This is a genomic window from Pseudomonadota bacterium, assembly GCA_026388275.1.
In the GTDB taxonomy this organism is placed as follows: domain Bacteria; phylum Desulfobacterota; class Syntrophorhabdia; order Syntrophorhabdales; family Syntrophorhabdaceae; genus JAPLKB01.
In genome coordinates, this window is sequence record JAPLKB010000028.1 from 57,672 (window position 1) to 105,177 (window position 47,506).

37 protein-coding genes, 1 pseudogene and 2 riboswitches (1 of these 40 running past the window's edge) are annotated in these 47,506 nt (G+C 41.4%); of the genes and pseudogenes, 27 read left to right on the forward strand and 11 right to left on the reverse strand.

Annotated elements, in window-relative coordinates:
* The 6 genes from NT010_07740 to gspN form a co-directional block, all read left to right on the forward strand.
* Positions 1–121: the 3' end of a hypothetical protein gene (locus tag NT010_07740; protein MCX5805944.1), read on the forward strand. The gene continues 521 nt to the left of window position 1, outside the view; only the last 121 of its 642 coding nucleotides appear in the window; the start codon falls outside the window, past its left edge; it ends in the stop codon at positions 119–121.
* A gap of 111 nt (positions 122–232) precedes the next feature.
* A complete protein-coding gene (locus NT010_07745) occupies positions 233–847 on the forward strand; it encodes a prepilin-type N-terminal cleavage/methylation domain-containing protein (protein MCX5805945.1) in 615 nt (204 codons plus the stop codon).
* A 40-nt stretch (positions 848–887) separates the two neighbouring features.
* On the forward strand, positions 888–1,880 hold the full coding sequence (gene gspK / locus NT010_07750; GenBank protein MCX5805946.1) for a type II secretion system minor pseudopilin GspK: 993 nt from the start codon (positions 888–890) through the stop codon (positions 1,878–1,880).
* Positions 1,877–3,187: a hypothetical protein gene (locus tag NT010_07755; GenBank protein MCX5805947.1), complete on the forward strand. Its 1,311-nt coding sequence runs from the start codon at positions 1,877–1,879 to the stop codon at positions 3,185–3,187. Before gspK ends, NT010_07755 begins: the two co-directional genes overlap by 4 nt.
* Positions 3,184–3,696, forward strand: coding sequence for a hypothetical protein (locus NT010_07760; GenBank protein ID MCX5805948.1), 513 nt, complete (start codon positions 3,184–3,186; stop codon positions 3,694–3,696). The genes NT010_07755 and NT010_07760 overlap by 4 nt, the downstream gene beginning before the upstream one ends.
* A 7-nt stretch (positions 3,697–3,703) precedes the next feature.
* Positions 3,704–4,639, forward strand: coding sequence for a type II secretion system protein GspN (gspN, locus tag NT010_07765; GenBank protein ID MCX5805949.1), 936 nt, complete (start codon positions 3,704–3,706; stop codon positions 4,637–4,639).
* A gap of 96 nt (positions 4,640–4,735) precedes the next feature.
* Here gspN and NT010_07770 read toward each other — a convergent pair.
* Both NT010_07770 and NT010_07775 read right to left on the reverse strand, forming a co-directional pair.
* Positions 4,736–5,017 (reverse strand): annotated as a pseudogene (locus tag NT010_07770) (type II toxin-antitoxin system YafQ family toxin).
* Positions 5,004–5,267 (reverse strand): type II toxin-antitoxin system RelB/DinJ family antitoxin, encoded by a 264-nt coding sequence (locus NT010_07775; protein MCX5805950.1) that lies wholly within the window; start codon positions 5,265–5,267, stop codon positions 5,004–5,006. The pseudogene NT010_07770 and the gene NT010_07775 overlap by 14 nt, the downstream one beginning before the upstream one ends.
* A 667-nt stretch (positions 5,268–5,934) precedes the next feature.
* Between NT010_07775 and NT010_07780 the strand changes: the two genes are divergently transcribed.
* On the forward strand, positions 5,935–6,816 hold the full coding sequence (locus NT010_07780; protein ID MCX5805951.1) for a ParB/RepB/Spo0J family partition protein: 882 nt from the start codon (positions 5,935–5,937) through the stop codon (positions 6,814–6,816).
* A gap of 114 nt (positions 6,817–6,930) precedes the next feature.
* Here NT010_07780 and NT010_07785 read toward each other — a convergent pair whose 3' ends face one another.
* From NT010_07785 to NT010_07810, 6 genes are all read right to left on the reverse strand, one after another.
* Positions 6,931–7,185 carry a hypothetical protein gene (locus NT010_07785; GenBank protein ID MCX5805952.1) on the reverse strand — a complete coding sequence of 85 codons (255 nt, stop codon included), beginning with the start codon at positions 7,183–7,185 and terminating at the stop codon, positions 6,931–6,933.
* 390 nt (positions 7,186–7,575) lie between these two features.
* Entirely contained in the window at positions 7,576–10,518 is a 2,943-nt protein-coding gene (locus NT010_07790) for a DEAD/DEAH box helicase family protein (GenBank protein MCX5805953.1), read from the reverse strand.
* A gap of 1 nt (position 10,519) precedes the next feature.
* Positions 10,520–12,919, reverse strand: a complete 2,400-nt coding sequence (locus NT010_07795) for a site-specific DNA-methyltransferase (protein ID MCX5805954.1) — start codon at positions 12,917–12,919, stop codon at positions 10,520–10,522.
* A 200-nt stretch (positions 12,920–13,119) separates the two neighbouring features.
* Positions 13,120–13,698 (reverse strand): thermonuclease family protein, encoded by a 579-nt coding sequence (locus NT010_07800; protein ID MCX5805955.1) that lies wholly within the window; start codon positions 13,696–13,698, stop codon positions 13,120–13,122.
* A 7-nt stretch (positions 13,699–13,705) separates the two neighbouring features.
* Entirely contained in the window at positions 13,706–13,867 is a 162-nt protein-coding gene (locus NT010_07805) for a hypothetical protein (GenBank protein MCX5805956.1), read from the reverse strand.
* Positions 13,868–13,914: 47 nt separating this feature from the next.
* Positions 13,915–14,346 (reverse strand): hypothetical protein, encoded by a 432-nt coding sequence (locus NT010_07810; GenBank protein MCX5805957.1) that lies wholly within the window; start codon positions 14,344–14,346, stop codon positions 13,915–13,917.
* A 454-nt stretch (positions 14,347–14,800) separates the two neighbouring features.
* Between NT010_07810 and NT010_07815 the strand changes: the two genes are divergently transcribed.
* The 6 genes from NT010_07815 to NT010_07840 all read left to right on the forward strand — a co-directional run bounded on the left by NT010_07815 (position 14,801) and on the right by NT010_07840 (position 22,256).
* On the forward strand, positions 14,801–16,150 hold the full coding sequence (locus tag NT010_07815) for a TolC family protein (protein ID MCX5805958.1): 1,350 nt from the start codon (positions 14,801–14,803) through the stop codon (positions 16,148–16,150).
* Positions 16,150–18,276 carry a type I secretion system permease/ATPase gene (locus NT010_07820; protein MCX5805959.1) on the forward strand — a complete coding sequence of 709 codons (2,127 nt, stop codon included), beginning with the start codon at positions 16,150–16,152 and terminating at the stop codon, positions 18,274–18,276. The genes NT010_07815 and NT010_07820 overlap by 1 nt, the downstream gene beginning before the upstream one ends.
* A gap of 86 nt (positions 18,277–18,362) precedes the next feature.
* The gene (locus NT010_07825; GenBank protein MCX5805960.1) at positions 18,363–19,682 is read left to right on the forward strand and encodes an HlyD family type I secretion periplasmic adaptor subunit; all 1,320 of its coding nucleotides are present in this window, start codon (positions 18,363–18,365) and stop codon (positions 19,680–19,682) included.
* Positions 19,683–19,931: 249 nt separating this feature from the next.
* Positions 19,932–20,504, forward strand: coding sequence for a hypothetical protein (locus tag NT010_07830; protein ID MCX5805961.1), 573 nt, complete (start codon positions 19,932–19,934; stop codon positions 20,502–20,504).
* Between the two features lie 51 nt (positions 20,505–20,555).
* Positions 20,556–21,260, forward strand: coding sequence for a VPLPA-CTERM sorting domain-containing protein (locus tag NT010_07835; GenBank protein MCX5805962.1), 705 nt, complete (start codon positions 20,556–20,558; stop codon positions 21,258–21,260).
* Positions 21,261–21,574: 314 nt separating this feature from the next.
* A riboswitch (cyclic di-GMP riboswitch) is annotated at positions 21,575–21,656 on the forward strand.
* A gap of 189 nt (positions 21,657–21,845) precedes the next feature.
* Positions 21,846–22,256, forward strand: a complete 411-nt coding sequence (locus NT010_07840) for a VPLPA-CTERM sorting domain-containing protein (GenBank protein MCX5805963.1) — start codon at positions 21,846–21,848, stop codon at positions 22,254–22,256.
* Between the two features lie 539 nt (positions 22,257–22,795).
* On the opposite strand, the gene NT010_07845 is transcribed toward NT010_07840, so the two are convergent.
* Positions 22,796–23,509: a hypothetical protein gene (locus NT010_07845; protein ID MCX5805964.1), complete on the reverse strand. Its 714-nt coding sequence runs from the start codon at positions 23,507–23,509 to the stop codon at positions 22,796–22,798.
* A gap of 624 nt (positions 23,510–24,133) precedes the next feature.
* Positions 24,134–24,215, forward strand: a riboswitch (cyclic di-GMP riboswitch).
* A gap of 33 nt (positions 24,216–24,248) precedes the next feature.
* Between NT010_07845 and NT010_07850 the strand changes: the two genes are divergently transcribed.
* From NT010_07850 to ligA, 9 genes are all read left to right on the forward strand, one after another.
* The gene (locus NT010_07850) at positions 24,249–24,866 is read left to right on the forward strand and encodes a hypothetical protein (GenBank protein ID MCX5805965.1); all 618 of its coding nucleotides are present in this window, start codon (positions 24,249–24,251) and stop codon (positions 24,864–24,866) included.
* A gap of 527 nt (positions 24,867–25,393) precedes the next feature.
* Positions 25,394–26,119 (forward strand): VPLPA-CTERM sorting domain-containing protein, encoded by a 726-nt coding sequence (locus NT010_07855; protein MCX5805966.1) that lies wholly within the window; start codon positions 25,394–25,396, stop codon positions 26,117–26,119.
* Between the two features lie 707 nt (positions 26,120–26,826).
* Positions 26,827–27,396, forward strand: coding sequence for a VPLPA-CTERM sorting domain-containing protein (locus NT010_07860; protein ID MCX5805967.1), 570 nt, complete (start codon positions 26,827–26,829; stop codon positions 27,394–27,396).
* Between the two features lie 183 nt (positions 27,397–27,579).
* Positions 27,580–28,974 (forward strand): ABC transporter substrate-binding protein, encoded by a 1,395-nt coding sequence (locus NT010_07865; protein MCX5805968.1) that lies wholly within the window; start codon positions 27,580–27,582, stop codon positions 28,972–28,974.
* Between the two features lie 147 nt (positions 28,975–29,121).
* Positions 29,122–31,029 carry a PBP1A family penicillin-binding protein gene (locus tag NT010_07870; GenBank protein ID MCX5805969.1) on the forward strand — a complete coding sequence of 636 codons (1,908 nt, stop codon included), beginning with the start codon at positions 29,122–29,124 and terminating at the stop codon, positions 31,027–31,029.
* Between the two features lie 94 nt (positions 31,030–31,123).
* Entirely contained in the window at positions 31,124–33,043 is a 1,920-nt protein-coding gene (locus NT010_07875) for a YgiQ family radical SAM protein (protein MCX5805970.1), read from the forward strand.
* A 497-nt stretch (positions 33,044–33,540) separates the two neighbouring features.
* Entirely contained in the window at positions 33,541–35,769 is a 2,229-nt protein-coding gene (locus NT010_07880; GenBank protein MCX5805971.1) for a PAS domain S-box protein, read from the forward strand.
* Positions 35,770–36,193: 424 nt separating this feature from the next.
* Positions 36,194–37,585, forward strand: coding sequence for a 23S rRNA (uracil(1939)-C(5))-methyltransferase RlmD (gene rlmD, locus NT010_07885; protein ID MCX5805972.1), 1,392 nt, complete (start codon positions 36,194–36,196; stop codon positions 37,583–37,585).
* A 527-nt stretch (positions 37,586–38,112) separates the two neighbouring features.
* Positions 38,113–40,125: an NAD-dependent DNA ligase LigA gene (gene ligA / locus NT010_07890; protein ID MCX5805973.1), complete on the forward strand. Its 2,013-nt coding sequence runs from the start codon at positions 38,113–38,115 to the stop codon at positions 40,123–40,125.
* Between the two features lie 164 nt (positions 40,126–40,289).
* Here the strand turns inward: ligA and NT010_07895 are convergent, their stop codons facing one another.
* Entirely contained in the window at positions 40,290–40,883 is a 594-nt protein-coding gene (locus NT010_07895; protein ID MCX5805974.1) for a hypothetical protein, read from the reverse strand.
* 329 nt (positions 40,884–41,212) lie between these two features.
* Positions 41,213–41,977: an IclR family transcriptional regulator gene (locus NT010_07900; protein ID MCX5805975.1), complete on the reverse strand. Its 765-nt coding sequence runs from the start codon at positions 41,975–41,977 to the stop codon at positions 41,213–41,215.
* 197 nt (positions 41,978–42,174) lie between these two features.
* Between NT010_07900 and NT010_07905 the strand changes: the two genes are divergently transcribed.
* The 5 genes from NT010_07905 (at position 42,175) to NT010_07925 (ending at position 47,276) form a co-directional block, all read left to right on the forward strand.
* Positions 42,175–44,139 carry an ASKHA domain-containing protein gene (locus tag NT010_07905; GenBank protein ID MCX5805976.1) on the forward strand — a complete coding sequence of 655 codons (1,965 nt, stop codon included), beginning with the start codon at positions 42,175–42,177 and terminating at the stop codon, positions 44,137–44,139.
* 114 nt (positions 44,140–44,253) lie between these two features.
* The gene (locus NT010_07910) at positions 44,254–45,024 is read left to right on the forward strand and encodes an AAA family ATPase (GenBank protein MCX5805977.1); all 771 of its coding nucleotides are present in this window, start codon (positions 44,254–44,256) and stop codon (positions 45,022–45,024) included.
* Between the two features lie 27 nt (positions 45,025–45,051).
* Positions 45,052–45,936, forward strand: a complete 885-nt coding sequence (gene folD, locus NT010_07915) for a bifunctional methylenetetrahydrofolate dehydrogenase/methenyltetrahydrofolate cyclohydrolase FolD (protein MCX5805978.1) — start codon at positions 45,052–45,054, stop codon at positions 45,934–45,936.
* Between the two features lie 28 nt (positions 45,937–45,964).
* A complete protein-coding gene (locus tag NT010_07920) occupies positions 45,965–46,180 on the forward strand; it encodes a hypothetical protein (GenBank protein ID MCX5805979.1) in 216 nt (71 codons plus the stop codon).
* A gap of 154 nt (positions 46,181–46,334) precedes the next feature.
* On the forward strand, positions 46,335–47,276 hold the full coding sequence (locus tag NT010_07925) for an acetyl-CoA decarbonylase/synthase complex subunit delta (protein MCX5805980.1): 942 nt from the start codon (positions 46,335–46,337) through the stop codon (positions 47,274–47,276).
* The last annotated feature ends 230 nt before the right edge of the window (positions 47,277–47,506 follow it).

Sequence of the window (47,506 nt, forward strand, 5' to 3'; positions counted from 1 at the left end):
ACATAAACCAAATTCGACAGGCAATCCGCAGACAGCAAACACACCCGCAGAAATTCCGTCTGCGGATACTGCATCTCAGACCCAAAACAAAGGCAACGTTAAAACCGGGGTAGAACGCTGATTGCATCGCGGGTTCATAGTAAAACTCTTTGACATTTTCTGCAATATCGGGGCGACTTCTATCATTGACTTTCTTTGTAAAAGACTCGTAAAATAAGATGCTTTGACACCAATGACACTAAAAAAAAATATTGGTTTTACCCTTCTTGAAGTAATTCTTTCAATAACGCTTTCTTCGCTTCTACTATTAACGGTGTATTTTACCTATTTTGGTATCAATCGGTCTGTTGATGCGGCGTCTGAAGGACGGGAAGTGCTTGAGGCAGGCCCTGTTCTTCTGGAGTTAATTAAACAGGATCTACGCGGGGTTGCACCTCCCCCGAAATCCCAATTTATAAGTAAAATTCAAGACAGGGAAGAGGAAAAACCCTCACACAGGATAGACTTTATTACAACATCGGCAATGGGAGACACTGCCTTTGGGCTAAGCGTTGTGGGATATTTCACGTACAACATACCTGATAAAAAGGAAAAAATATTTGTAAGGAGAGAATCGAAGGATATAAAAAATGAATTGGTAGAGGGAGGTATAAATTATGAGCTTTCAAATATAATAACCTCCTTTAAATTGGCTTTCTATGACGGTGAAAACTGGGTTGACGAGTGGGATAGCCGTACTCTGGGAAAAATGCCGAAACAGGTGAGAATCATGATCACGCTAAAAGATGAAAAAGGTTTCTCAAAAGAGTTTATTTCAGATGAGACAATTCCAAGTGCATTATATTAAACCCATATTTTCCATTAAGATTAGTATACAGGTTAAAAACATGTTGAAGAACAGCAAAGCTCCGATGGAATTCAACCCATTCCTGCCACTGTTTCGCGGAAAGGGGAGGGGAGGGAATTCAGATGAAAGAGGTTTTGTTCTCATTGTGGTTATGCTTGTTATTGCGCTGCTTTTCCCCATTGTTCTCACATTTAATGCAAGAACTCAGGCTAGGCTTCTTCAGGCTGCCAATTTCAGGGACAATACCCAGGCTTTGTGGCTCGCACGTTCAGGAGTTGAAGCGGCAATGGGGATTCTCAAAGCGGATAACCCTGCTTACGATGCAAAAACGGATAATTGGTCCATGGCTTTTCCTGCTATTGAAGTTGGCGATGGAAAACTCGAAGTCGATATTATTGATGAAGACAGAAAAATTAATATCAACCAGCTTGTTGATTCAAAAGGCGTAAACGTGAATTCCTATGTGGAAAACAGCTTGAGAAAACTTATTGCGCGCCTTGGAGGAAAACAGGAGATCGTTGATGCGCTGATAGATTTTATAGATGCAGATAGCGAGCCCTTCGGCACATGGGGCGCTGAATATGAGTATTATAAACCCATGGGTTACTCTCCCAAAAACGGTCCCCTTGATTCGCTTGATGAACTTTATCTTATAAGGGGATTTGATAAAGATTTGCTTGTGGATAAAAAACTGAAGGATTATATTACCATTGCCCCGACAGATGGAAAATTAAATGTTAATACCGCCAAAAAAGAAGTATTATATGACATTCATGATCAACTGAGAGAAGGACTTGTCGAAGAGATTGTTCGATACAGGGATGGAAAGGAATTTAAAAACATTGTGGATCTGAAAAACGTAATCGGCGTAACCGATAATCTCTACGCAAATATTTTGCCTTACACAAAGGTCAATTCATCGGTATTTACAGTTCACAGCAAATACACCATTTATAAAGTAACAAAAAATGTTGATGCCCTTTTAAAAAGAGAGGGAAAAACAGTGATTATTATTTCCTGGAGAGAAAATTGAAAAGGAATGTGTCTTCCATTATCCGGCACGAAGGTATCTGTCATGGGGTAAGGTTTTCGATCAACAAACATGAGATTTCGGATCTGGAGATCCATCAGAAAGGTACATTCGATGAGATACGAGATGTTTTGAAGGGTTCTGACTTTGGCGTATCTATGGATACCTCAACAGGCTATATGGTTCATCTTAACTTCCCTTTTACCGGAAAGAAAAAAATAGGTCTTGTTATCAACAATGAACTGGAAGATGTATTACCCTTCGGTGTTGAAGGTGTCGAAGTTGATTTTCAGGAAATCGGCAGGGGAGATGTATTGTCAGTTGCAGTGCCAAAAGATGCCCTGGATGGATTCAAGGGGAATCAAGATATAAATATCATTACCCTCAATGCGCTCGCTGTTTTATATGCCCTCAAATGGTTTAACATATTGTCCATGCCGGACTACGTTTTTTTCAATATCGATGGCAATACGGCGTCTGTCATGGTATTTCAGAAAAATAAGCTTAAATATCTGAGACAATTTTTTTATTCCCCGGAATCAGATTCGTTGAATCAGGCCATTGAGGAACTTTTAAGCCATAAAGAATTTGATGTGGCGACGTATTGTTTGATCGGCAGTGATAAAGATGTGCAGATACAAAAGGAGCGCATTGAAAAGAAATTCAATATCCGGCTTGATACACCGTCTTTAAAAACATACCTAAAACATGATGATTGTCCGGAATGGCTCTGGGCCGGCATCGGGGCAGCACTCCTGTCAGCAAATCCAAAACATGAAATAAACCTCTTAAGAAGCCGCCGCAGGGTGTTCTCGTCGCTGAACAAAAAAAGCATCTTTTTGGTTGGGGGCGGTATTGCGGCTTTAAGTATGGTAATCATGTCCATTTTTTATCTAAATTATTACATGAAAGAACGGGTTTATAAATATCTGACTTCCGAACAGGTAAGGTTATACAGGTCAGTATTCCCCAATGCGGCGCCTGTCAACGACGTAGGAAAGTTCTTTGAAGACAGAGTTAAATCCATCGATCAGCAACTGCATGGTGCAGGGATAAATGTTGCCATGGCTCCCCTTCAGGTGCTTGCCGGGATCAGCAGCAGCCTTGACAATCAAATCGATGTAAAACTGAACGAATTTGTGTGCGATGAGAAGGAATTTGCCATATCCGGAACAACAATATCCTTTGCAGTTGTTGAAAAGATTCAATCAAACCTTGAAAATGTTAAAGATATTAAATCAGTAGAAATACAAAGCGTTGATATTGATGACGGAAAGCAGGTAAGATTTAAAATCAGGGGAAAATTGTGAAAAATATTCTAAGTGTTTTCAGATTATTATCCGAAAGGATCTATATTGCCATTTTTGTCGGTATCATCGTGGTAACGTCAGTATATGCCTATCTATTGAAAGAAGATGCCCGTATTCTCGAAGGGAAAATAGCAACAAAACAAGTGGAACTTGGCAAAGTCATAAAATTGAAAGATCAATATCAGGAAAAAAAGAGAATATTAGAAAAGCCCTCCCCAAAGGGAAGTCAGCAAAGGATCATTTCCCTTGGTATGATTGAAGGTGCTGTTACAAAATCGTTTACTGGCGGGAAGCTCAACATGTTGAAACCATCAATGACAAAAGAAGATAAGTGGGGAAGCGCTCAGAGAATTTTTGAAATAAAAGTGGGCGGCGCTGCCCTCGGTGAAATTATTACTTTTGTAAAAGCTTTGGAAACTTCGGGGCTCTATGTAAAAAAGCTGCAATTGACCATGTCCGCTGCAAACCAGACAGTTATTGATATGTATGCGGTAGTGATAGGCGGTTAGCATCCTTATGGCATTTGACATTGGACGTATAAAATTAAAAATTAAAGATATTTACAGGAATAAAATATCAGGCCTGAGCATCAAGAAAAATCTTTTTTATGCCGGGGCCGGGGTCTGGTTTTTTGTTTTGCTCATAGTACTTTTGAATTTATTTTTCCCATACCAGAAACTTTTCGGAATTGCCTTTCAGAATTTGTTTGTCGGAAGCAAAATGCTGGTTTCTATTGAGGATGCTAAAATGAAACCAGGCGGTGGAATAGTGTCAAAAGTAGTTTTTGGTCATGAGGCGATGCAGGGAAAACCGCTTTTTGAAGTTGAGAAATTAAGAATCAACTGGAATTTGTTTTTACTTCTAAAAGGTATCCTCAACATAACTTCTGATGCATCGGTATATTCAGGGACAATGAAAGCAAACATTGAAAATATTCCGATTATGGCAAATTCTCTGCCTCTTTTAAAAATGAGCCTTGCCAATGTAAACCTTGCCGCATATCCGGAAAACAGATTGCCCTGGTTCAGGAGTATCAGCGGCACATTAAACGGGTGGATCAAAGAAGAATTGTCTTTCTATGCACCGGAAAAGAAGAAAGGCAATTTTTCTATTAATGTGAAAAACGGGGAGATCAAGGAAATATCGGTAAGAGATTTTCCCCGGCTCACTATTCCGTATGATGAGATCGTCATTGAGGGTGAAATTAATGGGGAGAGAATCAATCTGAACAAGATTGCCATAAATAGTCCGGGCAACAGCATAAAAGGCATCGGTACAATTAATATGAACGACTATGAAAAGAAGGTTGATTTAAAATTGTATTATGAGGCACTGAACAAAAATGCCCCCCTTGCAGGTAAAGGTACGATTACCATTACAGGCAAACAGTGGCCTCCCGAGGTAATCATTACCCCTGAAGTTCCGGTAAAAACATCAGAAAGGGCGCCTTAAAAGCAAACATCAGGAACATCTCCTGTACAGATGGAGTAATTTCAATTTTCATTCAGATTTTATTTTGCATCAAGAAAAGAGTATTTGATGAGAAAATTACAAACCGAGTTGGCTATGCGACCCAAGGCGAACCAAATCAAGATGCTCATCGTCGGGCTTGCGGTAAATCATGATGAGATCGGGCTTGATATGGCAGTCGCGATGATCGGCCTATTCACCAAGAAGCGGGTGATCAACATTGGTAGGAAGCAGGGGCAAGTCAGCGGCAAGTAGATTAACAACTTTCATCAGGGCGGCATCAATGATTTTGCTATGCCTCCCTGATTTTTCCCGCTTATAGTCTCGCTTAAAGCGGACCGTGAACCTAATCTCCCGTATTGAGCTTCTCAAGTAAGTTATTAGGACTTCCCACTGTAACAAGCTCACTGCGTCGGGCGGCTTTCATGGCTTCAATGGTTTCATCATTAGGAACATGGGGTTCGAAAGGTAATGCCTTTTCTTTTGCAATGCGAACGATCATCATGCGGAACGCATCGGAAATAGTGAGTCCGATGGAAGCGAGCACCGCCTCGGCTTCGGCCTTTATGCGCTCGTCAATGCGGGCACGGACAACTGAATTTGTAGCCATATGTTGTTACCTCCTATTGAGCTACATTGTAGCGCAATTAGGGCATAAAGTCAAGCGCGTTTGTCAAACATGTAATTCCAATTCTAAATCAAGGATGTAATGAACTACCCCGCAGTATTTTGCGGGGCAATCAAGGCAGCAAGGGAACACCCCCAAGCGGGTACCCGGACGAAGCCAACGATGATAGCGCCTTGATTTAGGATTGGAATTAGACGAACAATCTCAGCTTTAAATTCCCTGTCGAACTTTCTTCTTCCCTCTGCCATACAAACCTCCTGTTTTATTATAATACCCAGCCCTTGAGGAAAAACTACAAATGCATTTGTCTCTCACAGAGATCACAGAGTTCGCAGGGAAAGGCCGGATAAAAGTTTGTGAATTTTTTTTATTTTTTTGTAAAAATATTCTTGAAAATAATATTTGAAATAGTGTATCTATTAGAATACATGTTTATAAATTAAAGCACATCTTTGTAAACACATCTTTTGTCAAGACATCTTAAGTTAAATCATAAATATCTATTTTAATGGCAATCCTATATTCGGAGGGCATTAAGATCAGTGAATAGTGAATAGCGGATAGTGAACAGTGAATAGCGGTTAAGGCAGTAGATAGGTTATGACTGTTCACTGACGACTATTCACTGAATTTCAAAAAAGGGGGTAACGTGGAAGAACAAATCAGATCAAAGATTGACACAGAACGTGAGTCCTTTAAAGCACTCATGTCTTCTATCAAAGACAAAGGTGTATTAGAACCTATACTTGTAACTCCAAAGGGTGATAATAAGTACCTCCTCATCTTTGGAGAAAGACGCTATCTTGCAGCTCAAAAGCTGGGGTTTGAAACTATCCCGGCAAGAAATGTCAATACAGTCACACAGGATGAAATCCTTGTATTGCAATTAACGGAAAACCTCCAACGTGAAGACGTAAACCCCATAGATCAGGCTAATGGTATATTAGCCTTAATTCAGGCACGACATCCTGATAAGAATTATAATTTGGATAGTGTAATGAAGGAGTTGGTGAATTATGATCTCAAGCCTAACTCTGTATCGAAGGAAATGACAGACACTGTGTCTGTCATTTCTGAAATCTCCGTAAAGTCAACAAGGACGCTGTCTCGCACAATTTCCCTTCTAAAACTGGTTCCCAAAATTCAGGACGTAATTGCCGGTGGAAAACTCCCTGTTTCACAGGGGTATCTCTTTGCCGCTAACCTTGGAAGTCCTGACTTTTTTACCATATTTGATGAAATAATGGAGACCCCTGTAACGAATGTTAAATTAGAGAAAATGCTTACTGCATACAAAAAAGCCAAACCGAAATCAACATCTAAGCCTATGCCTATTAAAAAGAAAGTTGCTGTCTTAAAAAATGCAAAATCATACTTTGAAAAAAAGACCGGGATGTATACGAAATCAGATATTCAGACATTTCTTGATGAACTGAGGGTTTTAGTCTCTTTCATGGAAAAGCATGTTGAAACAGCCCCGGAGATTGTATCGGTGAAACAAACAGATAAAAAGCCTGTTCCGCAAGTGTGAGGATTAATGCGGGCACGTTGATTTGCAGGGTTTTATTTTATTGATGAAACTCCGCGCGAAATGGCCGTGCTTCCAGCCGTTCCGGTTTCATCCCATGCCGGCAGCCTTGTTGAGCTATTTCGTAGCATTGCGCCGCTGCTCAAGCGCCGCCTCACTCATTGTGTAACGTCGTCTCACCCGGAGATTTTCGGGAATACCAACTTCATCGCTTGCAGTGTTATTTTCATCTGTAACCATCGGCTCCGCTCCGCCGTTAAGGCATTTTTCAAGCTTTGCCGTGTATGCATCATATTTTGATTGCAGTTGGGCGTTTAAAACCTTTCTGTTGAGAAGAAGGTCGAGCAGGGAAAGGTTACTGGAGCCTTTCATCTTGTTCCAGAGCTTTATTGATTATTTCAGAGGTATATTTCGACTCTGCCATGACATACCGTTATCACAAATATGTGAAATGGTCTGGCAGATGATTGCATTATTTTTATAAATACATAAGTGTAGTTATGACTACTAAACAAATGTATAGTAGTCATGCCGGAATCTGACAGATACAGAGCGCAAAATCGGCACAAAAAAGGCAACCCCCGATAAAAGGGATCGCCTGAAATAACCAGAATGAATTACATCTACCTGCACGTAGTAACTGCACATATAACAAACAATTTATTTAAAATAAACTTTATGGATTACTGGTAGAAACATAATATTACATTCGCTTATATAAGATAAGAGAAATAGTGGAGGGGGCTATATTTACCATTATCCTTATATATTAATTTTACTATCGATATCTATGAAATTATCAAACCAATATTTTTTGTAATTATCTAATACTCCAGCTATACCTTTTTTTGGCTTCAGCAGTAATTTTGTTTTGATATTAAATCCGTTGAAAAGATAACATTTACTCTCTTTTCCTTCTTTTGTTTCAAATACTTTTGAGTAGCCATCAATTTTTCTGTATCCGTCAGTGTGTTCCGTTCCTTTTGGGTCGGCAAACAAAATCATATAATCATTTCCTTTTTGCATCCAAAAAATAAAATCAGGTTTAAACTTCGCGATAACATTTTCCTTCGGGTTGTAATATGGAATATAGACTTCGTCTAATGTTTGATCGAGTTTTGAAAACATCCACCAATCAAATTGCTTGAATATATTATCTTCTTTTTGTATATAATCTTCAAGTTGCTCAATAAACTTAACCTCACTATCAACATCGATAATATGGTTTAAATAATGGAATTTCTCATCGTCGGATACAATCAAAGGAATATAGTAATGATTTTGAATATACTTAATTTTTAATTTATTTAATTTAACTTCTGAAACAAAATTACGTTCAAGACATATGAGCGCTTGTTTATATTTTTCTCGATTACCTGTTTTTTCAAATTCAGCATCTATTTTATTTTCTTCATTTTCCTTTTGTTCATAATTTCTCACTCGTTTTATGTTGTCAAGGATTTCGTTGTATTTTTCCCCATTGCTTAATTTAATTCTTTTGAAATGTATAATTTCCTTGTCAAGCTTCTTAAATTTATCTAATTCTTTATCTCTTACACTAAAATGATCTAATATGCTATCTACCAATAAATCTGGCTCAGAAATTGATCTTTGTTCTGCAAAGTCAAAATATTTTTCAAAAGCCGAGAAGCCTTCGCTAGTTTTTTTGAGAACCTTTACATCACACTCATATTTTACTAAAGCAACTTTTTCACCAAGATAATTAAACATTGCCCTAGCCAAATAAAAATCTTCTTTATTAATTGCATATTTTTGTGGTTCTTTTTCCTCCGCAAATATCTTTTCTGATTCTTTATAAACAGGGACAAGAAGCAGTCTCTTCTTCGCTTCCTTATTAACGATAAATTCTTGACCCAAGTCTTTTTCTTGTTTCTCTTCTTTCAACGCTTTGATAATTTCTCTTAAATTTTCAGAATTTGTCCCAAAAATAAACAAACTCTCAAGCGGTAAAACATGTTGCTTTATTTTGTTAAATAGTTCTACCTTTATTTCTTTTGCGTTAAATAAATTCAAAATTCTTTTTCGCTTGTTTTTTTGAGGTTCTATTCTTACACCTCGGCCAACAGACTGCAGAATGAACTTTATCGCATCACTTCCTACACCAATATTTACAAACAAAATTATGTTCGGGCGGTTAGAATCCCAGCCTTCATAAAACGAGCGGGAGCCCATCAAAATAGTTATTTCTGAATCATCATGACTGATCTTCTTAAAAATGCTTTCATTATCAAAGCTTTCATTAATTTCATATCCTTCAAGCCTTTCTTTAAGCCAACCGGAAATATCGCCAATCTTTATTAAACCGAAGGGTTTCTCAGAAGTCTGGAGTTTAAAAACTATTTCGTTTTTATTACCAGGAATTTTTAGGACCTCAATATTACCAGATGATTCAGCATTAAATATTTGATTTAGAATATCTTTATATTCTATTTTATCGAACAATTCTTTATCAAATACTACGTTTGTATTTTCAAATTCATATTGCGGATTGTTTTCAATCTCAACAATAAGTTCTGTTTTTGCCTTCTGAAACAAATTATTCCGAATCTCATTTTTTCCGATCTTTTCCAATTCAGAAAAAAATAATTTCAAATCTGCCTGTTCTGCATCTACTGAATTGACAAGAGTCAAAAGAAGAGGGCGATGATATAGATCTTTGTTTATTTGTCTGACCATTTCAAAATGCTTATTTATATAAGTGAGAAGCAGAAGTGTTTTTAAAATAATTTTTTGCTTTTCAATTTTGGAAAAATCATTTTTTTCACGAAATGCTGTTACTTCAGAGCTGGACACATAAATATGCTTCCCATACCCTTCTTCAATAAACTTCGAAAGATTAAAGTTAAAAACACATGTAGCATAATCGCGAGGATCGGTAAAAGTAGCAGAAAAGTTAAAAAGAAAACCGTTTCTTGAGAGAATTGAGTAAAGAACCTGCCGTTTGCTGTCTTCTTTATCGCCCTTATGCGCTTCATCCAATAGGATATACCATTTACCGCTATCGTCATAATTTTTGAAATTGACAATTTTTTCTTTATGTTCATCGGAAATTAAATCGGAACGGTAGAAAAATACCGTTATTTCGTTTTTGACAAATGGCAAAACATTTTCACGCTTGTAACTTTCGTAATCTTTCAAGCTTTTAAGATTTATTTTAGTTTCAAAATTAAAACTATTAAATTCCTCTACATGATTCTGAAATTGCTCCAAAAGATCATCTCTGTGCGCTAAAAACAAAATATCGTTTTTGGGAATTTCTTTTCTATGTATCAACTGGCCAAGTAGGTAAATAAGTTTTATTATAATAAGTGTTTTTCCTGACCCGGTTGCCATCCAAAAGCTCATTCGGTTTATAAAATGCTTGAAGGCTATTTTTCCTGCCACAACAGGGTAATCTTTATCAAATTCCAAAAGATGTCTGGTCGATTTTCTTTCCCGCGTTAGATCATAATCAAAATTTCCGCTGAAACCATTTGATTGATACTGATTAAAAAACAGCTTTTTCTCTCCATTGTTCTCTTTATAAAAAAACCAAAGAGCTTTTATGGCATTTTGTACCCCTTGCTTTTGAAAATCAAATAAAGTCTTGTAAGATGAAAACCTTCCGAAGTCAAGATTCTGCCATTCTATGGGCAGATTATCTAATGGGAAATCATCTACTATTGATTGTAAATAGGTCTTCATATTACCACCAGATTAAAGACTTAATGAGTTTGTAGTCCAATATGTTTATATTTATATTGCTTCCATCAGTAAATTCAACCTTATCGTTTTTTATTGCTTTAATCCATTTTCCAGTTAAATTTGATAGAGTTTCGGCAATATCAATATCTGTATACAATTTGCTCAAATCTATGTTTACGTTATTTTTCTCGTAATCAATATCCAGGGCTGAAAGCATTTTCTCGTCTTTCATAAATACATAATCCTGATATGCGTTCTCACTTGCTTTGCTGAATAAATCCCCATCTCTATATTTGCAATTCGCTAAAGCTTCTTCATATTGTTCTAGTGAGTAGTATTTGAAGATGCCACTTCCGATATATTTATTATCTCTTGAAACGCTCGTTTCAAAACCAGATAATGTTTTTTTCAATCTAGGCAGTATCTTTTCGTCGAATTGTTTACCCATTTCAATACATATCCATTTCTTCCCTAATATTTGTGAGACGTTAGCCGACGTGCCACTTCCACCATAATAATCCAATACAATATCTCGACTCTCGGTGTGGGTAGATGCTTTAATTATACGTTCAAGTAGCTTCTCGGGTTTCTGAGTGTCAAAATCTAGGCGCTCACTTGAAGTTGGTTGTTGTTGAAAAGACATAATATCAGACCAAACACTTGAAAATGACTTATTAAGATCAACAACAGATGTCAGTTCATTCCACACTTCCATAAAAGGCCTTTCCACGTTAACAACATCTTTTAATAATGACCAAACATCACCATAAGGCTTTCCTTTGGCCTCAACCACATTTTTGTATATTCTTCTTCCGTGTGCAACCTGGTATTTCAATCCTTTTTCATCTATCTTATTAAAACTTTCTAAGTATTTTAAAGATTGTGGTTGAATAAGCTTTTCAAAATAGTATTTTTCAGTTTTTGTATAAAAGTAAATAGATTGATGACCAAGAATCCAGTTCTTATCTGCTCCTTTCACTTTGTAACCCGATAACACTTGAATATCCCATATAATTTCTCTTTTGAAATTGTCATCACCAAATACATAGTCCATTAAGGTTCTTCCAATATAATTTGCATTTTCATCAAGATGTAAATAAATTGAACCATTTTGATGCAAAATATTATGTGCCAATACGAGGCGGTTTTCCATTAATGTTAACCAAGTACTATCCTGAAAATTATCAATATAATCGAAGTCATCACCCGTATTAAACGGTGGGTCAATATAGATTGTCTGCACCCTTTCTTTAAATTTAGGAAGGATTGTATGCAGGGCTTGATAATTTTCGCTTTTTATCAACCAACCATCTAATTGATTATCTAAATCTTCAAATAAAGCTATTATTTCAAGCTCTAAGTCTTTGAAATATTTTGTGTCTATTGGCAAATATTTGTATTTTTTGTTTTCAGAAATGCTTTTGATATTGAATTCACTATCTACTATTCCAATTTCCTTCCATTCATTGATTTGATCAGCAATACCCTTATGCTCCAGAATTTTGTCAACCAATGATTTGTCCCCTATTCTGTCCAGTGTTATCACATAATTGCTTTTTCTCACGAATTTTGGTTTGTTCCAAATTTTCACCAATTCGTCTTCAAATTGGGAGACAAAATCAATAATCTTAAAGGCAATGTTTTTCAAAATTTGCAACTGATTAACTCTGTCACCGTACCATTCTTTTGCTCCATCCCAGAAATATTGATAGCTCCAAAGTTTAAATTGTTCCTGTAAAAATGCTTTTACATTTTTGTTGATAAAAAAATCCACTTCACTTTGCTTTTCAAAAACACGGAATGCTTTTTCCAATAATTCTTCGTTAATCGTAATATTCTTCTTTTTTAAGCTTTTTAACATCTCATCTGTTTTTGTTTTTGAGCCTCTTTCAGAGTATTTGACAATAAGCACCATAGTTTCATCTTCACGCACTTGTTTTATTTGATAAATAAGTGATCGCTTTTCGTTGGCTCTTTTATTTTCAATTTGGCTAGCGTCAAAATAGAATTTCAAACCATCAAATTCAATAGGCATACTTTTAAATATGCGGTCGGTTTTGACATAATAAAGCATTTGTGTTTTCCAAAAAAGGATCACATCTTTCTTATCGGTGTAGACCTTTTCATAAGTATTGCTATGAAACGGTGTTGAATTGAAGTAAATTGAACCACTTTCGGTAAAATATCGGCTAAAAAAAGAGTACAACTTGTCAAAAAGTTCTTCCCTGAAGCTCGGATATTTTTCCACAGCTTTATCTATATCTTCTTTAAGAAGTTTTTCTATTTGTGAATAATAACCAGCTTTAATCTGCATCATGTTGATAAATCCGCCCTCACCCTCGATCTTGGCACCAATAAAAACATCTTGAACTGCCTTATAAAATTTCTCTTCTTTAGTCATATTAACCACCGTTTATAAATTAAATAGTTTTTTGTATTATAAAGCTTTTTCTTTTTATTTCCATATTAAAAGCCCTTTTCAATAAAAAATGCTTAATCGTAGTCGATCTAATTTAGATTCTACAAGTTGACTATTATCGCTTGTATATATTTGATTGCAGATAAAAACACGTACTGTTTAATTCAACTTCTCTCCTCTGTCTACTTCCACAGACCCCTGGAATTTTCGCGGGCGGATCTGTAGGCGGCAATGAATAGGTCCTGATATTTAACGTTCGGGGGGATGGTCATGACATTCGCATAACCGGCTTTTACAATTTCTTCATTTAACATCCTGCCGTCTGAAAGGTAAAAATAACAGAGGAGGCGACCGTATTTATCCCGCTTCTGTACATCAAATTCTATGGTGCCGGTATCACCGGGGTGTACGAGAGAGCGGGTAAAATTAGCGGCTTCTTTGCCTGTGGCAATGATTGTTTTTATGTCCTGTCCGGTGCGTTCGGCATCTCTGCGGGTTTTCTTGTTGTTCCTGCTTTCGGGTGTATCAATGCCTATGAGTCGTATTGACTCTTTGTCTCCACGGTAGGTTACGACAATGGTATCGCCGTCGACAATTCGTGTAACGGTGACAGATTCAAGGTTTTCAGGGGGTTTTCTGATTTTCCCGTGTACGGGTTCTGTATCCTGCGGGGATGAAAAGCAAGAAGCGACAAAGAACATGGCAATGAAGACAATACAAATTGAACGGAGGCTGGCAGGGATTGTATTTTTGATTTTCATAGATGAATTAATTATTTTCTCCGTCTAACCTTATAGCTTCCGTTATATCCTGTCTCGACATTTCCCGTTTAGCAACAAGTTCATCATCTGCATTATAAAATAATACATATGTCTTGCCATCCTCTTCAATAAATTCCATGGAATAGTATGGGCTGTCATCAACTTTCATTGTTAGAAATCTCAATTTTTTTCAATTTCAAAAACAAGATATAAAATTTAGTAGGGTTTTCCCGGGGGTCCAGATTTAGGATAATCCCAGCCAAAACCCCACCGGAATGATGTAGGCAGCCACCATACCCCTCCCACCCTGACGCCATAGTACATCAGAGCACCAGTCTTCGGATAGCCTTTATCTGCAACGCATTTTCTCAACGCTCTATCGGCATCCTTCCTTTCCTCACTTGTACCACCCATCCAGTACGCCAGATCATGCATCACACAACACTCAACCCAATCGCTGTCCGGGAAGCAGGAACAACCATCAGATTTGAAATCATGAGGAGGTTTCGGGTCCTGTATCTTGCCTTTGGCATAGATTTCAACGGAAAGCCTGTTTATTTCATTAGGTTTGGTTGTACAGCCGATAAGCAAAACCAACATACAAATAATAAAAAGAAAGAATTTATTTATATTATAAATATTATTCATATTTCTCTTAGCTCCGAATCATTCACTTTAGTAGTTTCGCAATTCACAAAAAAGAATGGCCCCATAAATCTTACGTTCAAATTAGATCGTACACTTAATTTTCATGCTATTTTAATGAGCTGTCAAGATGTTTCGTTCTATTTGTGGACATTTTTTCTATTAGGACAACCATGGGTGCTTAGTATGTGTTTTGCTTCTTTCCAAGGCCGAAGTGATTTTTGATGGATAACGCGAAGATGAGGGGATGCCGCCCGGAGGTGTACCCCTGCGGTACATTGAGGACCGAACAGCCCCGAAATCGACAAAGTTAGGCGCAAAAAGCACCCGGCGTCACAACGTTAAGCTGCAACTAAATCCAGCAAATAACAGCCTTCACCACCAACAACAGCATACCATTAACTTCAGTGGATGATGTGAGAAGGAACCAAGATCTGATGAATATTGTGGTGAATGCATGGCACAGTTAACGGACCGTGGGATGTTCCACGGTTTTTATCGTGCCCTGTGGTTGCTTAATTTATTGACAGCAATTACTCTGTCGCCTTTTCACATATTCGCCGCACAAACACTGGACCTTGAGGGGGTGACAGAGCGCGCGCTTAAAAATGCACATGAAGTAAAACTCTCAGGCATTGACATTGATATCAGTCAGGCTATGAAAAAAAGGGCGTACTCCCTCTACTACCCCACTTTGAGCGCACGCTGGAACTCCGAATATGCAAAAGACCTTTCAGGCGGCACACCTCAGGTTACTGTAGTGGGCGACACCATTATCGGCGATAATACAAAGTACCAGAGCTCGCTGTCCCTTGCCGCTTCCTATACTCTGTTCGATTTCGGCTCCACAGGCAGGAAGGTGCTCATTGCGAAAAAAGATGTGGATGCAAAGAGGACGGTCTTCATTCAGCAGGTGAGAGACATAAAGATCAGGGTATTGAACCTCTACACGGATTTGCTTATCGTCTCCAAAGAACTTGAGGCAAAAATGGAACTCCTGTCCCTTTACAAAGAACTTTCTCTGACAAAAGAGAGGCTTTACTCAGCCGGCACAATCTCGAAGATTGAGGTTGTTGATGAGGCATTGAAGGCAGTGAAAACCCTTGACGCCATCGACAATCTGAAACTCAGGTTAAAGGCGCTTCTGCAGGATTTATCCTTTTATACGGGAGACAGCTACGATGCGGACAGCCTCAGGATTCAGGAATTTCAAGGGCATAACGAGGATTATGCAAACGATTTTAATGCGGAAAAATCCCCTGAGTTTAAAATTTACGGCCTCGAAATAGAGAAGAAAAAGGCTGAACTCGATATCCTGAAAAGAGAACAGCTTCCCCAGTTCGGGCTTTATTCCCGATACGTCTGGTATGGACAGGACCGCGACAACTATGACACCTCTGTAAAAGACTTAAGAGAGAGGAACTATTACGTAGGCATATCGGCAACCATGCCGATCTTCGAAGGCTTTAAGAGAAGTGCAGACATGGAAAAAACAGCACTGGAAATCGACAGACTTAAGATTGAGAAACAAAAGAAGCTTGCCGAACTGGCGAACAGGCATGCAAAACTGGATGAAACAAGAAGAATGTATATGAAAGGTATAGAAACCCAGAAAGATATGCTGTCGAAGGTAGAGGAGAAACTGTTTATGACCGGGCGGCTTACAGAGCAGAAGGTTATTGATTGGATCGATCTTCTCAACCAGAGGATTGAGCTGGTAAACCAGAGATTTGAGCTGGTAAAAGCAATCAGTACAAAGGTTTCTACGATCAAGGAACTGCAAATACTTTCGGAAGAGATAAACTGATGCAGACCGCCCTCATTTGCCTTGAGCTTATTGCCCGGATAAATCAGATAAGTGTGGACTTACGGACAATAACAAGAGAATACGGTATTACTGACAAGGAGCTGACAAAAGAGCAACTGCTTCTCATTGCAAAAAACCTGGGTTTCAGGGCGCGCATAAAGAGGATGCCCGTTGATGAACTGCTGCAGAAATATCCGTCCCCTGCCATGGTAATATTAAAGGATAACACCTTCGGCGTTCTACTGAAGGCAAATGCGGAAAGCAACAAGACTCTTGTATTTCTCCCTGAAGAGATGGCGGCAAAACCCTTTGGGCCAGAGGATTTGCAAAGCATATCGAGCGGAGAATATATTGTTTTTAAACATAAAATGATTTCTTCACAGGCAGCCTTCGGTTTCCGCTGGTTCTACAATGAGATACTCCATTATAAAAACGTCATCGGCGAGGTTCTTACCGGCTCTTTTGTAATCCAGCTTTTCGGCCTTGTAACGCCGCTTTTTACCCAGGTAATCCTCGATAAGGTTATTGTCCACCGGAGCATGACCACTCTTGATGTTCTTGCCGTTGCTTTTATTGCCGTGACGATTTTCGAATTTCTACTGAATGCTTCGAGGAACTATATTTTTATCCACACTGCCAATAAGATAGACGCAAAACTGGGCGCTAAATTGTTCAAGCATCTTTTCTCCCTTCCCTTCGTCTATTTTGAGTCCAGGAAAGTAGGCAACATCGTTGCACGGATGCGGGAACTTGATAATATAAGGGAGTTCATTACGAATAAATCAGTATCGGTTATTGTTGACCTGTGTTTTTCCCTCGTTTTTGTGGCAGTGATGTTTCTGTACAGCGTTAAGCTGACCCTGATATTTTCCGCTTTTATAATTCTTACGGCAATGCTCTACCTTACTGTAACGCCGGAACTGCGGAGAAGGCTGGAGTACAAGTTTCAGATGGCGGCGCAGTCCAATTCTTATCTCGTCGAATCTATTACAGGCATTCAGACGGTAAAATCCCTTGCACTCGAAGGCTCCATGCAGAGAAAATGGGAAGAAAACCTCGGAAAATATGTCCATTCAAGTTTCAAACTCTCCAATATGGGAAATATTGCCGGGGCCGTATCCGGCACTTTCCAGAGGATTATGACGATTACTGTGCTCTATCTCGGTGTAAAGCTTGTAATAGACAACCGGCTCACCATCGGCCAGTTGATCGCCTTTCAGATGTTTGCCGGACAGTTTACCGGTCCCTTTCTCAGGCTCGTGAACCTCTGGAACGAATTCCAGCAGGCGCTCCTTTCTGTTGACAGGATCGGCGACATACTCAATAACGCTGTCGAAGTCACATCCGGCAAAGACATTACATTGCCAAGGCTCAACGGCGCTGTCAGGTTTGAAAATGTCTGCTTCAGATATGTACCTGATTCCCCTTATGTGCTCGACAAAATCAGCTTCGACATAAAACCTGGCATGAGCGTGGGCATCGTGGGGCGAAGCGGGAGCGGAAAGAGCACAATTGCCAAACTGATCGAGAGGCTCTACCTCATAAGCGAAGGCGCAGTCTATATCGACGATATTGATATAAAGCATTTAAATCCAGTGTGGCTGCGGTACAACACAGGTGTTGTCCTCCAGGATGATTATCTTTTCAGCGGTACAATCAGGGAGAATATTTCCATCTCGAGGCCTGACGCACCAATGGAACAGATAATCGAGGCTGCCGTTATTGCCGGCGCTCACCAGTTCATTGCAAAGCTGCCGCAGGGTTACGATACAATTGTGGGGGAACGCGGCTCAACCCTGTCCGGCGGCCAGAAGCAGAGGATAGCTATCGCAAGGGCGCTGATAACCAATCCCCGGATACTCATCTTCGACGAGGCAACATCATCCCTTGATTATGAATCCGAAAAAATCATCCAGCAGAATATCGCAAAAATCAAGGCAGGAAGGACCATGTTTATGGTGGCGCACCGGCTGTCTACAGTTAAAGACTGCGACATTATCATTGCCCTTGACAACGGAAAGATCGTTGAAATAGACAATCATGACAAACTGATGGCAAAAAACGGCTACTACCGGCACCTGTACATGCAGCAGGATAGTAATGCAATTTTGAATGTTGAATGTTGAATGTTGAATAAATAGGGAAAGTAATTTTTAATTGTGAATGTTGAATTGCGGATTGGAATCATAGCGTGAAAGACCGGAGGCATATATTGTTTAAAAGGATATTCAGGCATGATGATGCTCATGAATTTAAACCTGTTATGGCGGAGATCGAGGAAAAACCTGCCAATCCGCTGGGAAGGATAATTTTCTGGATTATCATCGCATCTTTTGTTTTCTTCGGCCTTTGGACATGCATTGGCAGGGTTGATATTGTCGTCACTGCAAGGGGGTCTGTGATACCTGAAGGGGATATAAAAATTATTCAACCCCTCGATACAGGCGTCGTAAGCAGCATCCTTTGCAGGGAGGGGGATTTTGTAAAAAAGGGACAGGCGCTTATGGAGATCGACCCTTCCATGACAGCGCCTGAAGTGGAATCAAAGAAAAAGAACCTCCAGTTCCTTGAGCTTGAAAAACTCCGGATGTATTCTGCTCCGGGGAATAAGGGATTTAATCCTGATGCGAAAATTCACGATAAGGAGACAATAAAAATCCAGAAGGAACTTTATGCATCATCAATAGCAAGCGTCGAAAAACAACTTGACGGAAAAAAGGCGGAACTGAATCGCATTGAAGAGGAGATTGAATCAACACAGAAGGACAAGTCATACAACAGCGCCATGCTTGCTGCGGCTTCAGAGAAAGAAAAGAGGCTGAGGGCAGTTATCGATATCATTGCAAGGAATGAATATGAAAAAGCAGCAAATGATATACTTACATATTCAAACAACATTGAGCAATCCAGGCACAAAATTGAGCAATTAAACCACCAGAAGGCGCAGATTGCCAGCGAGACAGCCCTTATCAATGAGAATTTTAAAGCAGCATCCCTGAAGGAATTTTCCGATAAACACAGGCAGACAACGGAGATCAAAGCTGAAATAGATAAGACAGCCTTCAGGAACGAGAAGCAGAGAATACTCTCCCCTGTGGAAGGCCATGTTTCAAATCTTTATTTCCACACAATCGGCGGCGTGGTAACGCCTGCACAGAAGCTGATGGCAATAGTTCCGGTAGATGCGCCGCTTATTATCAAGGCGCTGGTTCTTAATAAAGACATAGGCTTCGTAAAAAACAACATGCCTGTCCTGATAAAGATCGACACCTTTGACTTTCAGAAATACGGCACGCTGAAAGGGGTCATAAGAAATATTGCAAAACACAGTATTGATGATGAAAAGCTTGGACCTGTTTATGAAGTCTTTATCAACTTTCTTGAATCACGGCTCATGGTTGAAGGACAGATGGTGCCTGTTACGTCAGGAATGAGTTTAACGGGCGAGATCAGGGTCGGGGAAAGGAGGATCATCGAATTCTTCATCTACCCCCTTATAAAATATCTCGACGAGGGGATTAAGGTTAGGTAAGGGGCATTATCCTTCTATTGACCTGATTCCGGTCGTTGTCATGGATTTTAAGGATCGTCAAAAATGTATATTAAAAGAAAGCTTGTTTCCTGTTCCATATTACAATAAATTTCAGTACTTATCCTACATACATTGTCTAACTTATCCTACATACAATAAAAAAAATTTGTTATACGATGTCAAATAATTATGATAAAGTCAACCCATCCGTGAGGGTGGGTACTAAGTAAAAATAAGGAGGATTTTATTATGCGTATTAGAAATACCATGATCATAGCCCTTGCATTCTTTGCCCTTTCTCTGGTATTCATTGCTCCGGCGTCGGCAGCCTATATCACTGTTGATGATAGTAACCCCTTCACTGTGACCATCACTGCCGGCCAGTTCGAAGGCGGGTTTTACGTTGACGGCCAGCTTCTTACCAGCGGTTATGACAGCGGATCAGTTACCCTCCTGGACGGTATGCACTCTTTTTACGGCGCCTGGGTTACTGTGGGCGCACCAGACGGCGGTGCACAAGTATTGTTTGCCCATACAGGCAATCCCACCCGCGTGACGAGCGGACTCGGGATCTATTGGGTGAATAATGATGGTATTTATTCAACATTTAATGGAGGTTTCGCAGGCTATGCCGGTCCAGCAGGTTATTTCGATACCCAACTGCCGACCGTATCACAGGACGGGCACACGGAGTATTCCTCAGCCCCCTATATGGGAATTACTTTCATTTCCGAAAACCCTGTGCCTATACCTTCAGGTATTCTGCTCTTAGCGCCTGGCTTTCTTGGTTTGGTCGCTTTGAGGAAGCGCTTTAGAAGGTAATACTGGAAACATAGAAAAGTATATAACACGAATCAAAGGAGGGTGGTAATTATGAGAAATAGACCGGGAACAACTTTTGTATGTATAGCCGCCGCGTTAACCATCTGCCTGGCGTTAACCGGTACAGCATCCGCCGAGCTGCTCTGGAATCAGCCCCAGGGCGGATGGGGGGCATATATTGATAATACTAATTGGAATGCATGGATCGCCGATGATTTTAAACTCGTCACTGCAGCCAAAATTAACCAGGCAGGCTGGGCAGGCGGGGCAGGCGGGGCAAATGACCCAATTTCGCCCAGTGGCTTTTATGTCCGTTTCTATGACAACTATTACGATGATGCGCTGGGTCACAACCGCCCTGCAGACTCTCCTGCTTACCAGGTATATATCCCTATCGGAAGCATTGCCTCCAGCCAAATAGGCGAGTCTGGTTACTTCAACTATTCAGCAAACCTCCCTGTTTCTTTTGCTGCTGCCGCAAACACCCATTATTGGTTCAGTGTCCAGGCGGATACCATTAGGATCGATCAGCCGTGGTGGGGATGGCTTCCGGCGGATACGCAGAATATAGGCCCTGGCGAACTCAATTTTGACTCGTACGTCCACTATCCTGTTAACCAGCCTCCGTTTTCGGGTTATGATTATGATTTCACTTACAGCCTGAGCGGTTCCGCCGTTCCGCTGCCTGGCGCAGTCTGGTTTTTAGCCCCTGGGTTCCTGGGCCTGGCAGGCTGGAGACGGTTCAAGAAAAGTTAAGGATAGCAGCAACTGAAAATGCAAAGGCAGAGTCGTCACGAAACGACCCTGCCTTTTTTTGAGAAAAGGTGAATTTTACTTCAAAGAGTTCTATGGTCAGCCCTCATAAAGGTTAAGGAGGTTTGGGCAACAGGCCGTTACACTTTGGAAGCAAGTATTTACATGGGTTCTGAAAATCTTCAAAAGTAAAGATGTAAAATATGTGTCGTATCCTGATACCATACTATTACAATAATTGTCGTAATTAACCTACAAACATTGTCGTATATATCCTACATACAATAAAAATAATTTGTTATACGATGTTATATTAGTTCTGATAAAGCCAAACCATCCGTGAGGATGGGACGGAAAACCAAAGAGTCTCCCTGTAAGAGAGAAAGCCGGGTTGCCGAAGGATTAATTCTAAAGTGAAAAGGAGATAGACACAAGATGAAAAAAACATTTTATGCAATAACTTTCGCACTTATGTTTCTCTTGGTTGTCGGGATGTCTATTCCCACCCAGAGCTTTGCAACAACCGTCACTATCGATATAGAAGCTTACATCGACGGACGGGATCGAGTGTCTATTCAGGGGAATACGTTGACTTGGCAACACTTTGAGAACGATTGGCCCGGCACAAATAATGGCCACAACGATCCCGTTACGGTCATTACTAGCGTTGACGGTATTGTAGCAGAGCGTTACAGCTGGTGGCATAGGCCTAATTCTAATATACCTCTTACCATCACGCCCGGTGTGCCTTCCACAGACAATTTCACTTTGACGCCTCTCCAGGCACGCTCCAGCCTTTGGACTGTTCAGAGTCCAAACATGGCTAACAACTACACGACAGTGATCGAATTCGATGACAACGGGCCTCCGGGAGCAGAATGGTATGAGGCGAAACTGGACTACACGTCCAACACTCCCGTACCCATCCCGCCCGCATTCCTGCTCCTCGGCCCAGGTTTGGTAGGGATTGCAGCAATAAGGAGAAGATTAAACAAGTAACCAATCCCATAGCAAAGTAAATGATGAGGCAGAGCCGGAAAAGGCTCTGCCTTTTTTATTCGTCTCGACCATTTCCGCTTGAAGCCTTGAAAAGAACTGATTGTATCAGAGTTGACAAGTGCAGGAGGAGTATTTCGTCCAGGGCAAATATGCTCATTATGCTCTTGCAGCAACATTTGCCCGTGTTCGGCTTTATGAACTTTTGCTTATGCAGCGGTTAAATCGCGAAGGCTGCATAAATAACATGTGACGCTCAGTCGGTCACACTCCTTCGCTCCTTTCTTCTTTGGTTCTTTTCTCTGTAACTTATCAACTATGACCTCAACATTGACTGCTCTCTTTAACGTATAAACTATTGATGATTATATATCATTCAGAAAGATTCAATCTAAATGTAAAAAGATTTGGATATATTTGCTACACCAAATTTTGCATAGAGGGTAACTCCAGAATTAAACGATTATTGTTTGAAATATGTACAAAAAAGGCAGGGCCGCTTCCGGCCCTGCCTCATTATTAATTTTGCAGCAAGTTATACGTTATTTGTTCATATAGTTTTTAAACTTTCTGCGTAGTCCTGCAAGTCCTATTAAACTGGAACCCAGGAGCAAGACGGTTGGAGGTATAGGGACAGGAGCAGCGGAAACATCAAATCTTGCCATAATGTCACCCTGAGGCTGAACCCAGGGATTGTATCCATCAAAGTTCGATCCCGGGACTGTAGCAAATCCGAGGGGAGTGATATCAACTTTGTATCCCTGAAAAATCAAAGAAATTGTCGTGCCATTATAGAAAGTAAGATAGTCGTTATCCCATTTAACTTCAAGAAGACCCGTTTGGCTGAGAGAACCGGAAGCCGCGGCGAAGTAAATGGTGCGAGATGCATTAACATTGAATGACAAGTCTCTCCAAGCTTCCTGGCTGGGGTCGGTCGCAGTCCCTCCATAGGTGTAGTTAATTGTCCAGAGAAGAGTGTTGATCTTTTGAGTGTATGTACCGGGTTCAAGATTGAGGCTACCCGTGTAGGTGACAAGCTCCAGCGTATCACCCGGGTATCCATCGGTACCCCAGGGTGCGTTCGACGGCGGTGTGGTGGGTGCAGGATAAGATGTCGGTCCCCAGCCGCTTACGGTATAACCGATGATATTGTCTGCATGAGCGATCCCGCCCAGGCACACGAGAGTGAGCACTGCTGTCAATACAAAGAATTTACTCATTCGGGACACAGATAAAGCTGATTTGATTTTTCTCATGTTTTTCTCTCCTTAAATCATAAAAATAGAATAAGTACGTATTTCTTTAACTCCATAACGTTCTTTTCTTTCGCAGGTTATAGTATAGAAACTTGGACGCCTTTTTCATTCCTTGAATCTTCCCCGTTTTTGGTTTCCTGCTGGTGGCTCAGCAAACTCAGGATGACATAATTGTAATTACTTGTTATACATTCTATGTGTGATATTTGTCAAGTTTTTTAGGTTTTTATCTCTGCAATAGTATTATGTCACCCTTTACCCTATTTTCGGCTAAAAGCGATTCTGTTTTTGACAAAAAGACGGGGGGTCTTTCCGGCAAAAACCGCGCAGCGTGTCTCTCAGGAAACACCTGACAACATAAATTAATTATTCCAGAGTATTGTAGAAAATTGCAGCAGTGCACCGCAGAGCTATTTAAGATAACTTACACGAAAACAAGCATTATTGTAGCAATTGAGCATTGAGATCTTAGCCACGGATAAATCAAGACTACATAAAAAATATAACTACCGGATACGAGTAATTGTAATAAATGTTTTACACGATTTGTCGTAAATGTCCTACACTAAGTGTCGTAATTATCCTACAGACAAAACATCGTAGATGTTATACAAAGTAGTACGTGATCGATAAAGCCAAACCATCCGCGAGGGTGGGACGGAAAACCAACGGGTCTCAGGTAAGCGAAGATGGCCGGGTTGCCAAAATAGAATAAATAAATCAGTATCAGGAGGTAAAAATGAAGGGAAAATTTTTAGCAATATTGATGGTTGGATTATTTCTTATTGGTATGGCAGCCACAGGAACTTATGCCGCAATTATTGACATTCCGGTAACAGCAGCAGGGGACACGGTCTTTGTTTGGAATAAAAGCTCGCAATATGTTTACACTTGGTGGGAGTCAAACGCAAATCCCAACCAGGTCTCTCATTGGTATTACGATGGTTCAGGTGAGTACAGGGATACCTATCTGAGCTTCAACCTGAGCCCTGTCGTCGGCAAGGCTGCAGAGATCATCTCGGCGACCTTTAACTTCGATATCCTAAGTATCTGGGGTTCCGGTGCTGTCGGCATACTCAATGGGGTTGAAAGTGTATATGGAGAAGGCGGAACGGGTTGGAAGTTTTTTGATGTTACCAGTTCCATACAGGGTATCCTCGCCAATTCCGGGACAACCGCAAACTATTCCTTCATGCACACAGGCCAATCAGGCTTTACCTTCGGCAGCGCTGATGGCGGCGATCCTGCATTCCTCAGGATTACCACAAATACACCTGTGCCTATCCCCGGCGGCTTATGGCTGCTTAGCCCCGGTCTTCTTGGACTTATGGGACTTAAGAGGAAATATTTAGGATAAGTAAATCAGCAACAATAAAAATAGAAAGCAAGATCATACGTGATCAAAGGCAGGGTCAATTCGACCCTGCCTTTTTTGTTGCGCCACCGGGTCAATAACCCGAATCTTGCTCATTATGCTTTTGCGGCATTCACCTGACCCCGGGCATTCCCAATGAACCTCCCCGCAGCAAGCTGCGGGTTATCACTGGAAAGAGGCTCATATCCCCCTCACCCCGCCCTCTCCCCCGGAGGGGCGAGGGCAAGTAGTAACCCTTGCAGCTTGCTGCAGTGAATCATTTGGATTGATTTTAAGAATCGTCAAAAATGTATATTAAAAGACAGCGGGCTTCCTGTTCCGTATTACAATAATTGTCGTATTTAACCTACAAACATTGTCGTAGATGTCCTACATACAATAAAATATATTTGTTGTATTTTGTATTACAATAATGCTCATGCCATGCAGTTGGCAACAGTGGAACGATAAGCCCGGTGGTCTCAAAGCAGACAGTCGGCTTGCCAACAAAACATAAATGGAGGTTATGGATGAAATCAAGATTAATTTTATCAATTGTTCTTATATTTTTTGTTGTGGCTGGTTTTGCCACCGGAGCGGCGGCGTACGATTATACACCGATAACCTTTGACTATAACAGTACCAGTTGGGGAAGAGACAACAGCTATCCTACAGGTTCACCTGTGACATTGGGTGGTGTACCTTTTGACATTCCTGCATACCCAAACAACAATACCTGGGACAGTTATACATGGGATAGTAATACAGGATACAATGGTACCCGGTCTATCACTATTCCGGTAAATGTTGCCAATGTCAAAGAAGTTCACACTTTAATCAACACCTCCTGGGGCTATTATCCCATGCAATATACGACTGTAACCTTTAATTGGTCCGGCAACGGTGTTTACACAAAAATCCTCACCGATGGCGTGGATATCAGGGATTGGTGGAACGGCGGATATGCTAATACCATCTCTGGTGATACGGTGCAGGTTTATTCTGGATACGGCACCCCCTATCCTTATCTTCCTACTCGTGTTGATAAGCAACTGTTTACCTTCACCGATGCTCAGTACAATGGCAGAACGCTTGAATCAATCACAATAACCGACACTGGAGCAGAGGGAACACACCGTGCTTTTCTATATGGAGTCACAGTTGCCTCTTCTGCGGTTCCTATACCCGGCGCCTTGTGGCTCTTCGGCCCCGGCCTTGTCAGCCTTGCAGCAATCAGGAGAAGATTTAGAAAGTAATCATAAATCATAAATTATCGAGGCAGAGTCAGAAAAGGCTCTGCCTTTTTTATTCTTCTGTTTCAACGGGTGCCACTTGTAATCTTTTACACGGTGCAGAAATATGTTTCCTAAGATAATAGCAGCGCGCAGGTAACCGGGTAAATCAGTCAGTGCAAAAGCCGCCAGGATGGGGTACATCGAGGACCGAACGGCACTGAAGTTGACAAAGTCAGGCGCAAAAAGCGCCCGGCCTCTAAAATATCTCGATGAGGGGATTAAAGTAAGGCAAGGGGCATTATCCTTCTATTGATCTTACCTAGGGTATTCTCAATGAACCTCCCCGCAGCAAGCGGACGGGGTATCACTGGAAAGAGGCTCATATCCCCCTCACCCCGCCCTCTCCCCCGGAGGGGCGAGGGAAAGTAGTAACCCTGCAGCAAGCTGCAGGGCAAGTAGTAACCCTGCAGCAAGCTGCAGGGCAAGTAGTAACCCTGCAGCAAGCTGCAGGGAATCATTTGGATTGATTTTAAGGATCGTCAAAAATGTATATTAAAAGACAGCTTGTTTCCTGTTCCATATTACAATAATTATCGTATTTATCCTACATACATTATCGTATATATCCTACATACAATAAAAATAATTTGTTATATGATGTCAAATAACTCTGATAAAACCAACCCATCCGTGAGGGTGTGTACTAAGTAAAATAAGGAGGATTTATTATGCATATTAGAAATGCCATGATAGTAGCCCTTGCATCTTTTGCTCTTTCTCTGTTATTCATTGCCCCGGCGTCGGCAGCCTGGTTTACTATCGATGATAGCAACCCGTTGACAGTAACCATCTCCGCCGGTCAATTCGAAGGCGGGTTTTACGTTGACGGCCAGCTTCTTACCAGCGGTTATGACAGCGGATCGATTACCCTCCCGGACAGCGTACACGATTTTAGCGGCTCCTGGATCACCTACGGCGCACCAGCCGGCAATACAGAAATATTGTTTGCTCGTGCAGGCAATCCCACCATCGTAACGAGCGGACTTATGGCTTCTTGGGAGAATAGTGACGTTATTTTTTCATATTTGGAAGGGGGTTTCGGGTGCTATGTCGGTCCAGGTTATTTTACTACCGGCAACACGACCGTATTGCAGGACGGACACACGGAGTATTCCTCAGCCCCCTATATGGGAATTACTTTCGTTTCTGAAAACCCTGTCCCCATACCTTCAGCATTGCTTCTTTTTGCCCCTGGTCTTGCAGGACTTGCGGCATTAAGGAGAAGATTTAGAAAGTAATCATAAACGATCAATTATTGAGGCAGGGTCAATTTGATCCTGCCTTTTTTTTCTTCTCGATAATTACCGCTTGCAATCTTATAGCGCCGCAGGTTTACCTACGGGAATATTATTTCCGCACAACACAAAATCGTGTTATTTTCAAAAAAAAGAGGTAATATAACATCTTATAAGACATTAATCATGAGAGCAGGCAAGAAAATAGGATCAACATGGATTCAAGTGCTATTCAGGGACGGTTTCATGCGCTTTTTTGCTCACATTCAGCACATATTCAAAGAAACCTTCGGGCTCGGCCGCGCGGCAACTTTTACTGCTGTTATTTTAATCGTTCTGGTTACAATTTTTGCTGCTTTCTGGTTCTATCATTCAACTCCGCCAAAAACTATTATCATCACAAGCGGCCCTGAGGACAGCGCCTTTAACAGGATTGCAGGAAGATATGCCAAGATACTGGCACGGAATGGAATTAAGATGAAGATACTTCCGTCCCATGGCTCCCTGGAAAACCTGAAGAGGCTGAACGATCCTTCTTTCCGTGTCGACATCGGTTTAGTTCAAGCCGGACTTGCAAAGGATCAGAATATCGATAAACTGGTTTCGCTCGGCGGTATATTATATCAACCGCTGATGATTTTCTATCGGGATGGTTTTGACATGGAAACGCTCTCACAATTGAGGGGTAAGCGTTTAGCCACCGGTCCGTTAGGAAGCGGAACCCATGCTCTGGCAATAACATTACTTTCGGCAAATGGGATTGAACCGGGCGGCACAACGACTTTTCTTGAACTGGACTCGGAAGATGCAGCAAAGAGTCTGATCGAAGGCAAAATTGACGCCGCATTTCTTATGGGAGAAGCCGCTTCCGGAAAAATTATGTTTACCCTGCTTGAGACACCGGGAATAAAGCTCTTTAATTTCGTGCAGGCCGAAGGTTATACCCGGCGTTTCAATTATTTGAATAATCTTAAACTTCCCCGGGGATCTATCGACTTGGGGAAAAATATCCCTCTCCAGGATGTCAACCTGATTGGTCCCACAGTAGAGCTTGTTGCACGGGCTGATTTACATCCTGTGCTGTCCGATCTTTTGCTCGGGGCAGCAACTGAGATACACGGACGGGCAGGCATCTTCCAGCGCCAGGGCGAGTTTCCTTCATCCATCGAACGTGAATTCCGGATAAGCGACGATGCAAGTCGGTTCTATAAATCAGGTAAAAGCTTCCTCTACCGGTATCTGCCCTTTTTGCTGGCAAGCCTGGCAAACCGTATACTGGCAGTGTTTGTGCCGATATTCATCATTTTAATCCCGGGACTGCGAATCATCACTGCAGTCTATCAATGGCAGATAAAAATGCGCATTTACAAGTGGTACGGTATGCTGCTGGCGCTTGAACGGGATATTCCGGGCAACAAAACAACCGGAAAGCAGGAAGAATTGCTCAGACGTCTTGACTATATAGAGCAGATGGTCAATAAGATGAAAGTACCGGCATCTTTTGCCGAACAGTTTTATATACTACGCGGCCATATCGGTTTCGTCCGTAAACAGCTTATGGAAGGCACACAATTGAACTGACATTGTCCTGAATGTTGTTTCATAAGCCATAACCTTTTCTCTCCCGCAACTCTATGTGTTCTTCTTTAAACTCCATTGGAATAATAACACAGCAAGGACCTGCATAAACAAATTGCCGTAGACAGCACATTACGGTTTGCCAATACGATGTTTATAAAGTATAATATATCCTTCATGTACTCGAGAACAACTATAAAACTTGCCATACTGCTCATCTTAATCCCAACCATTTTCGGGGTAAGCTTCGGATATGCTCTTGTTAATTACCTTGAAATACCTGACGTTAAGGAGCTCGAAACATATAAACCAAAATCAGCGGCAAGACTCTATGCAGATGATGGAGTATTATTTGCAGAGCTGTTTGTTGAAAAAAGAGTGCCCATTCCGATTACTCAAATGCCTTATAATCTTAAATATGCATTTATTGCAATTGAAGATGTGAGGTTCTATAAACATTTCGGCATTGATATCAGGGGCATCGGACGAGCTGCTTTCAAGAACATCATCCGCGGAGGTATATCGGAAGGAGCTTCAACAATAACACAACAACTTGCACGAAATCTATTTTTGACTTTCAAAAAAAGCTTTAAAAGAAAAATTGAAGAAGCAATGCTTGCAATCCAGATAGAAAGGACCTACTCGAAGGATGAAATTCTCAATTTGTATCTGAATTTAATCTATCTCGGCGAAGGCGCTCACGGTGTTGAAGCAGCAAGCTACACATACTTTCATAAAAAGGCAAGTGAGTTGACACTTGAAGAGTCGGCTACCCTTGCAGCGCTTACGAGATCGCCTTCAAGGCTGTCGCCGTTTAAAAACCCGGTAAAAACATTGGAAAGAAGAAATCTTGTCTTGAGAAAAATGTATGAAGCTGGTTTTATCAATGAAAAAACATACTTAGCGGCAGCAAAAACACAAATGGTGCTTGCTCCTTACAAGGCTTATGAGAAAAAGACAGGATACTTCGTAGAGTATGTAAAACAAGCCCTTGAAGAACACCTTGATGATTCCCAGAGCATACTTACAAAAGGACTCAATATAAAAACCACTGTAAACCTTAAAATGACTGAATACGGTTATGAAGCGATAGAGAAAGGTATACAGGCTTACAAAACAAGGCATCCTGATGTAAAAAAACTTCCTGAAGTAGCCCTTATTGCAATTGAAATTAAAACAGGGGAAGTAAAGGTGCTCATAGGCGGCAGGGATTTTTCCACATCCCCATACAACAGGGCAGTTCAGGCAAAAAGGCAACCCGGATCTTCCTTCAAACCCATCATATATTTAACAGCATTGGAACAGGGACTGACTCCTAACTACATGATTTTGGATGCGCCTTTATCATTTACAAATCCCTATACAAAAGTAGTCTGGCATCCCAGGAATTATAAAAATGAGTACCACGGCAGCGTCACCATGAGGAAAGCTCTTGAATTATCGCTAAATACCGCCACAGTGAGACTGCTTGAGAAAGTTGGCATTGATAATATAATTGATATGGCAAAGAGATTAAATATAAGCAGTAATTTTGAACATAATCTGTCTTTAGCACTTGGAACAACAGAGATACTTCCTATAGAGCTTGCAGCAGCATATGCCGCATTCGCAAGGGGCGGCGAATACATCCCGCCCACAGCATTAAGAGACGTCTACACAAATGAAGGTGAGGAGCTTTATAACGAAAAACCGGAAGGAGAAAAGGTCGTAGCACCTGAAACAGCATATGCGCTCGTAGACATCATGAAAGGAGTTGTCCAGAGGGGGACAGCAAGAAGCGCTTCGAAGATGCCTTATTTTCTTGCAGGAAAAACAGGAACAACAGACGATTTCAAGGATGCATGGTTCATCGGTTTCTCTCCGAACCTGCTTTGTCTTGTCTGGGTTGGTTATGACAAAGGAGATTTTCTCGGCAATAAGGAATCAGGAGGCACCGCTGCACTTCCTATATGGATCGATTTTATGTCAAAATCCCTGCCGTTGTTTCCAAACAACGATTTTAAAGTTCCGGAACAGCCGGAACAAAACGATAAGATACAAGATAAAAATAACGATTAATAATTCATCCCCGGAGAAAGCTTCGGGATATAAACTTCGCGTGATAATCAAGAAATAGCTGTTGGCTCTCTGCATATTCTGATAAAATAAATCCATGCAAAATGATTTTCTGCCCGTATCGCAAGACGATTTGAAAAGGAAAGGATGGGATACCCTGGACGTAATCATCATCACCGGCGATGCTTACGTGGATCATCCCTCTTATGGTGCTGCAGTAATTGGAAGAACATTGGAAGGGGCAGGGTTTAAAACAGGAATAATTTCCCAGCCTGACTGGAAACACATTAATGATTTTAAAAAACTGGGGAAACCGCGCTTGTTTTTCGGGATAACCGCCGGCAATATGGATTCCATGGTAGCCAATTACACTGCCGGTAAGAGGGCAAGGAAGAATGATGATTATTCTCCCGGAGGCATACCGGGTCTGCGCCCTGACAGGGCAACGATTGTTTACGCTAACAGGATAAGGGAGGCATTCGGCAACATACCCATCATAATCGGAGGCATTGAGGCAAGCTTGAGAAGATTCGCCCATTATGACTGGTGGGATGATTCTGTGAGAAGATCAATTCTGTTGGATGCAAGGGCTGATATCCTGGTTTACGGAATGGGAGAAAGGCAGGTTGTTGAAATTGCCCGAAGGCTGCTTCATGGTGAAAAACTTGCAGGCATACGAGGAACAGCCATAGTCAGCAAAATATCCGGGGTCATAGGGCAAGGGTCAGGGGGCAATGGGCAAGAAGATAGTGGCAAGGAGCAAGCGTTAAGAGGTAAGAGGCAAGAAGATAGGGGCAAGGATCAGGAGGCAAGAGTCGGGGATCGGGAACAGATCGCTGATGACACTTTTTTGCCAAAAGGCTGCATAGAAATACCGTCTTATGAAGAAGTAAAAAATGATAAGTTGAAGTTCAATGAAGCATTTAAAATAATTTACACAAATCAGGATCCCTTCAGAGGAAAGGTACTGGCACAAAAATACGATACACGCTACATGATACAATACCCTCCTTCACTGCCATTACCTGAAAAGGAGCTCGATAAGATTTACGAATTTCCCTACATGAGAAGCCCGCATCCTGTATATAGCAAAAATGGCGGCATCCCAGGTTTTGAAACAGTGAAATTTTCCATTATCTCCCACAGGGGATGCTGTGGTGAATGCGCCTTTTGCTCGTTATATATGCATCAGGGGAGAATAATCCAGTCAAGGAGCGCAGGATCGATTCTGAACGAAGCAAGAATGATATCCGAAAAGCCTGAGTTTAAGGGCACCATCACAGACATAGGCGGTCCTACAGCCAACCTTTATCATGCATCCTGTACATTATGGAAAAACAGGGGCGCCTGTAAGGACAAATACTGTCTCATACCTGAAAAATGCAGCAACCTGAAGCTCGGTTACAGTGAAAGCATGGAATTATACAGCCGGATTCTTGCACTGGGAAAAGTAAAACACGCTTTTATTGAAAGCGGTATAAGGTACGATCTGCTCATTGATAAAGATTCATCGGATTATTTTACATATCTTTGCAAGCATCATATAAGCGGGCAAATGAAGGTCGCTCCCGAACATTCAACAGACCAGGTTCTGAAAATCATGAATAAGCCGACCTTCGATGTTTATGACAAATTCGTCATTAAGTACAACGAGATAAATAAATCATTGAATAAAAAGCAGTATCTTGTAAACTATTTTATCAGCGCCCATCCCGGTTCAACACTTGAAGATACGCTGTCACTTGCCCTTTATCTAATGAAAAAAAATATCCATCCCGAACAAATACAGGATTTCACCCCCCTGCCACTTACACTGTCCGGCGCCATTTACTACACTGAAATGCACCCATTTACAAATGAAAATATATATGTTCCCAAGACCTTCCGGGAGAGAAAGATGCATCGGGCACTGATACAATACGGAAATCGTAAAAACAGGCCGATAATCCGGGAAGTCCTTAAAACCATTCATAAAGAATATTTGTTTAAACAATTTATTCTGAATGAAAAGTCATGAGTTTAAAGGAAAATCTGGACTATCTGAGGATGAATAACAAATTAAATATTTAACCCGGATATATCATTGGGAACGGTGTCGGGTTGTCCTTAAGCAAACCGCTGTGAACACTGGATATCCCGAATTCTTTGCCGGGTAAACCTCTTATAGATAATGAAGTGATGGAAACAGCAAACAATCTCGTTGCGGATGTGTATTGATTTAATGTAGAATACATGAAAGTTTATAATGTGGAATTTTTGTAAAATTAACAACCCCGCCATGAGCATATGGGGTATTAAAAACTAAAGTCTAAGAAAAAGCTTTTGCAGCAAACTGCGGGAAATTTATCCGTCAGGATATATACGGATAAATATTGTTTCTGTTAATACAAAATAGGCCCTACTTGATTCACATTGGTACTTATGCACCCACAGAAATAGGTTTTCACCAGGCCTTTGTCTCTCATGTGAATCTGCTTAACAAGCACAAACAGGTGGGAAAACTTTTAAAGGATCATGCAGAAAAAACATCCTCCATCATATGAAGAGCTGATAAGTCTGACAGAACAAATGCGCAGACGCATAGCTGAACTTGAAAAATCAGAGGCAGAACTGAAAAAAATGGAGGCAGAACTACGTGAAACCGAAGAGAAGTATAGAAATATCTTCGAAAATGCTACAGAGGGTATATTCCAGACAACCCCTCATGGTCGTTTCTTAAGTGCAAACCCTTCTCTTGCTCGTATCCACGGTTATGATTCAACTGAAGAGCTTCTAAATGAAGTTACCAATATCAATACTCAATTGTACGTTCACCCTGAAGACCGTTTTCAGTGGATGGAAACAATCAAAAAACAGGGTTCAGTTCAAAATTATGAAGTAGAGATGTACAGTAAAAACAGAAGCTCTCATTGGATTTCGATGAATATTAAAGCGGTTCGGAGTAAGGACGGCAAACTTTTCCATTATGAAGGTACAATGCAGGATATCACCCAGCGGAAAATAGCGGAAAAAGCTCTTATTGAAAGCGAGGAACGTTACAGAACCGCCATCGAGCATTCAAACGACGGCATTGCAATAATACAGGATAGCAAACATTTATATGTAAACAAAAAATTTATTCAAATGTTTGAATACGATAAACCTGAAGAAATTATCAATATGCCTATAACCTTTTTAGTTCATCCTGACGACCATGAAAAAGTAAGCAACATACACCAGCAAAGGCAAAGAGGAGAAGCTGTACCTTCAAGATACGAATTCAAAGGCATCACAAAGACCGGAAAAACAATTTATATCGAGCTTTCAGGAACCAGCACCACATACCGCGGTCGGCCTGTTTACCTTCTTTATCTGAGAGATATTACCTCACGCAAAAAGAATGATGATGCTCTGCGTACTGAGAGAAACCGGCTCCTGGCACTATCCAACAATGCGCCTTTCGGAATAGCTATGATAGACAAGGACGGTGTGTACAGATATGTGAATCCTAAATTCAGAGAATTGTTCAGCTATGATCTGAACGATATTCCGAACGGCAGAGAATGGTTTAAAAGAGTTTTTCCGGATTCCATGTATAAAAAACATGTGCTCCGAACATGGATCAATGATATTAAAAGCGCAAGGAATGGAGATAAAATAATAAGAACTTTCAATGTAACATGTAAGGACCAGACAATAAGAACAATTAATTTTTTCCTTGTACAGCTTTTAACCGGGGATTATCTTGTCACATTTGACGATATTACAGAGAGAATACAGGCACATGAAGCCCTTATCAAATCACATCAAGAATTAGAAAGTCTCAACAGGGCCAAAACAAAGGCTGTTCATCATATTTCTCACGAGCTTCAAACCCCGCTTGCAGTAATTCAGGGAACTATTAGAATTTTAAAAAGAAAAGCACAATTTATTTCTACTGACTACCGTATTATAGAAACCCTTGAAAGAAATTTAGAACGCCTCTTCGCCATTTCAAACGAAACTGACGAGATATTCCGCGCATCACAGGAGATGGAGGCATCTCTTTTACTTGATGACCTTGATCGCATTCTGCAACGTATGAAAGATATATCGGAAATACCGCCTGATATACAGATTCACTGGAATGTTTTAAAAGAATGGACAGATCAATTTCTACCTGCCATAATAGAAGACTTTCAATCTATCGATCTTCTACCGTTTGTAAAGTTAATACTGGAAAAAGTAAAACATACAGCAAGATACAGACATATACATTACAGTCTTGAAGGGGTAAATGATCTCTTTATCACCATAAACCCGGTTGTTTTAAAGGAAATATGTGAAGGTCTCATTAAGAATGCAATTGAAAACACCCCTGAAAATGGCGAGATCCTAATTGCTCTTGAGCAGAAAAATGACCGCATATGGATTCATGTTACAGACTCAGGTATCGGCATTACCGATGAGAATCAAAAATATATTCTCGATGGCCTGTTTCATACAAAAGAAACAGACCTTTATACATCCAAAAAACCTTACGATTTCGGCGCAGGGGGAAAGGGCTTTGAACTTCTCCGAATTAAGACATACGCACACCGTTTTGGTTTTGATATAACCTTTAAAAGCAAAAGATGTATACATATACCGACCGATCTTGATGTATGCCCCGGTGACATATCCCTTTGTCGTAAATGTAAAACCACGGAAGAATGCTATTATTCCGGAGGAACAACATTTTCCATTTCCTTTCCGATTAAACCGGCAGATAAGCTTGTTCATTAATGCAAAAAACCTCTAATGGCCAGCGTATAAGGTGTCAAAGTGCGAAATAGCTCACACGGTGAGCCGGGTACACGCTTGCGGGTGCGGGAGGCTCACGTTTACCCGAGGGACGAAGGACGTTCAGTCGCTATGCTCCTTCGGACGCAGGATGTAAATGCATTTAATTGCGTCCCAGCGCAAGCGGACGTCCAAGCGAACATAAGTGAGCGGACATCCTTCGTACATACGGAAAGGAGAAGGGGGCGACCGGGTAACCGCTTGCGGGTGTCCCGGTGTATATAGTGTCAAAGTGCTAAATAGCTCACACGGTGAGCGAGAAGGGGAGGCTCACATGGCTTTGCCAGGTGAGGGGGCGACGCAAGCCAGTGCATAAAGTGTCAAAGTGCTAAATAGCTCACACGGTGAGCGAGAAGGGGAGGCTCACATGGCTTTGCCAGGTGAGGGGGCGACGCAAGCCCCTTTATTAATAGAAATAATTGACATTGCTCTTCCAAATAATTATGGGGTAGCGAAAATAGAGGGGCTTGTTGTCTTTGTGCCCGAGGGCATTATCGGCGACTTAGTAAAAGTAAAAATTCTCAGGCAAGAAAAGAAGACTGCCTATGGAGAAATCTTTGAGTTAGTTGCACCCTCCCTTTTCAGGGTCATACCCCGATGCAGTCATTTCGGTCCATGTGGTGGCTGTACGCTTCAAAACCTCTCCTATGAGAAACAGCTTGAATTAAAAGAAAATTATCTGTTGCAGACACTTAAAAGAATAGGCGGATTGGACACGGAAAAAATCAGGTTTTTTCCTATTACTCCATCACCGGATATATATTATTACAGAAATAAACTTGAACTTGCCTTCGGGGAAAGCGAAGGCAGGGCTACCATAGGATTAAGGGAAAGGGTTTCGCCTTTTAAGAAATATCAGGGAAACGTGGTACCAATAGAAAGATGCCTCATCTCAAGTCAGGTTACAGAAAAAATTATCCCGCCTTTTATCAATTTTGCCCGAAAGCACGGTCTTGCAGCTTACAACCCATTTACCGGCCAGGGATTTCTCAGGCACCTTTTCCTCAGGGAATCTAAATCCAGCAATGAATTAATGGCCATCATTGAAACCACAAAGGGCGATATGCCGGACCTGATGCCATTATGGCAGCTTTTAACCACGCTCGTTCCAGAGATAAAAAGCTTTTACAGGATTATAAACAACATACCTGGAGATAATTTTCACTCCGGAAAATTAATTCATATTGCTGGAAAATCTTATATTGAAGAGACGTTGAATGGCCTTAAATTCAGGGTTTTTCCTGAATCTTTTTTTCAGCCCAATACAAAAGCTGCTGAAATACTTTACAAAAAGATAATCGAGCTTGCAGATCTTAAAGCAGACGAAAAGGTTCTGGGCTTGTATTGCGGGGCAGGCCCGATTGAAATCTCTCTTGCAGGATATGCGAAGGAGGTTACAGGCATTGATTCATTACAGGCAAATATAATAAATGCCCATGAAAATTGCAAACTGAATAAAGTTAAAAACTGTTTCTTCCATACAGGAAAGGTCGAAACAATTCTGGGTAAAATTAACCTTGATAAAACCGACCTGCTTATTATGGACCCTCCAAGGGGAGGCATCAGCAATGATGGGCTGAAGCATATTGCACGTATAAATCCAAAAAAGATTGGATATATATCATGCAATCCATCCACACTGGCAAGGGATTTAAAAGACATTACAACGCACGGATACAGTATAACCGGCATTACTCCCTTTGATTTTTTCCCCCATACTCCTCATATTGAAACACTTGTTGTTTTAGAACGCTTATAAGTGAATAATTTTTTCATTAGAAAAAGTATATCCGGTGTCAGGATGTCCTTCAAAGAAACACCGATATAGCATGAGATATCAACGAGCATATAAGAACGGGAAAAGCCATTGACTATTCCGGATTCACATAAGCGTATATGTAAATCCGGGTTGAATGGGCAGCGGCATGTCGGGGATTTTGCAGATGTGGATGGGCTGTGAGATTTGCAGCCCGCAGACCGGGGTTATATGGTCAGTACTGTTTTAGCCGGGAACCCACGAGCAGCCAATTATATCGATAAGTAACCAACTGTCACGTGGGTGGCAAACGTCGGAGGATCGCAAGGCGAAGCAGACCGCCGCAGATCAATATCCCCGAACATGCTGCTGACCGACCAAGAAAAAAGAACTAAAAATACTCAAGAAACAAAACAACCTTACCTGCCAAGCCGCTGCCCGTCTAATAAAAAACCTGAAAAACTATGACAAAACAACTCAACAGTTAATAAACTATTGACAATATCGTAAAGATTTATTAAGGAAGAATTATGAACAAAGAAGATGCAAAGATAAGAATAGAAAGCCTTAGAAAAGAAATAAATTATCATAATTACAGGTACTATGTCCTCGATAATCCTTTAGCATCAGATGCCGAATATGACAAGCTGATGCGGGAACTGGCAGAGCTTGAAAGCGCATACCCCGATTTTTTCAATCCCAACTCTCCTACTCAGAGAATCGGTGCAAAACCTCTTGAATCTTTCTCTGCAGTTTCCCATAGAACACCGATGCTGAGCCTTGCAAATGCCATGGATGCAGCAGAAGTTGGAGATTTTGATAAACGGGTCAAAAAACTCCTTAATGTGACTGATCTGGATTATGTAATGGAGGTAAAAATAGACGGGTTAGCCGTTGAACTGGTATATGAAAATGGTGAGTTTGTTTTTGGTTTGACAAGAGGAGATGGCTACATAGGAGAAGATATAACCCAGAACCTGAGAACAATAAGGGCAATACCGATGAAGATGATCGAAAGTTCAGATATTCCCATCCCGTCGCTCCTTGAAGTAAGGGGTGAGATATATATGGGAAAAAAGGAATTTGAAGGTCTGAACAAAAGAAGAGAGCTATCGGGCGAGCCTCTTTTTGCAAATCCAAGGAATGCTGCAAGCGGTTCTGTACGACAACTTGACCCAAAGATTACTTCAGGGCGCAGGCTTAATATTTTCTGTTACGCCATGGGTGAAATGAGGGGAACAAGTGTAGAAACACATTTTCAATTCCTGGAATACCTGAGAAAGTGGGGATTCAGGGTAAACCCTTATGCAAAACTATGCAAAAATCTCAATGAAGTCCTTGAATATTACGAAGAAATTCATAAAAAAAGAGATGAAATTGGCTACGAGATTGACGGCACGGTAATTAAAGTTAACAGGTTTGACTACCAGGATATCCTCGGCGCTGTATCAAGATCGCCAAGATGGGCGATTGCCTACAAATTTGAAGCACATGAAGAAACTACAAAAATCAACCGCATTGATGTCCAGGTTGGAAGGACAGGAGCGCTTACCCCGGTAGCGATACTTGAACCTGTGACAGTCAGCGGAGTGGAAGTCTCAAGAGCAACCCTTCATAATGAAGACGAGATAAAAAGAAAAGATATAATGATCGGTGATACTGTTATTGTGTCCAGGGCAGGTGATGTAATCCCTGAGGTTGTAAGGGTAATAAAAGAAAAAAGGACGGGCTGTGAAAAAGTCTTTACAATGCCGGATATATGCCCGGTATGCGGCGAGCAGGTAGTACGGCCTATTGGTGAGGCAATCCGTCGTTGTATTAATATAAACTGCCCTGCTCAGATAAAGGGCAGCATCGAACATTTTGCTTCAAAAAGAGCAATGGATATTGACGGCCTTGGAGAAAAACTCGTAGAACAACTGGTAGATAAAAATATTATTAAAGACGTGTCGGATTTGTACTATTTAAGCAAAGAGACCCTGTCAAGTCTCGATAGAATGGCTGATAAATCCGCTGAAAACATTATAAATGCAATAAACGCATCTAAAAAGCGTCCATTTGCACGGTTTATATACGCCCTCGGCATAAGACATGTGGGAGAACATATTTCGGTCCTTCTTGCAGAACAATACAAAGACATTGACGGATTAATGGCAGCAAAGGAAGAAGAATTGATAAATATCCCGGAAATCGGGCCTGAGGTATCAAACAGCATTACAACTTTCTTTATAGACGACAAAAACAAAAAAACCATAGAAAGGATCTTAAAATCAGGCGTTGAAATTGAATACAGAAAAGAAGAAATTAAATTGCTTAAAGGTTTGACCTTTGTTTTTACCGGAACCATGAAAGGGATGGGAAGGGACGAGGCGCGGAAAAAAGTGGAAGCTCTCGGTGCTCAGACCTCTTCATCTGTAAGCAAAAAAATAGATTTTCTTGTTGCCGGGGCAGAAGCAGGCTCAAAACTTGACAAGGCAAATGAGCTGGGCATTAGAGTTTTAAATGAAGAAGAATTCCTGGAGATGACAGAGGAAAGGCTGTAAAACCGGAGTTTCCCCATTTTTTAAAATTCCTGCTTCGCGGTTTTTGCCAGAAGTGCAAACTGCAAAGAGTACAAGATTACAAGTGGTAATTCCCTATAGAATGATAAATAAAAAAGGCAGAGCCGAATTGGCCCTGCCTTTTGTTTTGTGAATGTTAATGATGCTTATTTGCTGAATCTTTTCCTCAAACCTGCAAGACCGAGAAGCCCCGGAGCGAGGAGAAGAAGCGACGGCGGTAACGGAACCGGAGAAGTCCTTTCGTATGAGAAACCTCCTCCTCCTTTACCACCACCATCCTGTCCAACCGCCCAACTTGTAAACTTTATGTTCAGGTATATATCATCGGAAATCAAGTGGACAACCCCTGGCGTGTCGACAAGTCCGGGTGGATACCAATCGCACGACTCCCCCCAGGAATAAAAGTCAAGGTTTGAATAATTCGATGCAGTCATAGTCCTGCCTTCATTAAGACCATACAGACTGAAAGCCCATTCAGTATCTGCAGGGGCACTGCCAAGATAGCCATCGGAGGAGCTCTCTTGCGCAATGTTGAATAGACCGGCATAATCCGCCCGAGTAAGCCAGACGTTGGATGTTATGTGGTCCTGATTGGCCGGCTTAGTCCAGTCCGCCCAAGAGGCCTTGGTAAAGGTAATGAGGTTTGACTCCCAGATTATGGGTTCAGCGAAGACGGCGGTCGCCTGAATGGCAGCTACAACTGCAATTAAGAGCACACACAAATACCATTTCGTTTTCATTTAGAGCTCTCCTTCGTCGTGATATTCTTTACGTTGTCATAACACTTTCAAACAACGTGTATATTACTATTCCCAAACACAACGTATAACAAATTAATTTAATTGTCTGTAGGATTTGTTATACAATGCATGTAGGATAAGTACGACAATTTATTGTATGATGGAGCTGAGAACTGAACGTCCTTTACATTTTCATTTTTGACGATTCTCGAAATCAATGAATGTACCAGCTTGCGGCTGTTCCCTTGCCGCCTTGATATCATCTTCGATTTGGAAGTAGAATAGTGCTGCTGCCAGGGATAAGGACAAGATTGTCACGGTGCTTTTTGCTATAGCTGTATCTTTAATTGAGACAGTCTTTCGCTGATCTGTTGAGTCGTGTTTTTCAATTGCTGGATCATGAAAGGCAACTTATCGTTAAGCATTGAGTTTGAGAAGCCGATTACGCAGATGGCCCCGATAGGTAAGTCGTTTGAATAAATAAGTGTTGCTACGGCCCGTACCCCCTTTAAATACTCTTCAAGATCAAGGCTGTAGCCTGCTTCTCTTGTTTTATCAATCTCTTTAAGGAATTCATTGATATCGGTAATACTGTTTTCGGTATATCGCGGCAATCCCTTCTCTTTCAAAAACATCTTTATACTTTCGTTGTCCATAGGTGAGAGAAAAGCCTTGCAGAGAACAGATGCGGTAATCGGGAATTTTAAGCCTATCGGGGAGGATATCTTGAGCGCCTTTTTTGCTTCTACGGCATCGAGGACCCTTGCAACGGTATTTTCACGTATGCAGAGAAACGCAGTTTCATCCACAAGTGAAACCAGTTTTTTCAGAAAAGGCCTTGCGACCATTAGGATCTCTCCTCCTCTGAATACTTTTTTTGCAAGTTCGTATAATTCCGGCCCGATCAAATACTTCTTAGTTTTAATTTCTTTTTCAACGAATTTCTCATCTTTAAGAGCGTTTAATATTCCATAAACAGTGCTTTTACTTACAGACAGGTTATTTGATATTTCCGTGACGCCGAGCGGAGTTCCGCTATCAACTATAAATTTAAGGACTTCAAGAGATTTTTTTAAAATAGGTGGACTATACATAATTCACTATAATGAACAGCATATAATAAATTTAGTATTATGTCAATAATGCTGAATCTAAATGAACCTTAACAATAAATAGTTTTATTCACAATTACAATCGAGGTAAGATAATAAGCAATTTGTTTAAGTAATAAAGGACATAATGTTTTGAAAATTGCCAATAATTTGTTAATATTATAGCACTAAGGATTTGAATGGCAAAATATAAGATTAAATTCCTCCCCATAGACAGGGTATGTTTTTCTGAAAACGGAGAAACTGTACTTGAAACGGCAATGAAGTCCGGCATCCATATTAACGCTTCCTGCGGTGGTAACGCTTCCTGCGGGAAATGCAGGATCAAGGTGCTGAAAGGTAACGCTCCTTCCGGGGTTCATCCTGAAATATCGGAATTAGAGTACGATTCGGGCATAAGGCTTGCTTGCATGACTACCCCGCATTCAGATATGACAATCGAAGTGCCTCTTGAATCACAGGTGGATAAGCTTGTACTGAAAAAGAGAAGTAAGGCAACCTCTATTCTTTCTGCATCAGATATCGGGGAACTTGTAACTGGATGGGACGTGGATCCTGCTGTGTCTAAGAGATATATTGAGTTTGAGCCACCGTCTATTGAGGATAATATATCAGACTTCGGGAGACTTGCAAGGGTGCTGAAGGAGAAGTGCGGTATTGACGGCATTACTGTTGATTTTAAAGTTCTTGCAAAGTTGAGCAAGGTGCTGAGAGATGCTGACTGGAAGGTTACGGTTACAATAGTTCAAATAAGAGAAGGGTATAAACTTATTAACATTGAGCCCGGCAATGCTGTGGAAAATAACTATTCAATAGTGATAGATATTGGAACAACAACAGTTTGCGCACAGCTTCTCGACCTTGCAGGCTGCAGCGTGCTTAAACTAAAGGCACCGGCGGGTACTGGCAGAGATCTTTGTACGCTGGCAGAATCATCCGATTACAATGCCCAGATCAGTTACGGGGAAGATGTGATATCAAGGATCATGTACTCTCAGAAAAAAGGCGGGTTGAAGAAGCTGCAGGAAGTTGTGATCCACACAATCAATGACCTGATAAAAGAACTTATCGAAATAAGCGGCGTAAATACGGAGCATATATCACATCTCGTATTTGCCGGAAATACCACAATGACACATATCGTTCTTGGCCTGGACCCCAAATATATCATGCTTTCGCCATATACGCCGGTGGCAACAATTTTCCCCCCTGTCAGGGCTAAGATGCTTGGTGTAAGAGTAAAGGAGCATGTCCATGTATATGTTTTTCCCTGTGTGTCTTCCTATATTGGCGGAGATATTGTTGCAGGCGTCCTCGGCTCAGGGGTTTTTCAGAGAGACAGGACAGCCCTTTTTATGGATATAGGAACAAACGGCGAGATTGTACTTGGCAATAAAGACTGGCTTGTATGCGCATCATGCTCTGCCGGCCCGGCTTTTGAAGGCGGCGGGATTAAGTTCGGTATGAGGGCAGGGAAGGGTGCAATAGAACAGATCAGAATTAACCCTTCTACTTTTGAGCCCATGACTCTTACTATCGGGCGGGTAAAGCCTATGGGCATATGCGGCTCGGGCTTGATTGATCTTGTTGCAGAACTTATTGAGGTTGGCCTTATAGACCAGAACGGCAAGTTTAAAAGAGATATTAAGACAAAGAGAATAAGGGAAGGAGACAGCAGGTATGAATATGTGGTCTGTTACAAATCCGAGACCTGTATTGACAGAGATATCGTAATCACCGAGGTGGATATAGACAACCTGATGAGGGCAAAAGCAGCTATATATGCCGGATGCAAGGTTCTCCTCGACAATGTTGGCCTTGCCTTTAAGGATGTAGATATGGTTATAATATCAGGCGGATTCGGTCATTATATTGACCTTGAAAAAGCGCAGATTATCGGGTTGCTGCCCGGATTATCTCTGAATAAATTTATATTTGTAGGGAATGGCTCTCTCCTGGGTGCAAGGTTGCTCTCGTTCTGTAAGGGATTTTTGAATGAGACTGAGAGAATTGCGAGAACTATGACGAATATTGAGCTTTCAAATAACAACAAATTCATGGACGAATATATAGCAGCAATGTTTCTGCCCCACACTAATCAGGAGGAATTCCCTGGTGTAATGGAGAAGCTTAGAAGACAGTGAATAGTGAATAGTGAATAATAGCCCTGGCGGACAGGAGTCTGCGCGACATAAAGTGAGTTAAAGCATTGCCGGTTTTATATCGGAAATTGTTAATCAAAAATAAAGGTGTAAATAATGCCAAAAGTTATAGCAATTGCCGGAAAAGGTGGTGTCGGGAAGACGACTATTTGCGGGCTTCTAATAAGGTACCTTGTTGAAGAGGTAAAAGATGGTCCTGTCCTTGCCGTTGACGCTGATCCGAATTCAAACCTGAATGAACTCCTCGGTGTAGATGTTACAGCGACGATCGGCGAGGCGCGCGAGCTTATGAAGAAAGATGTGCCGCAGGGCATGACAAAGGATGTATGGTTCGAATACAAAGTGCATGAGGCAATTATCGAGAGCAAGGGGTTTGACCTTCTTGTTATGGGCAGGCCTGAAGGGCCCGGGTGCTATTGTGCTGCAAACAGTCTTGCGAAACAATCAATTGATGCCTTGAAAGAGAACTATGCCTATGTGGTTGTAGATAACGAAGCAGGCATGGAGCATATCAGCAGGCTTGTTACTCAGGATATAGACCAGTTATATATTATTTCGGATGCGACGCCGAGGGGCGTGATGACTGCAAAACGCATAATTGATCTGATCAGTGATCTGGGCTTGAATATAAAGAGAATGGAGATTGTAATTAACAGGTTAAAAGCCGGTCATGGTGAAAAGCTGATAGATGTGGCCATGCGAACAGGGGAAAAGGTTGCAGGCACTATAAGGAACGATGATGTGCTTATAAAAGACGATATGGAAGGGAAACCCATATTTTTTCTCGATAAAGAATCAGCTGCGCTGATTGATGCATATGAGCTTTTCAAAAAAACTTTGGGACAGGATGGTTTTGTACAGAGTTAAAGGGGAATGCTTGAAGAAGGAGGTCCTATGTCTGCAAAAATCATAAGTGGAACGGAGATCGCGTCCCGGATCAGAGAAGAAATTAAAGAAGATACTGCAAGTTTAATGGAGAAGCACGGAATCGCACCCGGCCTTGCAACGATTATTGTGGGCAGGAATCCTGCATCTGTGAGTTATGTTACGGCAAAACAGAAAACGGCAAAAGACCTCGGGTTTTATTCAATTCAGGAAGATTTGCCGGAAGATGTTCCCGAAGATGTGCTTCTTGAGATAATTAAAAAATATAACAAAGATCAGAAGATACATGGAATACTTGTACAATTACCGTTACCGAAGCAGATAAATGAAAACAGGGTTCTTTATGCGATAGATCCTGACAAGGATGTAGATGGTTTTCACCCCACGAATGTTGGGCGGCTTATGATTGGAGAAGCCCGTTTCTATCCATGCACGCCATATGGGATTCAGCAAATGCTCATAAGAAGCGGTGTGCAGATAGACGGTGCAGAGGTAGTGATTATAGGGAGGAGTAATATTGTTGGGAAACCTATTGCAATGATGCTTGCACAGAAGGCAAAAGGTGCAAATGCAACGGTCACTTTGTGCCATACAGGAACACGAGACCTTGCTTTTCACACAAAACGTGCCGATATTCTCATAGTTGCGGCAGGCAGGCCCAGGGCGATAACTGCTGATATGGTAAAAGAAGGTGCAGTTGTCATAGATGTTGGCGTAAACAGGATAGGGATGACGCCGGAAGGAAAGGCAAAGCTCTGCGGGGATGTTGATTTCGATGCTGTCAAAGAAAAAGCATCTATGATAACGCCGGTACCGGGTGGTGTAGGACCGATGACGATAACGATGTTGATGCTGAATACATTAGAGTCGGCGAAAATGAGTGCAGGCATGTAAGCGCAGTCAAATTTAGTAAGGAGACGGCATGATTGATTACCAATATGATGAGAAAGAGGATTTTAACGGGAAGAAGGTGAAAGTTCTCGGTGATACCTTTGAGGAAGGCAAACCTGAAGGTCAGCAGGACTGGAGAATAAAACTTGCAACCCGCGAAGAAAGACTTGGATATATAAAGACAGCTCTACGATACTGGTACAGCAAAGACTGGTATGGGAGCGAGAAGAGAAAAGGCAGTGAATAGTGAACAGTGAATAGTGAATAGTTTAAAAACAGTGAATAGTGAAGAGAATGCCAAGAGCTGATTCTGAATTTGTTTTTACTATTCACTATTCACTGTTCACTGCCTTTAAACTGTTCACTAACGACTATTCACTGATTTTAACAAGGGAGGGACAATGGCTTTTGAAATTCCAAAAATAAAATATACCGGCAGTATAAAAGAAGTCAAAATAGGTGTCGGATCAAAGGCAATCACCATAGGAGGTGAGAGGTGCTACCCCCTTTACCTTTTTGAAGGTGAGATGTCCAATAAGCCGAGAATAGCCTTTGAAGTGTGGGACTACGAGCCGCAGGAATGGCAGGCATGGGCCATAGAGCCTTTTGTGGATGTAATCAACGACCCTGCTGCATGGGCAAGAAAATGCGTAGATGTATATGGCGCCGAGATTATAGCTTTACTGCTTAAGAGCGCTGACCCTAATGGTATGAACAGGGATGTGGAAGAGGTTGTGGCTGTGGTCAAGTGTGTTGCCGATGCTGTTGACGTACCTCTTATCATCTGGGGAACAGGAGATGGCGAAAAGGACATCGTTTTATTAAGAAGAGTAGCCGAAGTATGCGAAGGGAAAAATGTCGCAATCGGCCCTGTAACGGAAAAAAACTACAAGCAGATCGGGGCAATAGCTATTGCATATAATCATGTTGTGCTTGCATCAAGCCCGATAGACGTAAACCTTGCAAAACAGTTAAATATCCTCCTTGGAAACCTCGGTGTACCTGATGAGAAAATCATTGTAGACCCAACAACCGGCGGGCTGGGTTATGGTCTTGAATATTCTTATTCTGTGATTGAGCGGGACAGGATGGCAGCCCTTACCCAGGAAGATGCAAAACTACAGTATCCCATTGTTTGCAATCTTGCCCAGGAGGTCTGGAAGACGAGAGAGACAAGATTGACGAGAGCGGAAGAACCGAAACTTGGAGATGAAAAGAAAAGATCTGTGCTGATGGAAGCTGTTACGGCCATGAGCCTTCTTATTGCCGGAGCAGATATTGCGATAATGAGGCATCCTGACAGTGTGGCACTCATTAAGGATATGATCAAAGAATTGACCTAAACGGAGGGCACGAATCGGTGGAGGGGGTGACCACTTACCCGAGGGACGAAGGACGTTCAGTCGCTATGCTCCTTCGGACGCAGGACGTATGACGTAAGATGTTTTTAGTAGACACCAAAGTTGATGTACAATACGACAATGGAGGTGTCAAAATGAAAAGAATTCCCAATGCAGTTTACACAAAGGAGTTCAGAGAGGAAGCGGTGAAGATGGTTACGGAAGGAGGACTG

What these genes read in the sequence shown, in the direction of transcription:
- NT010_07745 (MCX5805945.1), top strand. Translation starts at nt 233, where the DNA reads ATGACACTAAAAAAAAATATTGGTTTTACCCTTCTTGAAGTAATTCTT.
- gspK (MCX5805946.1), top strand. Translation starts at nt 888, where the DNA reads ATGTTGAAGAACAGCAAAGCTCCGATGGAATTCAACCCATTCCTGCCA.
- gspN (MCX5805949.1), top strand. Translation starts at nt 3,704, where the DNA reads ATGGCATTTGACATTGGACGTATAAAATTAAAAATTAAAGATATTTAC.
- NT010_07775 (MCX5805950.1), bottom strand. Translation starts at nt 5,267, where the DNA reads ATGGCTACAAATTCAGTTGTCCGTGCCCGCATTGACGAGCGCATAAAG.
- NT010_07785 (MCX5805952.1), bottom strand. Translation starts at nt 7,185, where the DNA reads ATGAAAGGCTCCAGTAACCTTTCCCTGCTCGACCTTCTTCTCAACAGA.
- NT010_07790 (MCX5805953.1), bottom strand. Translation starts at nt 10,518, where the DNA reads ATGAAGACCTATTTACAATCAATAGTAGATGATTTCCCATTAGATAAT.
- NT010_07795 (MCX5805954.1), bottom strand. Translation starts at nt 12,919, where the DNA reads ATGACTAAAGAAGAGAAATTTTATAAGGCAGTTCAAGATGTTTTTATT.
- NT010_07800 (MCX5805955.1), bottom strand. Translation starts at nt 13,698, where the DNA reads ATGAAAATCAAAAATACAATCCCTGCCAGCCTCCGTTCAATTTGTATT.
- NT010_07805 (MCX5805956.1), bottom strand. Translation starts at nt 13,867, where the DNA reads ATGAAAGTTGATGACAGCCCATACTATTCCATGGAATTTATTGAAGAG.
- NT010_07810 (MCX5805957.1), bottom strand. Translation starts at nt 14,346, where the DNA reads ATGAATAATATTTATAATATAAATAAATTCTTTCTTTTTATTATTTGT.
- NT010_07815 (MCX5805958.1), top strand. Translation starts at nt 14,801, where the DNA reads ATGGCACAGTTAACGGACCGTGGGATGTTCCACGGTTTTTATCGTGCC.
- NT010_07820 (MCX5805959.1), top strand. Translation starts at nt 16,150, where the DNA reads ATGCAGACCGCCCTCATTTGCCTTGAGCTTATTGCCCGGATAAATCAG.
- NT010_07830 (MCX5805961.1), top strand. Translation starts at nt 19,932, where the DNA reads ATGCGTATTAGAAATACCATGATCATAGCCCTTGCATTCTTTGCCCTT.
- NT010_07835 (MCX5805962.1), top strand. Translation starts at nt 20,556, where the DNA reads ATGAGAAATAGACCGGGAACAACTTTTGTATGTATAGCCGCCGCGTTA.
- NT010_07845 (MCX5805964.1), bottom strand. Translation starts at nt 23,509, where the DNA reads ATGAGAAAAATCAAATCAGCTTTATCTGTGTCCCGAATGAGTAAATTC.
- NT010_07850 (MCX5805965.1), top strand. Translation starts at nt 24,249, where the DNA reads ATGAAGGGAAAATTTTTAGCAATATTGATGGTTGGATTATTTCTTATT.
- NT010_07855 (MCX5805966.1), top strand. Translation starts at nt 25,394, where the DNA reads ATGAAATCAAGATTAATTTTATCAATTGTTCTTATATTTTTTGTTGTG.
- NT010_07860 (MCX5805967.1), top strand. Translation starts at nt 26,827, where the DNA reads ATGCATATTAGAAATGCCATGATAGTAGCCCTTGCATCTTTTGCTCTT.
- NT010_07865 (MCX5805968.1), top strand. Translation starts at nt 27,580, where the DNA reads ATGAGAGCAGGCAAGAAAATAGGATCAACATGGATTCAAGTGCTATTC.
- NT010_07870 (MCX5805969.1), top strand. Translation starts at nt 29,122, where the DNA reads ATGTTTATAAAGTATAATATATCCTTCATGTACTCGAGAACAACTATA.
- NT010_07875 (MCX5805970.1), top strand. Translation starts at nt 31,124, where the DNA reads ATGCAAAATGATTTTCTGCCCGTATCGCAAGACGATTTGAAAAGGAAA.
- NT010_07880 (MCX5805971.1), top strand. Translation starts at nt 33,541, where the DNA reads ATGCAGAAAAAACATCCTCCATCATATGAAGAGCTGATAAGTCTGACA.
- rlmD (MCX5805972.1), top strand. Translation starts at nt 36,194, where the DNA reads ATGGCTTTGCCAGGTGAGGGGGCGACGCAAGCCCCTTTATTAATAGAA.
- ligA (MCX5805973.1), top strand. Translation starts at nt 38,113, where the DNA reads ATGAACAAAGAAGATGCAAAGATAAGAATAGAAAGCCTTAGAAAAGAA.
- NT010_07895 (MCX5805974.1), bottom strand. Translation starts at nt 40,883, where the DNA reads ATGAAAACGAAATGGTATTTGTGTGTGCTCTTAATTGCAGTTGTAGCT.
- NT010_07900 (MCX5805975.1), bottom strand. Translation starts at nt 41,977, where the DNA reads ATGTATAGTCCACCTATTTTAAAAAAATCTCTTGAAGTCCTTAAATTT.
- NT010_07905 (MCX5805976.1), top strand. Translation starts at nt 42,175, where the DNA reads ATGGCAAAATATAAGATTAAATTCCTCCCCATAGACAGGGTATGTTTT.
- NT010_07910 (MCX5805977.1), top strand. Translation starts at nt 44,254, where the DNA reads ATGCCAAAAGTTATAGCAATTGCCGGAAAAGGTGGTGTCGGGAAGACG.
- folD (MCX5805978.1), top strand. Translation starts at nt 45,052, where the DNA reads ATGTCTGCAAAAATCATAAGTGGAACGGAGATCGCGTCCCGGATCAGA.
- NT010_07920 (MCX5805979.1), top strand. Translation starts at nt 45,965, where the DNA reads ATGATTGATTACCAATATGATGAGAAAGAGGATTTTAACGGGAAGAAG.
- NT010_07925 (MCX5805980.1), top strand. Translation starts at nt 46,335, where the DNA reads ATGGCTTTTGAAATTCCAAAAATAAAATATACCGGCAGTATAAAAGAA.